This is a genomic window from Pseudomonas sp. KB_12 (assembly GCF_052114545.1).
GTDB lineage: Bacteria > Pseudomonadota > Gammaproteobacteria > Pseudomonadales > Pseudomonadaceae > Aquipseudomonas > Aquipseudomonas brassicacearum.
In genome coordinates, this window is the sequence record NZ_JBFREY010000020.1 from 54189 (window position 1) to 96526 (window position 42338).

Annotated in this window: 39 protein-coding genes and 1 pseudogene (1 of these 40 only partly in view); 27 read left to right on the top strand and 13 right to left on the bottom strand. The window is 61.8% G+C overall.

The features are described 5' to 3' along the window. The 11 genes from ribD to AB4Z20_RS17790 form a co-directional block, all read left to right on the top strand. Positions 1–1063: the 3' portion of a bifunctional diaminohydroxyphosphoribosylaminopyrimidine deaminase/5-amino-6-(5-phosphoribosylamino)uracil reductase RibD gene (ribD, locus tag AB4Z20_RS17740; RefSeq protein ID WP_253469801.1), read on the top strand. 71 nt of this gene lie to the left of the window's left edge; the window shows 1063 of its 1134 coding nt (coding positions 72–1134); its start codon lies off the left edge, out of view; its stop codon occupies positions 1061–1063. A gap of 46 nt (positions 1064–1109) precedes the next feature. After that, positions 1110–1784, top strand: coding sequence for a riboflavin synthase (locus tag AB4Z20_RS17745; protein ID WP_018600195.1), 675 nt, complete (start codon positions 1110–1112; stop codon positions 1782–1784). Between the two features lie 16 nt (positions 1785–1800). Next, entirely contained in the window at positions 1801–2892 is a 1092-nt protein-coding gene (gene ribBA / locus AB4Z20_RS17750) for a bifunctional 3,4-dihydroxy-2-butanone-4-phosphate synthase/GTP cyclohydrolase II (protein WP_003206026.1), read from the top strand. Positions 2893–3216: 324 nt separating this feature from the next. Then, positions 3217–3693: a 6,7-dimethyl-8-ribityllumazine synthase gene (gene ribH, locus AB4Z20_RS17755; protein WP_003206025.1), complete on the top strand. Its 477-nt coding sequence runs from the start codon at positions 3217–3219 to the stop codon at positions 3691–3693. Next, positions 3690–4190: a transcription antitermination factor NusB gene (nusB, locus tag AB4Z20_RS17760; RefSeq protein ID WP_003185935.1), complete on the top strand. Its 501-nt coding sequence runs from the start codon at positions 3690–3692 to the stop codon at positions 4188–4190. The genes ribH and nusB overlap by 4 nt, the downstream gene beginning before the upstream one ends. A 21-nt stretch (positions 4191–4211) precedes the next feature. Next, positions 4212–5177 carry a thiamine-phosphate kinase gene (thiL, locus tag AB4Z20_RS17765; protein ID WP_442090321.1) on the top strand — a complete coding sequence of 322 codons (966 nt, stop codon included), beginning with the start codon at positions 4212–4214 and terminating at the stop codon, positions 5175–5177. Next, positions 5174–5677: a phosphatidylglycerophosphatase A family protein gene (locus tag AB4Z20_RS17770; protein ID WP_003206020.1), complete on the top strand. Its 504-nt coding sequence runs from the start codon at positions 5174–5176 to the stop codon at positions 5675–5677. The genes thiL and AB4Z20_RS17770 overlap by 4 nt, the downstream gene beginning before the upstream one ends. Positions 5678–5688: 11 nt before the next feature. After that, complete coding sequence (locus tag AB4Z20_RS17775) at positions 5689–6447, top strand: substrate-binding periplasmic protein (protein ID WP_442090322.1); 759 nt, start codon at positions 5689–5691, stop codon at positions 6445–6447. Positions 6448–6556: 109 nt separating this feature from the next. After that, positions 6557–7174 (top strand): GTP cyclohydrolase II, encoded by a 618-nt coding sequence (gene ribA / locus AB4Z20_RS17780; RefSeq protein ID WP_030140454.1) that lies wholly within the window; start codon positions 6557–6559, stop codon positions 7172–7174. Continuing rightward, the gene (locus AB4Z20_RS17785; protein WP_214512541.1) at positions 7171–7590 is read left to right on the top strand and encodes an MFS transporter; all 420 of its coding nucleotides are present in this window, start codon (positions 7171–7173) and stop codon (positions 7588–7590) included. Before ribA ends, AB4Z20_RS17785 begins: the two co-directional genes overlap by 4 nt. Continuing rightward, on the top strand, positions 7590–8375 hold the full coding sequence (locus tag AB4Z20_RS17790) for a cobalamin-binding protein (protein WP_442090323.1): 786 nt from the start codon (positions 7590–7592) through the stop codon (positions 8373–8375). Before AB4Z20_RS17785 ends, AB4Z20_RS17790 begins: the two co-directional genes overlap by 1 nt. A gap of 137 nt (positions 8376–8512) precedes the next feature. Here the strand turns inward: AB4Z20_RS17790 and AB4Z20_RS17795 are convergent, their stop codons facing one another. From AB4Z20_RS17795 to AB4Z20_RS17810, 4 genes are all read right to left on the bottom strand, one after another. After that, positions 8513–10393, bottom strand: a complete 1881-nt coding sequence (locus tag AB4Z20_RS17795) for a TonB-dependent receptor domain-containing protein (RefSeq protein ID WP_442090324.1) — start codon at positions 10391–10393, stop codon at positions 8513–8515. Positions 10394–10542: 149 nt separating this feature from the next. Beyond that, positions 10543–12441 carry a 1-deoxy-D-xylulose-5-phosphate synthase gene (dxs, locus tag AB4Z20_RS17800; RefSeq protein WP_253469785.1) on the bottom strand — a complete coding sequence of 633 codons (1899 nt, stop codon included), beginning with the start codon at positions 12439–12441 and terminating at the stop codon, positions 10543–10545. A gap of 115 nt (positions 12442–12556) precedes the next feature. Next, on the bottom strand, positions 12557–13444 hold the full coding sequence (gene ispA / locus AB4Z20_RS17805) for a (2E,6E)-farnesyl diphosphate synthase (protein WP_214512537.1): 888 nt from the start codon (positions 13442–13444) through the stop codon (positions 12557–12559). Beyond that, positions 13441–13683, bottom strand: a complete 243-nt coding sequence (locus tag AB4Z20_RS17810; RefSeq protein ID WP_003185917.1) for an exodeoxyribonuclease VII small subunit — start codon at positions 13681–13683, stop codon at positions 13441–13443. Before AB4Z20_RS17810 ends, ispA begins: the two co-directional genes overlap by 4 nt. A 531-nt stretch (positions 13684–14214) precedes the next feature. Between AB4Z20_RS17810 and AB4Z20_RS17815 the strand changes: the two genes are divergently transcribed. The 13 genes from AB4Z20_RS17815 (at position 14215) to AB4Z20_RS17875 (ending at position 30308) form a co-directional block, all read left to right on the top strand. Further along, a complete protein-coding gene (locus AB4Z20_RS17815; RefSeq protein ID WP_214512535.1) occupies positions 14215–15003 on the top strand; it encodes a YfaP family protein in 789 nt (262 codons plus the stop codon). A gap of 35 nt (positions 15004–15038) precedes the next feature. Then, positions 15039–16748, top strand: a complete 1710-nt coding sequence (locus AB4Z20_RS17820; protein ID WP_442090325.1) for a DUF2138 domain-containing protein — start codon at positions 15039–15041, stop codon at positions 16746–16748. Then, positions 16733–17392, top strand: coding sequence for a DUF1175 domain-containing protein (locus AB4Z20_RS17825; RefSeq protein ID WP_214512533.1), 660 nt, complete (start codon positions 16733–16735; stop codon positions 17390–17392). The genes AB4Z20_RS17820 and AB4Z20_RS17825 overlap by 16 nt, the downstream gene beginning before the upstream one ends. Next, a complete protein-coding gene (locus AB4Z20_RS17830; protein ID WP_442090335.1) occupies positions 17389–21957 on the top strand; it encodes an alpha-2-macroglobulin family protein in 4569 nt (1522 codons plus the stop codon). Before AB4Z20_RS17825 ends, AB4Z20_RS17830 begins: the two co-directional genes overlap by 4 nt. A gap of 1 nt (position 21958) precedes the next feature. Then, on the top strand, positions 21959–23578 hold the full coding sequence (locus tag AB4Z20_RS17835; protein WP_442090326.1) for a DUF2300 domain-containing protein: 1620 nt from the start codon (positions 21959–21961) through the stop codon (positions 23576–23578). 3 nt (positions 23579–23581) lie between these two features. Then, entirely contained in the window at positions 23582–24415 is an 834-nt protein-coding gene (locus tag AB4Z20_RS17840; RefSeq protein ID WP_253469774.1) for a YfaP family protein, read from the top strand. A 362-nt stretch (positions 24416–24777) separates the two neighbouring features. After that, positions 24778–25359: a YjfI family protein gene (locus AB4Z20_RS17845; RefSeq protein ID WP_214512530.1), complete on the top strand. Its 582-nt coding sequence runs from the start codon at positions 24778–24780 to the stop codon at positions 25357–25359. Between the two features lie 22 nt (positions 25360–25381). Continuing rightward, positions 25382–26080: a PspA/IM30 family protein gene (locus AB4Z20_RS17850; RefSeq protein ID WP_003205987.1), complete on the top strand. Its 699-nt coding sequence runs from the start codon at positions 25382–25384 to the stop codon at positions 26078–26080. Positions 26081–26289: 209 nt separating this feature from the next. Beyond that, the gene (locus tag AB4Z20_RS17855) at positions 26290–27324 is read left to right on the top strand and encodes an ion channel (protein WP_253469771.1); all 1035 of its coding nucleotides are present in this window, start codon (positions 26290–26292) and stop codon (positions 27322–27324) included. Then, the gene (locus tag AB4Z20_RS17860) at positions 27311–27973 is read left to right on the top strand and encodes a DUF2491 family protein (protein WP_442090327.1); all 663 of its coding nucleotides are present in this window, start codon (positions 27311–27313) and stop codon (positions 27971–27973) included. Before AB4Z20_RS17855 ends, AB4Z20_RS17860 begins: the two co-directional genes overlap by 14 nt. A 15-nt stretch (positions 27974–27988) precedes the next feature. After that, positions 27989–28417, top strand: coding sequence for a DUF350 domain-containing protein (locus tag AB4Z20_RS17865; RefSeq protein ID WP_442090328.1), 429 nt, complete (start codon positions 27989–27991; stop codon positions 28415–28417). 19 nt (positions 28418–28436) lie between these two features. After that, complete coding sequence (locus AB4Z20_RS17870) at positions 28437–29138, top strand: DUF1190 domain-containing protein (protein WP_253469768.1); 702 nt, start codon at positions 28437–28439, stop codon at positions 29136–29138. Between the two features lie 12 nt (positions 29139–29150). Next, positions 29151–30308, top strand: coding sequence for a glutathionylspermidine synthase family protein (locus tag AB4Z20_RS17875; protein WP_442090329.1), 1158 nt, complete (start codon positions 29151–29153; stop codon positions 30306–30308). A gap of 581 nt (positions 30309–30889) precedes the next feature. On the opposite strand, the gene AB4Z20_RS17880 is transcribed toward AB4Z20_RS17875, so the two are convergent. The 6 genes from AB4Z20_RS17880 to AB4Z20_RS17905 all read right to left on the bottom strand — a co-directional run bounded on the left by AB4Z20_RS17880 (position 30890) and on the right by AB4Z20_RS17905 (position 36790). Beyond that, positions 30890–31822, bottom strand: coding sequence for a phosphatidate cytidylyltransferase (locus AB4Z20_RS17880; protein WP_442090330.1), 933 nt, complete (start codon positions 31820–31822; stop codon positions 30890–30892). 1 nt (position 31823) lies between these two features. Further along, positions 31824–32444: a lysophospholipid acyltransferase family protein gene (locus AB4Z20_RS17885; protein WP_214512525.1), complete on the bottom strand. Its 621-nt coding sequence runs from the start codon at positions 32442–32444 to the stop codon at positions 31824–31826. Positions 32445–32609: 165 nt separating this feature from the next. Further along, positions 32610–33065, bottom strand: a complete 456-nt coding sequence (locus tag AB4Z20_RS17890; protein ID WP_253469763.1) for a hypothetical protein — start codon at positions 33063–33065, stop codon at positions 32610–32612. Continuing rightward, positions 33055–34398, bottom strand: a complete 1344-nt coding sequence (locus tag AB4Z20_RS17895; protein WP_442090331.1) for a phosphatase PAP2/dual specificity phosphatase family protein — start codon at positions 34396–34398, stop codon at positions 33055–33057. The genes AB4Z20_RS17890 and AB4Z20_RS17895 overlap by 11 nt, the downstream gene beginning before the upstream one ends. Next, entirely contained in the window at positions 34398–36155 is a 1758-nt protein-coding gene (locus AB4Z20_RS17900) for a bifunctional alpha/beta hydrolase/class I SAM-dependent methyltransferase (protein ID WP_442090332.1), read from the bottom strand. The genes AB4Z20_RS17895 and AB4Z20_RS17900 overlap by 1 nt, the downstream gene beginning before the upstream one ends. Before the next feature lie 11 nt (positions 36156–36166). After that, positions 36167–36790 (bottom strand): CDP-alcohol phosphatidyltransferase family protein, encoded by a 624-nt coding sequence (locus AB4Z20_RS17905; protein ID WP_024619064.1) that lies wholly within the window; start codon positions 36788–36790, stop codon positions 36167–36169. Positions 36791–37201: 411 nt separating this feature from the next. On the opposite strand from AB4Z20_RS17905, the gene AB4Z20_RS17910 reads away from it, so the two are divergent. From AB4Z20_RS17910 to AB4Z20_RS17920, 3 genes and pseudogenes are all read left to right on the top strand, one after another. Then, a complete protein-coding gene (locus AB4Z20_RS17910; protein WP_003205962.1) occupies positions 37202–37609 on the top strand; it encodes a DUF6088 family protein in 408 nt (135 codons plus the stop codon). A 112-nt stretch (positions 37610–37721) separates the two neighbouring features. Further along, positions 37722–38552 (top strand): annotated as a pseudogene (locus AB4Z20_RS17915) (nucleotidyl transferase AbiEii/AbiGii toxin family protein). A gap of 102 nt (positions 38553–38654) precedes the next feature. Continuing rightward, positions 38655–39113, top strand: a complete 459-nt coding sequence (locus AB4Z20_RS17920; RefSeq protein WP_442090333.1) for a GNAT family N-acetyltransferase — start codon at positions 38655–38657, stop codon at positions 39111–39113. A 110-nt stretch (positions 39114–39223) separates the two neighbouring features. Here AB4Z20_RS17920 and AB4Z20_RS17925 read toward each other — a convergent pair whose 3' ends face one another. The 3 genes from AB4Z20_RS17925 to AB4Z20_RS17935 form a co-directional block, all read right to left on the bottom strand. Continuing rightward, the gene (locus AB4Z20_RS17925; protein WP_258689482.1) at positions 39224–39652 is read right to left on the bottom strand and encodes a hypothetical protein; all 429 of its coding nucleotides are present in this window, start codon (positions 39650–39652) and stop codon (positions 39224–39226) included. A 17-nt stretch (positions 39653–39669) separates the two neighbouring features. Beyond that, positions 39670–40086, bottom strand: a complete 417-nt coding sequence (locus tag AB4Z20_RS17930; protein ID WP_258689481.1) for a hypothetical protein — start codon at positions 40084–40086, stop codon at positions 39670–39672. Continuing rightward, positions 40083–42338: RHS repeat-associated core domain-containing protein (locus AB4Z20_RS17935; protein ID WP_442090334.1), on the bottom strand; the 2256-nt coding region annotated here is incomplete at its 5' end. The genes AB4Z20_RS17930 and AB4Z20_RS17935, both read right to left, overlap by 4 nt.

The following is a 42338-nucleotide window of genomic DNA, read 5'->3' on the forward strand; positions in this document are numbered from 1 at the left end:
CGGTCACTACACCACCCACCCCAATCCCCGGGTCGGTTGCGTGATCGTGCGTGACGGGCAGATTGTCGGCGAAGGTTGGCACATCCGCGCCGGTGAGCCCCATGCCGAAGTCCATGCCCTGCGCGCCGCTGGCGAACAGGCCCGCGGCGCCACGGCTTACGTGACCCTTGAGCCGTGCAGCCATCACGGGCGTACGCCGCCGTGTGCCGATGCGCTGGTCAACGCCGGCGTGGCGCGGGTGGTGGCGGCGATGCAGGACCCCAACCCGGAAGTCGCCGGGCGTGGCCTGCAACGGCTGGCCCAGGCCGGCATCGCCACCGAAAGCGGCGTGCTGGAGGGTGAAGCACGCAAGCTCAATGAAGGTTTCCTCAAGCGCATGGAGCAGGGGCTGCCGTTCGTGCGGGTCAAACTCGCCATGAGCCTCGATGGCCGCACCGCCATGGAAAGCGGCGAAAGCCAGTGGATCACTGGCGCCGCTGCACGCTCGGCGGTCCAACGCCTGCGCGCCCAGGCCAGCGTGGTGCTGACCGGCGCCGACACGGTGCTGGCGGACAACGCCCGGTTGACCGTGCGCGCCGATGAGTTGGGGCTCGATGCCGAGCAGACGGCGTTGGTCATGAGCCGTCCGCCGCTGCGGGTGTTGGTGGACGGGCGTCTGCGGGTGCCGCTGGACTCCGCGTTTTTCAAGGCTGGCCCGGCGCTGGTCGCTACCTGTATGGCGGTAGAAGAACAATACGCCAACGGCCCCGAATGCATGATCGTGGCAGGCGATGACGGCCAGGTCGATCTGCATCGCCTGCTGGTGGAGCTGGCGGGCCGTGGCGTCAACGAGGTGCTGGTGGAAGCCGGTCCGCGCCTGGCGGGGGCTTTTGCCCAGCAGGGGCTGGTCGACGAGTTCCAGATTTTCATCGCCGGCAAGTTCCTCGGTTCTTCGGCGCGGCCGCTGTTGGACTGGCCACTGGCGCAGATGAAAGATGCCCCGCAGCTGAAAATCACCGAAATCCGCGCCGTGGGCGATGACTGGCGAGTCATCGCCGTTCCCGTTGCGCAGGCGAGCGTATAATTCCCGGCTTTCGCGCAAGCGGCGGCCCGTTCTCGAGGAGGACTCCATGTTTACCGGCATCATCGAATCCATCGGCAGCATCCGTGCACTCACCCCCAAGGGCGGCGATGTGCGGGTCTACGTCGAAACCGGCAAGCTCGACCTGAGCGACGTCAAGTTGGGCGACAGCATTGCGGTCAACGGCGTGTGCCTGACGGCCGTCGAATTGCCGGGCAATGGTTTCCTGGCGGACGTCAGCCGCGAAACCCTCGACTGCACGGCCATGAACGACCTCAAGAGCGGCAGCCCGGTCAACCTGGAAAAAGCCCTGACCCCCACCACTCGCCTGGGCGGGCACCTGGTCAGCGGCCACGTGGACGGCGTTGGCGAAGTGGTCTCGCGCACGGATAACGCCCGGGCCGTGGAGTTTCGCATTCGCGCGCCGAAGGAACTGGCCAAGTACATTGCCCACAAAGGCTCGATCACCGTCGACGGCACCAGCCTGACGGTCAACGCGGTGGATGGCGCCGAATTCCTGCTGACAATCATTCCCCACACCCTGAGCGAAACCATCATGGCCTCGTACCGGCCAGGTCGCCGGGTGAACCTGGAAGTCGACTTGCTGGCCCGTTACCTGGAGCGCCTGTTGTTGGGCGACAAGGCCGCAGAGCCGGGCTCCCCACAAAAGCCGGGTAACATCACTGAAAGTTTTCTGGCCGCCAACGGCTACCTCAAATCCTGACCCAAGGGGGTGCCGCGTGGCGCTCAATAGCATCGAAGAACTGGTTGAAGACATCCGCCAAGGCAAGATGGTCATCCTCATGGATGACGAAGACCGCGAGAACGAAGGCGACCTGATCATGGCCGCCGAATGCTGCAAGGCCGAGCACATCAACTTCATGGCCAAGCACGCCCGTGGCCTGATCTGCATGCCGATGACCCGCGAGCGCTGCGAGCTGCTGAAGCTGCCGCTGATGGCGCCGCGCAACGGCTCGGGCTTCGGCACCAAGTTCACCGTGTCCATCGAGGCCGCCGAGGGCGTGACCACCGGTATTTCCGCTGCCGACCGCGCGCGCACCGTGCAGGCCGCTGCCGCCCGGGACGCCAAGGCCGAAGACATCGTCAGCCCCGGCCACATCTTCCCGCTGATGGCCCAAGCTGGTGGCACCCTGGCCCGCGCCGGCCACACCGAAGCGGCCTGCGACCTGGCGCGCATGGCGGGCTTTGAACCCAGCGGCGTGATCTGCGAAGTGATGAACGACGACGGCACCATGTCCCGTCGTGCGGAGCTGGAAACCTTCGCCGCCGAACACAACATCAAGATCGGCACCATCGCCGACCTGATCCACTACCGGATGATCCACGAACGTACCGTTCAGCGGATTGCCGAGCAGCCGCTGGACAGCGAACTGGGCCAGTTCAACCTGGTGACCTACCGCGACTCGGTGGAAGGCGACGTGCACATGGCGCTGACCCTGGGCACCGTGTGTGCCGAAGAGCCGACCCTGGTGCGGGTGCACAACATGGACCCGCTGCGTGACCTGTTGATGGTCAAGCAACCCGGCCGCTGGAGCTTGCGGGCCGCGATGGCTGCGGTGGCCGAGGCCGGCAGCGGCGTGGTGCTGCTGCTCGGTCACCCGCTCGATGGCGACGTGCTGCTGGCGCACATCCGCGAAACCGGCGACCAGGCGGCGGTGAAAAAACCGACCACCTACAGCATTGTCGGTGCCGGTTCGCAGATCCTTCGTGACCTGGGCGTGCGTAAAATGCGCCTGATGAGCGCACCGATGAAATTTAATGCGATATCCGGTTTCGATCTGGAAGTTGTAGAATACGTGCCCTCCGAATAATAGCCCGGAGATTTCGGCATTGTTGTTCACTTAAGGCTTGTTGGATTCATTGTGGCGAGGGAGCTTGCTCCTGGCGGGTGTAGGAGCTGCCGAAGGCTGCGATCTTTTGATTTTGATCTTTCGCTTGGGACTCAAGTGTCTGGGGAAAGATCGCAGCCTCGTTGCACTCGACAGCTCCTACGACGTGGTTCGGCGGGAGTTAGTGTCCTCGCCACAAAAGCTTGAAATGAACAGCATGACGGGATTTGCGGTGCAGTATTCGTGGCTAATATCACTGAGGAGCGCGTTATAGAACGCGCTCCGGCTCTTTAAGAGATCTGACGAATGACCCTGAAGACCATCGAAGGTACCTTCATCGCCCCCAAAGGCCGCTACGCTCTGGTAGTGGGCCGCTTCAACAGTTTCGTGGTCGAGAGCCTGGTTGGCGGTGCGGTTGATGCCCTGGTTCGCCATGGCGTGAGCGAAAGCGACATCACCATCATCCGTGCCCCTGGCGCCTTCGAAATTCCGCTGGTTGCGCAGAAAGTCGCTCAAAAGGGCGAATATGCGGCGATCATCGCCCTGGGCGCGGTCATTCGTGGCGGTACTCCGCACTTCGAATACGTGGCCGGCGAATGCACCAAGGGCCTGGCCCAAGTGTCCATGGAATTCGGCGTGCCAGTCGCTTTCGGCGTACTGACCGTTGACTCCATCGAGCAAGCCATCGAACGTTCCGGCACCAAGGCCGGTAACAAAGGTGCCGAAGCTGCCCTGTCCGCCCTGGAAATGGTCAGCCTGCTGGCGCAGTTGGAGGCCAAGTGATTAGCGACGAAAGCGATCGTTTCAACCCGCGCGATCCAAAGCCTGCGGATGCCGGCAAGCCATCGAAAAGCGTCAAGCGTCGCGAAGCCCGTCAGCTCGCGACCCAGGCACTGTACCAATGGCACATGGCCAAGCAATCGCTGAACGAGATCGAAGCGCAGTTTCGGGTCGACAACGATTTCAGTGATGTCGATGGCGCTTACTTCCGCGAGATCCTGCACGGGGTCCCGCAGTTCAAGACCGAAATCGACACCGCGCTCACGCCTTGCCTGGACCTGACCATCGAAGAGCTGGATCCGGTTGAGCTGGCCGTGCTGCGCCTGTCCACCTGGGAACTGCTCAAGCGCGTCGACGTACCGTACCGCGTGGTGATCAACGAAGGGATCGAGCTGGCGAAAGTCTTCGGATCCACCGATGGCCACAAATTCGTCAACGGTGTGCTCGACAAGCTCGCCCCACGTCTGCGTGAAGCTGAAGTGAAGGCGTTCAAGCGCTGATTGGCGTTTGAACGACACTTGATGGGTGAATTTGAGCTGATCCGTAACTACTTCGCCGCCGCGCCTTGCGCGCAGGGCGGCGAGGGCATTGCACTGGGGATCGGCGACGACTGCGCCCTGCTGGCCGTTCCTCCCGGGGAACAGCTGGCGGTGTCCACCGACACGCTCGTGGCCGGTGTGCATTTTCCAAACCCTTGCGAGCCGTTCCTGCTCGGTCAGCGCTCGCTGGCCGTGGCGGTCAGTGACCTGGCCGCCATGGGCGCCAAGCCTTTCGCCTTTACCCTTGCCCTGACCTTGCCGACGGTGACCGCCGATTGGCTGCAAGCCTATGCCCGCGGTTTGAACCAGATGGCCCAGGCCTGTGGCGTGGCGCTGGTGGGGGGGGACACCACACGGGGGCCCCTGAGCCTGACCATGACGGTGTTTGGCCACGTACCGTCCGGCCAGGCCCTGACCCGCAGCGGCGCGCGGCCCGGCGACCTGCTGTGTGTGGGCGGCGAATTGGGTAATGCCGCCGGCGCGTTGCCGCTGGTGCTCGGCCAGCGCAGCGCCGAACCTGCGATTGCCGAGCCGTTGCTGGCCCATTATTGGTCGCCACGTCCGCAGATCGACCTGGGCCTGGCGTTGCGGGGCAAGGCCAGCGCGGCGATGGATATTTCCGATGGCCTGCTGGCCGATTGCGGGCATATCGCCCTGGCGTCCGGGGTGGCCTTGCAGGTTGAACGGGACCGACTGCCGTTGTCCAATGCTCTGGTAGCGTTTCTTGGCCAGGCGGATGCCGAGCAGGTCGCCCTGAGCGGCGGTGACGATTACGTGCTGTTGTTCTCCGTGCCACCGAGCCGATTGTCGGCGTTGCAGGCCGCCGGCTGGCCGATCCACGTGATCGGCAGCGTACTGGCCGGGCAAGGCGTCACGCTGGTCGACAGCGTCGGGCACGACATCACCCCGCCAGTGCGGGGCTATCAACATTTTCGGGAGACACCGTGACAGATCATCCCAACCAGGTCCCGGCAGAGTTCGTTCCGCCTTCGGTCTGGCGCAATCCCTGGCATTTCCTGGCATTTGGCTTCGGTTCGGGTACGTTGCCCAAGGCCCCGGGTACCTGGGGCTCGCTGGTTGCGCTACCCTTCATACCGTTGTGGCAGATGTTGCCGGACTGGGGCTACTGGCTGATGCTGGGCATCACCATGCTGTTTGGCTTCTGGCTGTGTGGCAAAGTGGCGGACGACCTTCGGGTGCACGATCATGAAGGCATCGTCTGGGACGAAATGGTCGGCATGTGGATCACCTTGTGGCTGGTACCGGAAGGCTGGTATTGGTTGCTGGCGGGTTTCCTGGTGTTCCGTTTCTTCGATATCCTCAAGCCGTGGCCGATCCGCTGGATCGACCGGCACGTACACGGAGGTGTCGGTATCATGCTCGATGATGTGTTGGCCGGGGTTTTCGCCTGGTTGGCAATGCAAGGATTGGTGTGGTGTTTCACCTGAGGGAGTCAGGCATGGGCGTAAGCCGCGCACTACTGCTGTTGCTGTGTTTAGGAGCCTGTGTGGGTACAAGGGTGGCCGAGTCGACGCCGCTGCCTGACAAGATCCGTGCGGCCAGCGAAGAGTGGGCCGATTACACCCAGGCCGATGGCCGGGGCATGGGCTGGGACATCTTGCGCGCGGTCTTCGAGCCTGAAGGCGTCAAGCTGGAGATCCGCAGCGTGCCCTACACCCGCTCGATCGGGTTGGTGCAGCGTGGGGAGATGGATGCACAGGTCGGCGCTTATCGCGATGAAACCGAAGGGCTGCTTTACCCGCATTGGCACTACGACGTCGATCATATCTATGCCCTGGGGTTGGCCTCCAAGCCTTCACCGACGCTGGCGACGATTGGCAACTATCGACTGGTGTGGATGCGCGGGTACGAATACAACAACTACCTGCCCAACATCCGGCGTTTCAATGAGATTCACCGCGCCGTGGGTATCTTGCCGATGCTGGCCCATGATCGTGCCGATTTTTATATCGATGCGTTGATGGAAATCCAGGATGTGCTCGCCAAGGCCGACGATCCCAAGCAATTCAAGCTTTCGCCGCTGATCAATTTGCCGCTGTACCTGGGTTTCGCCAACAACGAAAACGGCCGTACGTTGCGGGCGCTGTTCGACCGACGCATGGAAGTGCTGGTGAAGAGCGGCGAGTTGAAACCGATTTTCGAACGCTGGAAGCAACCCTATCCTTTCGACGAGAATGGCAAACCACCGAAGCCATGATCAATCTTATCGATGATCATTAGCGATAATTCAGCCTAAGCGTCGGTCGGATCGTGCTGTTACAATGCCCGCCTCTGCGAATCTCCAGTACTAGATCAGGAGCACACCGGTGCCTGTCGTTTTTGTTGCCGCTTCCAAGCTGCCAACGCCCTTTGCGCAATTCACCATGCATGGTTTTCTCGATGAAGCCACCGGCCGCGAGCACGTCGTGCTGAGCCTGGGTGATTTCGCCGACGGTGCGCCGGTGCTGGGCCGCCTGCATTCCGAATGCCTGACCGGCGACGCCCTGTTCAGCCAGCGCTGCGATTGCGGTTCGCAACTCGAGGCCGCGCTGCAGGCCATTGCCCGTGAAGGCCGTGGTGTGTTGCTGTACCTGCGTCAGGAAGGGCGTGGTATTGGCCTGCTGAACAAGATCCGCGCCTATGAACTGCAAGATGGCGGCGCCGATACCGTGGAGGCCAACGAGCGCCTGGGCTTTGCCGCCGACCTGCGTGACTACAGCATTTGCTTGCCGATGCTCGAACACCTGGGTATCAAGTCCCTGCGGCTGATGACCAACAACCCACGCAAGGTCAAGGCCCTGACCGACATGGGCATCGTTGTGGCTGAGCGTGTGCCGCTGCACACCGGCCACAACCCCCACAACAAACTCTACCTGGCGACCAAGGCCAGCAAGCTCGACCACATGATGGGTAACGAGCACCAAGGCGAGGTTGACCGGGCGTGACGCGCGGTCAGGTCCGGCGGCGGCTGTCCGTCAGTTGGTGGAAATACCTGGCCCTGGCCTTGCTGCCACTGTTCGTGATCAATGCGGTGTTCGGCCAGGGCGAAGCGATTCTGCCGGTGCTGGCAATGCCGCTGTTCATTGCCGGCGTGGCGTCGATGTTTGTCAGCCTGCGATTCTTCGGACCTTATAAAAAAGCCTTGATCGCCACCCAGAAAGCCCTCGACACGCCCGAAGAACCTCAGGCCTGGATTGACCTGGCGGCCCGTCGTCGGGCTGCCTTCCTGGTGGCCGGGCTACCGGCCTGGGTCGGTGCCCTTGCGGTGTTCGTTGGCCTGGAAGCGGTGCCGTTGATGCTGCTGGCCTTGTCGACCGCCGTGTTGTTCTACCTGTACCGCATCCCGCGCCAACTCGGCTGATGAACCGCTGGCTGGCGGTCTTGCTGCTGGCCGTCAGCGCCTCGACGATGGCGGCTTCGCGGGTCGTCAGCCTCGCGCCGTCGTTGTCGGAAATCGTCGTTGAACTGGGCTCCGCCGACCTCTTGGTGGGCGTGCTGGATGGCGGCGATCGTCCGCCAATCCTTAAAGACCTGCCTTCCGTAGGGCGATACGGCCAACTGGACATGGAGCGCTTGCTCAGCCTCCAGCCCGACCTGCTCCTGCTCTGGCCCGGCAGTGTCGGCCCGGCCCAGCGCGAGCAGCTCAAGGGCTTGGGTATTCCCATTTATGTCGCCGAGCCCCGCAGCCTCGACCAACTCATCGCGCAAATTGAAGACATTGCCCTGCAGCTCGGCCGCCCGGAGCGGGGCGTGCACCGGGCGGCGCAGTTGCGTGTGCGTCTTGAGGCCTTACGCCAGCGCTATCGACGGGACCCGCCGTTGTCGGTGTTCTACCAGGTCTGGGACCGGCCGCTGTACACCGTCGGGGGCGGGCAGATCATCAGTGATGCGCTGGCGGTGTGCGGGGCCCGCAACGTCTTTGCCGACCTGAGCGTGCCAGCCCCGCAGGTGAGTGTGGAAGCGGTGCTGCAACGCAACCCTCAGGTCATCCTGGCCACGGGCCAGGCGCAGCTCGATGCCTGGAAAACCTGGCCGGTGGCGCAGGGGCGGTTGTTGCGGGTCAATGACAAAGGGCTGGAGCGGCCCAGTGGGCAGATGATCGAGGCGACGGCGCGGTTGTGTGAGTTGATTGCGCCAGACAGATAGACCGCGGTGCCTGCCATCGCGAGCAAGCTCGCTCCCACAGAAATTTGTGGCGCCGCTGATTTTGTATCCACATTGGATCAAATTGTGGGAGCGAGTCTGCTCGCGAAGAGGCCCGTCCGGGCGCTACAGATCCTGGATCAGAGTTCCGGGGTCCACGTCACCCCAAACAACCACACCCGACCTTCTTCCCGATACCCATACTGCTGACCCTCATGGCTATACAACGCCCGGCTGTAACTCTTGTCCAGCAGGTTATCCACCTTCATCTCCAGCTTGACCTCCCGGGTCAACGCCCAACTGCCGCGCAGCCCGAGCAAGGCATAGCCACCCAGGGCATTGCGGTTGTTTTCATCGTCGTAGCTGCCACTCACCGCTTGCCAGGTGGTGCCCAGGCCCAGGCGATCGAATTGGCGGTCCAGGTCCAGGCTCAAGGTCCGCCGGGCGCGGCGGGCCAGGGTGTGGCCGCTGTCGCGGTCGCGTGGGTCGATGATGGCCAGGCCCAGGTTGCCCTGCCAGCCGAACACATCCTGCAGGTAGGCCATCTCAAAACCGTTGATCCGCGCCGAGGCGACGTTCTGCGGGCGTGAGTTGCTGCCAAAGATGATCGCGTCTTCCAGGTCCGTTCGGTACAGCGAGGTCTCCAGGCGGGCGCTGTCGCTCAGCTGGCTGCGCCATTGCAGCTCGTAGCTCTTGGCCGTTTCGGGTTTCAGGTCGGGGTTGCTGAAGTCCGGGTAGTACAGGTCGTTGAAGGTCGGCGCGCGGAAGCTTTCGCTGTAGGTCAGCAATACGTCGTTGTCCGCATTGATCGGCAGGGTGAGCGTGCCGCTCCAGCTGTTCTGGCCACCGAATTGCTGGTTCTGGTCGCGACGCAGGCCCAGTTCGGTGGAGAAGGTTTCGGCCTGGAAGCGGTGCTGGATGAACGCGGCACGGTTCCAGCGGCTGTCTTCGTCGAACGGCGTGCTGCTGTTGACCCGGTCCTGATACCAGTCACCGCCGACGATCAGGCTGTTGCGCTCGTTCAGCGTCACGTCGTTCTGCCAGGTCACGGAATCGCGGTAGGTGTTGAACACTTCGCGGACGTCGCTGAGCTTGTCGAAGGTCTTTTCACGGTTTTCGCTGTGGCCCAGTTCCAGGCGTGACTTCCAGGTCTCGTTGATTCGCCCGTCCACATAGGTGCTGAAGCTGCTCACCGCAAACTCACTGGAGGGTTGCTGGGGCAGGGATTCGAAAGTGGTCGGGTCGAAGCGGCCGAACGGGTTGTCGTATTCGCTTTTGCCGCGATTATCCAGCACGTTCAGGCCGACTTCCAGGTCATCGCTGGCGGCATGGCTCAGGCTCAGGCTGAAAGACTGGTTGCGGTTGGCATCGTCGTCGCGGTCGCTGGCATAGGACTCGCGGGTCCGATTGCTTCCAGCGCTCTCGTCGAGGCTGGCGCCGAGGTTGAAGCGGGTCTGGTCGTCGCCGCCGGACAGGCCCAGGCTGCGTTCCCAGGTCTTATGGTTGCCGACCCCCACATGCAGGCGCGGTTGCAGGCCTTGCTCGTTGCCGCGGCGGGTGAAAATCTGAATCACCCCACCCACCGCATCGGCACCGTAGATCACCGAACGCGAACCGCGCAGCACTTCCACGCGCTCGATCTGGTTGATGTTCAGGCGTTGTAGGTTGCTGTCGCCGGAGGTGGCGTTGCCGATGCGCTGACCGTCCACCAGTACCAGGCTCTGGGCCGATTTGGTGCCGCGAATGTAAATCCCCGGCAGGCTGCCACGCCCACCCAGCGGTGCCACCTGCACGCCTGGCACACGGCTGAGCAAGTCGGTGACACTGGCCGGTTGCAAGCGCTCGATGTCGTCGCGGGTGAATACGGTATTGGCGGCACTGCTGTCGTTGCGGGCTTCGACCTGGCGGTTGGCGCTGATCACGATGTCGGGCAGCTTCAGGGCCTGGTCGCGCTCGAAGGTGTCGGCCAGCAGGTCGGGGGTGGGGAACAGGGAGAGGGTGAGGGCTAGGCGCAGTTTCATGGGTGTTCCGTGATGACTGGGTCCACACAAAAACCAATGTGGGAGCGAGCTTGCTCGCGATGGCGGCAGATCAGCCAATTGATTCATTGGCTGACACACCGCTATCGCGAGCAAGCTCGCTCCCACAGGGGAACTGTGTGGTCTGAAAATTACAGGCCCAGCAGTTGCAGCCGCTGGCGCACCGCCGCTTCGATCCCTGCCTCATCCAACCCACATTCGGCCAGCATCTGCGCCGGCTTGGCGTGTTCGACATAGAGGTCCGGCAAGCCCAGGTGCAGCACGGACTTGAGGATGTTCTCCCGCGCCAGGAATTCGCTGACCGCCGCGCCGGCGCCGCCCATGATGGCGTTTTCCTCGATCGTTACCAGCAGGTCATGGCTGCCGGCCATCTCGCGCACCAGGGCTTCGTCCAGGGGTTTGACGAAGCGCATGTCCACCACGGTGGCGTCCAGGGTCTCGGCGACTTTCAGGGCTTCGGCCAGTTGCACGCCGAACACCAGCAGGGCGGTTTGCTTGCCCTGGCGGCGGATCACACCCTTGCCGATCTCGATCGGCTCGAGGTCGGTCGAGATCGTCGCGTTCGGGCCGGTGCCACGTGGGTAGCGCACTGCCGCCGGGCCATTGAACAGGTGGCCGGTGGTGAGCATCTTGCGCAGCTCGTTTTCATCGCTCGGGGTCATCACCAGCATGCCGGGGATGCAGCGCAGGAACGACAGGTCGAAGCTGCCGGCGTGGGTCGGGCCGTCTTCGCCCACCAGGCCGGCGCGGTCGATGGCAAACAGCACGTCGAGGTTCTGTACGGCGACGTCATGAATCAGTTGGTCGTAGGCCCGTTGCAGGAACGTCGAATAGATCGCCACCACCGGCTTGGCGCCTTCACAGGCCATGCCGGCGGCGAGAGTCACGGCGTGCTGCTCGGCAATCGCCACGTCGAAATAGCGTTGCGGGTAGCGTTCGCTGAAGGCCACCAGGTCCGAGCCTTCCTTCATCGCCGGGGTGATGCCCACCAGGCGTGGGTCGGCGGCGGCCATGTCGCACAGCCATTGGCCGAAGACGCCGGAGTACTTCGGTCCGCCGGCCTTTTTCGGCGCGGCCGCCGGAGCGTCCAGGGGTTCGAGCTTGGTGATGGCGTGGTAGCCGATCGGGTCGACTTCCGCCGGGGCGAAGCCTTTGCCTTTCTTGGTGACCACGTGCAGGAACTGCGGGCCCTTGAGGTCGCGCATGTTGCGCAGGGTGGCGATCAGCGTGGGCAGGTCATGGCCGTCGATGGGGCCGATGTAGTTCCAGCCCAGTTCCTCGAACAGCGTGCCGGGGACCAGCATGCCCTTGGCGTATTCTTCGGTACGGCGGGCGATTTCCCAGGCGCCGGGCAGGCGCGACAGCACTTTCTTGCTGCCTTCGCGCATGCTGGCGTAGGTGCGGCTGGAGAGGATCTTCGCCAGGTAGTTGGACAAACCGCCAACGTTGCGCGAGATCGACATGTCGTTGTCGTTGAGGATCACCAGCATGTTGGCGTCGACTTCCGGCGCGTGATTCAGCGCCTCGAAGGCCATGCCCGCGGTCAGTGCGCCGTCGCCGATCACGGCAATGGCCTTGCGCTCGCTGTTTTGCAGGCGAGCGGCAATCGCCATGCCCAGGGCGGCGCTGATGGAGGTGCTGGAGTGACCGACGCCAAAGGTGTCGTATTCGCTCTCGGAGCGGCGCGGGAAGGCGGCGATACCGTCCTTCTGACGCAGCGTGCCCATGCGCTCGCGACGACCGGTGAGGATCTTGTGCGGGTAGGCCTGGTGCCCGACGTCCCACACCAGCCGGTCGTCCGGGGTGTCGAACACGTAATGCAACGCGATCGTCAGCTCGATGACGCCCAGGCCCGCGCCGAAGTGCCCACCGGTCTGGCCGACCGTGTAGAGCAGCTCCAGGCGCAACTCATCGGCCAGGGTTTCCAGCTCGGCTTCACCCAGGCGACGCAGGCCGTCCGGCGTGTTGGCGCGGTCCAGCAGGGGCGTGGTCGGGCGCTTGCGGGGAATCTCTTGAAACGTCGTGGGCATCAGGCGAATCGTTATAGGTATAGAAAGAGGCGGCAGTTTACCTTATGCATCGCAAGCTGCCCACGCGTTGGCCGGAACTTGGCCGATACGCACTTATGAATGGGTTGACCCTGTATCAGCTGCGTCGTTCGACGATATATCGCGCCAAGTCGCGCAACGGCTCGGCCGCCGCGTCAAAGGGTCGCAGCGCGGCCAGGGCCTGGTCGCGCAACTCCAGGGCGTAGGCTTTGGCGGCGTCGAGGCCGAGCAGGGCCGGGTAGGTCGGCTTGTCGCGCGCGATGTCGGCACCCTGGCGTTTGCCCAGGGTTTGGGTATCGCTTTCGACGTCGAGGATGTCGTCCTGCACCTGGAACGCCAGGCCGATGGCTCGGGCGTAGGTCTGCAAGGCTTGCAACTGGGCGGGCGTGGCCCGGCCGCTGGCCAGGGCGCCGAGCCGGACGCTGGCCTCGATCAAGGCGCCGGTCTTGTGCCGGTGCATGTATTCCAGGGCACTCTGGTCCAGCTTCAGGCCCACTGAGCCCAAATCGATGGCCTGGCCGCCGACCATCCCCGCAGGGCCTGCCGCCAGCGCCAGGGCGCTGACCATGTCCAGGCGAACCTGTGCCGGGCAATCGCTCAGGGCCGGATCCAGCAGGGCGGTGAAGGCCAGGCTCTGCAAACCGTCGCCGGCCAGGATCGCGCAGGCTTCGTCGAATTGCTTGTGAGTAGTGGGCTGGCCGCGACGCAGGTCGTCGTCGTCCATGGCCGGCAAATCGTCGTGCACCAGCGAATACGCGTGGATCAACTCCACCGCACAGGCAGCGCCGTTGGCCTGCTCGGCCTGGCCGCCCAAGGCTTCGCACGCGGCGTAGGCCAATAGCGGCCGAACACGCTTGCCGCCGTTCATCACGCTATAGCGCATCGCTTCGTACAGCCGTGCCAGTTCCGGGCTCGGGGCGCTGAACAAGCTATCCAATGCAGCATTGACCCGGGCCTGGCTGCTGGCCTGATAGGCGCCGATCATTCAGGCTGTTCCGCGTCGAAAGGTTCTTCGGTCAGCTCACCGTCACGCTCGAGCAGCAATTGCACCTTCTGCTCGGCCTGGGCCAGCGCCGCCTGGCAGTCGCGAGTCAAGCCGATACCCTGCTCGAAGGCGGTCAGCGAGTCTTCCAGCGACAATTCGCCGTTCTCCAGCCGTTCGACCAGCGTTTGCAGGTCGGCCAGAGATTGTTCGAAATCCAGTGCAGCTTTTTTGCGGGCCATGGCGGCTATTCCGGTTGACTGTTAAACCGGCGCGACACTAGCAGACATGGGGTATTGGGGCAAATCAGGACGGGGTAAACGCCTGCCATGATCCATTGCTTTTGTGGCGAGGGAGCTTGCTCCCGCTGGGCTGTGCAGGAGCTGTGTAGGAGCTGTCGAGTGCAACGAGGCTGCGATCTTTCCCCAGACACTTGAATCTCAAGCGAAAGATCAAAAGATCGCAGGCTTCGCCAGCTCCTACAGGGCGTAGTCGAACGGGAGCAAGCACGGTATTGCGTCAGAAGTGACGTCAGTTTCCGTATTCGGCTCATCTGGTGAGCCGAATAAACCCTCTATTCGGCTCACGCCCCCCTCAGTACGTGATTTCCCACACAGAATCGCGCGTTCCCCGATTGTGAAAAAACCGTCAAATCGATACTCTTCGCGCCATCTACGGCCCCCTTGCGACGGGGCCTTCAGACGAAGCCCGAATAATGACAAGCAGCGCTGAGGATTGGCGCCGGGTTGCGTCGTGCATGGCAGGAGGCATACGTGCGTTTTCTTTCTTTATTGATCGTGTTGCTCGGCGCGCCGTTGGCGTGGGCGCAGCCTTCTGCCGAGATGTCGGAGCCGGTGGGCGGCTGGCGCTACAGCGGCTTGCTCGATCGCACCGAAAACCCGCAGGTCGCCTATCCCACCCCGCCCATCGACCGGGGCGTGCAGCGCAACCGCACGATGATCGAGGGCCGGATCAAGGACATGGGCACGGCTCGCCAGCCCCATAGCCTGGCGGTCAACGGCAATCCACTGAACCTCTATACCGACGACGAGGGGCGTTTCGCCCGGCCGTATGCGTTCGGCGCCGGTTCCAACAGCGTCGAGGTGCGCAGCTCCGAAGGCCAGTCCCTCAAGCGCGTGCAATTCTATGAAGCCAACAATCTGCGCACCCCGGCGCAGATCCGCGTGGTGCTGGGCTGGGACGACCCCAATGCCGAACTCGATCTGCATATCGTCACACCCGACGGCCAACATGCGTTCTTCGGCCAGCCGGCGCTGAGCAACGGTGGCGGTCTCGACCCGGATGGCGTCGATGGCCCCGGCCCTGAAATGTTCACCATGACTGCGCCGATGCACGGCACCTACCTGGTCTATGTGAACTACTGGGGCAACTACGGCGACGGCGGCTACAACTTCGACGAATCCAGCAACCAGAACGAGGTGATCACCTCGCAGATCAACCTGGTGCTCAACGAAAACACCGTCAATGAAAAACGCGAGACCTTTGTCGTGCCCCTGCGCGCCATTGGCGATCTGTTGCTGGTCAAGACTTTCAATTACTAAGTATCCGCTCCTCGGATGAACAGGCCCTTGTGAATATGAGCGACAACACTGCTTCCCCGACCACGCCGACACCTGTCGCCAAACCTGTGCGCCGCTGGCCGGCGATACTGATCGGGCTGTGCCTGGTAACCGGTGTGGCCGCCGGGCTGGGCTGGTTCATGAACAAGCCCAAGGCGCCACCCATGGAGTTGGCGCTGGAGAAACTCGGCTTGGGCCGTCCCGACGGCTTGCTCGAGGCCCATTCCCTGAGCCAGTTGCCCAAGGACCTGTTGGCGGTACCGTTCCTCAAGGCCACGCTCACCGAGGACTTCGTCTTCTATTATGAGGCTCATGCCGACCGTCTCGGGCTGATCGGCAGCCTGCGCCGGATTATCTACGAGCACGACCTCAAGCTGCAGGACAGCCTGATCGAAGAACTTTTCGACCAGCCGGCCGATGTCGCGCTGTGGCGCGGTGCGGACGGTCGCCTCAAGGACTTCCTGTTGGTGATGGACCGCGGTGGCCTGGCCAAGGTCCTGGAGCCGTTGGCGAAAGTCGCCCTGGACGATACTCAGTTGAGCAAGCTCAGCGACCTGAAGGTGGGCGGTGACGACGTCGCGCTCTACCAGCTCAGCTACAACGCCAGCAAATCCCTGGTCTTCGCCTCCCATGGCGACAAGCTGGTGGTGCTGTCCAACCCGACCAAGCTGTATGACCCGGCCAGCGGCTCCGCGGTTGAGCCGGGCAGCGTTTCGACGACCGCCCTGGCCGCCTTGCTCAACGGCGACAAACTGTTCCCCGAAGCCTTCGGCCTGCCGCCCAAGGCGCCGGAGGTCAAGCAACGCATCTCGGTCAACGCCAGTGTGCTCGCCATGGGCTACCAGCGTTTCATCCCGAACTTCGCCGGCTTGCGTTTCGACATGGACGACAAGGGCTGGCACAGCTTCCTGGCGATGGACGAGCTGGAAAACCAGCCGGACTTCGACTTCAAGCCAATCTGGCAAGCCATGCCCATGGGCGCCAGTGCCTGCGTGGCCTTGCCCCTGGCCGCCGAGCAGCAGAAACCGTTGCTGGTAAAACTCGGCGCCGACGAAAAAGCCGCCCAGGCCATGGTTGACCATGTGGCCGGCGCAGCAGGCCTGTGCTGGTACGCCGATTCGCGGCTGTACACGCCGCTGTTGGTGGCGAGCCTGAATGAAGACGACGGCAAGCTCGACGCCGACCTGGGCAACCTGTTCGGTTCGATGGTCGGCTCCTATGAAAACAACGTCGCCGAACATGCATTCCCGGTGGTCGAGAAGCAGCAAGGCCCGACGCACCAGTGGCTGCGTCAGGTCAGCTCCAATTTCGGTCCCTACCTGGCCAAGGAAGCGGAACAGCCTGACGCGATTACCGGCAAGGCCTTCCTGCGGGTCAGCCTGGCGCGCCACGGTTCGACCTTGCTGTTCTCCCTCGATGACAAACTCGTGGACAAGGCCCTCGGCACCCTCGACAAACGCTTCCCGCCCATGGCCGACGTGGTGCCCAAGGACCTGCTGATGCCGGTCTACTTCGGCCCGGACTCCATGGCGCAACTGATGCAGCGCGAAACCCTCGACAGCCTGCCCCAGGACATGGAACCGGTGTTCTACAACGCCGCGCAAACCTACCTGATCCCGAAACTGCGCACCCTCGGCGGCTACGGCAAATACGCCCTGACGTTGCCTGAAGGCAGCGAGCCGGATGGCCACTGGCAATGGCTGCCGCTGGAATGGAAAGCGCTGTGACAGCACTGATCCGCAACCCCGCGTTGACGCTGCTGCTGGCGTTGCTGCTCGGCGGGCCTGCGCTTGCCGTCGAGGCGCCGGCGTTGGACGTGCAGCAATCCCAGGTCTTTCGCGCCTGGTTCGTGCGCATCGCCCAGGAACAGCTGACCAAAGGCCCGAGCCCGCGCTGGTATCAGCAGGACTGCGCCGGGCTGGTGCGCTTTGCCGCCAATGAAGCGCTGAAGGTCCACGATGAAAAATGGCTGCGCAGCAATGGCCTGTCCAATCGCTACCTGCCGCCGGAACTGCCACTGAGCGATGCGCAACGGCGCCTCGCCCAGCAATGGCAGCAGGGCGGCGGCAAGCTCGGGCCCTACGTCAACGCCATCAAGCTGATCCAGTTCAACAGTCACCTGGTGGGCCGCGATGTGGCCCAGGCCCGTCCCGGCGACCTGATGTTCTTCGATCAGGGCGACGACCAGCACCTGATGATCTGGATGGGCCGCTACATCGCCTATCACACCGGCACCACAACCCCTACCGACAACGGCATGCGCTCCGCAAGCCTGCAACAACTCATGAACTGGAAGGACACCCGATGGATACCCGACGCAGCCAACCCCAACTTCATCGGCGTCTATCGACTCAACTTTCTCTCCCAATGACCGGTGCCCGCATGCTGCGCTTGTGTTCAAAATTGCCCCTGCTGTTTGCCTTGTTACTGGCACCTGTCGTGAACGCCGAAGACACGGTGGAGCCCAGCGGCTACACGCCGGTGTCCGGTGAAAGTTTCTTCCTGCTGGCCGACAGCAGCTTTGCCAGCGACGAGCAGGCCATGGTTCGCCTCGAAGCGCCGGGCCGCGACTACCGCCGGTTCCGCATGGAGCCCTACGGCGGCGCCGATATCCGCGTCTATCGCATCGACAAGCCGCTGGAATTCCTCAAGCGCCAGAAGAACCTGCACCGCGTGGTCAGCGACGGCCAGTTCAAGGGCGAAGGCCTGTCGAACACCCTCGCGTACCTGTGGGACAACTGGTACCGCAAGTCTCGTCGAGTGATGCAACGGGCGTTTTCCTACGAATCGCGCCAACAAGTTACCGAAGAAGTGCCGGAGCTGAAGATCGGTGACGCCCTGGTCGCGCCGACCCCGTACGACGCACCGCCACAGTTCGCCTTGATCCCGGGCTTGCCGGTGGTCAGCCAGTTCCGTTATCCGCTCTGGGAAGCCAAGCCGATCCAGCCGCCTGCGGGCGTCAACCTGGCCGGCTCGTCGAGCGAGTTCGTCAACGTCGCGCCGGGCAACGTCTACGTGCCGCTGGGCCAGTTGAAGCCAGGCCTGTACCTGGTGGAAGCGCTGATCGGCAAATACCGCGCAACCACCATGGTCTTCGTCTCCAACACCGTGGCAGTGAGCAAGATTGCCGGTGATGAGTTGCTGGTCTGGGCCGCACGCAAGCATGAAGGGCGTTCGGTGCCCAAGGTCAACGTACTGTGGACCGACGGCCTGGGCGTGATGAGCAGCGGTGCCACCGATGAAGATGGTTTGCTGCGCCTCAAGCACGTCAGCCCGGAGCGTTCGTTCGTCATTGGTGAAGACGAGGAGGGCGGGGTATTCGTCTCGGAAAACTTCTACTACGACAGCGAAATCTACGACACCAAGCTCTATGCCTTCACCGACCGGCCGCTGTACCGGCCAGGGGATTGGGTATCGCTGAAAATCGTTGGTCGTGAGTTCAAGAACGCCCGTGATTCGGTGCAACCGAGCGCCGCCGACGTCAATGTCAGCGTGCTGGACGCCACCGGCACCGAGCTGCAAACCCTGGCCCTGAAACTCGATTCCAAGGCCGGCACCCAAGGCCGCTTCCAACTGCCGGAAAACGCCGTGGCCGGCGGCTATGAACTGCGCTTCAGCTATAAGGACCAGCTCTACAGCAGCGCCTTTCGTGTAGCCGAATACATCAAACCGCACTTCGAGATCGCCCTGAACCTGGCCAAGCAGGACTACCGCACCGGCGAGCCGGTCAAGGGCAACCTCGTGCTGCTGTACCCGGACGGCAAACCTGTGGTGAATGCCACGGTGAGCCTGAGTCTGCGCGCCCAGCAACTGTCGATGGTCGATAACGAGCTGCAATACCTGGGGCAATTCCCGGTCGAGCTGACCAGCAGCGAAGTGACCACCGATGCCAAGGGCAACGCGACCCTCGACCTGCCGGCCGCCGACAAACCGAGCCGCTACACGCTCACCGTGTTCGCCAGCGATGGCGCGGCGTATCGGGTCAAGACCACCAAGGAAATCCTCATCGACCGTGGCGCGGCGAATTTCCGCCTGAGCGCTCCCCAGCGGTTCAGCGCCGCCGGCCAGAAGGTGTCGTTCAGCTACGCCAACGAAGGCGGCAACGAACAAGCCAAAGCCGTGACGCCAGGCAGCTATGCCTGGGTGCGCCTGGAAGACCAGAGCACCGGCGAAGGCAAGCTTGCGGCCAAGGACAAGGGCTTCAGCCTGACCTTCGACCGCCCTGGCACCTACAACCTGACGCTCAAGGACGACCACGGCCGGGTCATTGGCGCCGCCGCCCATGCGGTGACCGGTGAAGGCATCAAGGCCGTGCCGGGCACGGTCGAGATCGTCTTCGACAAGCCTGAATACAAGACCGGTGACGAAGCGCTGGCGCTGATCACCTTCCCGGAGCCGGTCAGCGATGCGCTGCTGTCGCTTGAGCGGGACAAAGTCGAGGCCACGGCGCTGCTGTCCAAGGGCGGCGACTGGCTGAAGATGGAAAAACTCAGCGACACCCAATACCGCGCGCGCATTGCCGTGAAGGATAACTTCGCGCCCAACCTGACCTTCTCGGTGCTGTACACCAAGGGCGGCCAGTACAGCTTCCAGAACGCCGGCATCAAGGTGGTCACGCCGCAGATCGACGTTGCCGTCGTCACCGACAAAGCCACCTACCGCCCGGGCGACACGGTGACCGTGGACCTGAGCACCCAGTTCGCCGGCAAGGCGATCCCGGCGCACCTGACGGTCAGCGTGGTGGACGAAATGGTCTACGCCCTGCAACCGGAAGTGGCGCCGACCATCGATCAGTTCTTCTATCACCCGCGTCGCAACAACGTGCGCACCAGTGCCAGCCTGTCGTTCATCAGCTACGACGTGGCGCTGCCAGGCAGCCCTGGCGCGCCGGGCAAGGCCAACCGCAGCGAACGCGGGGTCAAAGTGCTTGAGCGGCCACGTCGTGAAGACGTCGACACCGCTGCATGGCAACCGGAGCTGGTCACCGACGCCAACGGCAAGGCCCGGTTCACCTTCAAGATGCCGGACTCCCTGACTCGCTGGCGCATCACGGCCAAGGCCATTGCCGACGACGGCCAAGTGGGCCAGAAAAAGCAGTTCATCGCCTCGGAAAAACCGCTGTACCTGAAATGGAGCGGCCCGACCCGTTTCCGCACGGGCGACAAGCCGCAACTGGGCCTGTTCGCGTTCAGCCAGTCTGAAAAACCACTGAAGGCCGAACTGCTGATCCGCTACGCCGGCGCTGAACAGCGCATGGCGGTGGACCTGAAAAACGGCATCAACTACGTGGCGCTGCCGGCCCTGGAGCTGAGCAGTGGCGACTTGAACGTGCAGTTGCAATTGAACGGCGAAACCCAGGACGCCCTGGCCATGCGCTTGAACGCCAGCGGCAATGGCTGGCAAGTCACCCAGAGCCAGCGCCTCGATGTGGCAAGCGGCGACACCCCGCTGACCCTGCCGGCCGACGCCAGCGATATTCGCCTGCACCTGGACGACAGCCCGCAAGCGTTGTTCCGTTCGGCCCTGGATGACCTGCTGAGCTATCCATACGGTGGCGTCGAGCAGACCGCCAGCCGTTTGTTGCCGTTGAGCATTGCCTATCCGACCCTGGCGTCGAACCCGCAGATCCGTGACCGCTTGCGGTTGATCATGCAAAACAGTCGCTTGCGCCTGGTGCAGATGGCCGGCCCCTCGGCGAGCTTTACCTGGTGGGGCCAGGACGGTGAACCGGATGCATTCCTCACCGCCTATGCCTATTACGCCGACTGGCACGCCAGCAAGGCCCTGGACCTGAGCCTGCCGCCGGAACACTGGCAACGGGTGCTGGAGGTCTACGCCAAGCAGGCCGGCGATACGCCGCTGCTGCAGCGTGCGCTGATCCTGTCGTTCGCCAAGCAGATGCAATTGCCGGTGAACACCTTGCTCAGCGGTCTGATGGATGACCTGGCCAAGGCCAGTGAAGACAGTACCGAGAGTGTGCTGGACAGTGGCGAAGACAGCCTGGTCATGAACGCCCCGGACTCGGCCCTTGGCTTGGCCAGTGCCCGTGTCCTGACCGCGTCCCTGGCAAAACAGGCCAAGGTACCGTTGCCGGCGGCCTTCAGCCGTCAAGCCGATGCGGCGCAACAGCAACTGGAGCTCAGCTCGCAGCCGTTCGTCGAAGCCCTGGTGTTGTCGTTGCGGAGCTTCGATCAGGCCCGCGCCACTGCATTGCTGGAGCGCGTGTTGCCGCAGCAGTCCACCTTGGAACGGGCCCTGGCCCTGACCTGGTTGCAGCGCAGCATTGAACAGGCGGCACCGGCCGTGGCCCTGGCACCGGGCGAAGGCTGGGTAGCCAAGCAGGGCGCGACCGGTGAAACCTACTGGCAGTGGCAGGGCGCTCAGCTTCCAACGATGCTGACCCTGACCGGCGCCCAGGAGCGTCCGTTGCAAGCGGCACTGAGCTTTCAGAGCCAGCAACCGCCGGTAGCTCCGATGGCCGTGTCCATCACCCGGCGCTTGTCGCGTCTGGTGCCGGGCGACGAGGCCTTCACCTTCAAGCTCGAAGCTGTGGGCAACAAACCGTTGTCCAGCGACAGCCTCTACCTGGATGAAGTGATCATCAACAGCAAGGCGCCGACGCCACTGCGCTACGGCATGCTCGAAGTGCCGCTGCCGCCGGGTGCCGATGTGGAGCGCACCACCTGGGGTATCCAGTTGATGGGCAAGGCCGACAGCGAACCGACGTCCCTGGAAAAAGCCCGCTTCGAGCCCGGCCAGATGGCGTATGCGGTGCCGGTGGATGCCCTCAGTGGCGAGCTGCGCCTGCGGCACTTGGTGCGTTTCTCCCAGAAAGGTCAGTTCAGCTTGCCACCGGTGCGCTTCACCCAGGTCTACGCGCCGCAACATCAGGCGCGGGAACAGAAACCGGCGCTCGGTCAGATCACGGTCAACTGACATGCGCAGGCTGTGGGTTGGGTGGTTGTTGTGCTTGATCCCTGCGCTGGCAACAGCGCAGGACGAGCCGTTGCGCCTGGCCTTCGACGGTCAATTGCTGCGGGTGAATCAAACCCAGGTGCTGGATCGCCAACCATTGCCCGACACTTTGCAGGCGCCACTGGGCAGTCTGTGGAAGTTGTTTGTCTACGCCTGGCTGGTGGATACCGACGCTCGCGAACCGGTCTATGAGTGCCGCGGCGAGTCGAAGGAAGAAGTCTATTGCTGCAACGCCGGGCAGAGCATCGGTCGCGACCAGGCACTGGTGAAATCCTGCGGCTTGTATTTCGAGCCGCAGCGGCTCGGGTTGTCGGCTTCGAACTGGCGTGATTACTGGCAGGCCCGTCAGGCGCCGGCATGGTTGTTGGATCTGCCTACCTTGCAACCCCAGACGCAAGTGCCCGTCGCGCAGTTGCTCAAGGCCCTGGCCACGCTACCGGCCCAGGAGCAGGCCCGCCGGGTGCTGCTGGATGTGGCACTTAGCGCGGCCGACGGGCGGCTGGTCGGCGAATTGGGCAGTCGCCTGCGGGTCAAGACCTGGAGCTGGCTGGGTGACCAGGGGCCTTCATCGCGACAGGGCGGTTTCGCCGGTTGGCTGGCCGATGGCACCCCGGTGTGGGCCGGTGGCCGCGGCACCAGCCAGCAGGTCCTGAAGGTCTACGGCGAAGGGTTGGCGGCGGCATTGCCAGTGCGCTGGCCGACGGAAACCGGGCGTTGCGTGGAAGTCGGCCTGTTTGCCCGCTATCCGTTGCAACGGGTGATGTCCGGTGACCGTCCGGCCTCGCCGGGTCAACTGCGCGGCGATTACCGCGTCGAATTCAGCAACGGCAATCAATTGGACATCCACAGCGATGGCGAGCTGTTCCTGATGCCCGGCAAGCTGGTGGCGCGTCTGGACCGGGAGGAATACGTCGCCCGGGTCTTGCAGCGCGAAGCCAAGGCCGAGCCTGCCGAAGCCGCCAAGGCCCTGGCCGTGGCGATCCGCACCTATTTGCTGCAGAACGCCCAGCGTAACGGCGATTGCCTGAGCATCGACGACAGTAGCCATCGCCAGCGTGTCGCGCCACGCCCGGCGGCGCCCGAAACCCGCGCCATTGCCGCCTGGACCAGCGACCTGGTCCTGGCCGGCACCGATGTCACCTACCACTCCGACCAGCCTGGCCCGGACAAACTGTCCTGGGCACAAGCGGTGGAGCAAGCCAGCGCCGGCCAACGCTACGACGCCATTCTGCTGCACGCCTACCCACGTGCCAGCCTCAGCCGCTGGGACAACCCGGTGGCATCCTGCGAAGCGCTGCCTGCCGCCCAGGACTGGCTGCTGAAGCAGCGCCGGGGCTGGCGTGAGCGGTTGGAAAGTGAAGTGGGCTACAACGAAATCAGCGCTTTCGCCGTCTGCCGCGTCGCCTTCGGCCGGCCTTATGTCGACCGCGAGCGCCAGCGCATCTACGTGCGCGGCGTGCTGTCGCTGCAGGATCGTCTCGACCTGACACATGAATATCTGCACCTGGCCTTCGAAGCTCATCCCAACGGCCAGGACGAAACCTATATCGAAGGGCTTGCCCGTCACCTCTTGCTGGAATAGACCATGACACTCCGTTATCCACAGGTCTTGCTGTTGCTCTGCGCCCTGACCGCGTTGCCCTCGGCCATGGCCGCCGACACTGTCAAGCTTGACACTCCGATCGGCGGCTGGCGCAGCGGTGCGCCGGGCGGTGAAGGCGAAAGTTTCAGCCAGACCGTCAACTACCCGGCTTCGTCGGTCAACACGCCCCCAGGCCAGGCCAACACCGCGCGCATTACTGGGCAGATCAAAAGCGCACCCAAGGACAGCAACGCGCCGGGCCAACTCATCGTCAACGGCGTCAGCCTGCCGCTGAAGCTGGATGAGGAAGGTCGCTTCGACCGGCCGTTCTCGTTCCCCAACGGCAGCAACAGCGTTGAAGTGCGCAGCGCCGATGGCCAGCAGCGCCACCGTACGCAATTTCTCAATACCAGCGGCGGCGCCACACCGGCCAAACTGCGGGTCCTGTTGACCTGGGACAGCGACGGCACCGACCTGGACCTGCACCTGGTCACCCCGGACGGCGCCCACATCTGGTACGGCGACCGCACCGCTGCCAACGGCGCCGCCCTCGACGTCGACGTCACCACCGGCTACGGCCCGGAAATCTTCGCCATGCCCGCGCCGATCAAAGGCCAGTACCTGGTGTATGTGAACTACTACGGCGGCGGTTATCGCAGTGAGGAGGGCGACGAAGAGGGCGAGGGCGGTGGAGAACAAGCGCAACAAGCCCTGACCACCGCACAAGTCACCGTGATCACCGAAGAAGGCACGCCGAACGAGAAGATGGAAACCTTCGTGGTGCCGATGCGGGCGGTGGGCGAGCTGACGTTGGTTAAAAGCTTTAGCTATCCGTAAGCAACCCTTGTGGAGAGGGAGCTTGCTCCCGCTGGGCTTGTGTAGGAGCTGCCGCAGGCTGCGATCTTTTGATCTTTCGCTTGAGACTCAAGTGTCTGGAGAAAGATCGCAGCCTCGTTGCACTCGACAGCTCCTACGGCGTGTTTTCTGTGGGAGCATTTGTGACAAAAAATCTCACGCGTGAGCTATTGTGAGGTTTGGAAAGTACCTGTAGTGTTTCTCACGCGTGAGTTTTTCACAGTGGGGTCAGTACCATGTCAACCAGCTCTCCATCAGATCCGCCAGACGGGTCTGTAACCGATTCAGCGAGCCGCACGGGAGAGCGCGCCAAACCCTCCGCGAAAAAACCGTCGAGCTTCTACATGAAGCAGATGCGCGCGGGCCTGAGTGCCGCCGGGTATGTGAAACACGAGACTTGGGTGCTTCCCGAAAACCGAAGCCTGCTCAAGCAAATGGAGAAACAGCTACGCCAACCGATTCTGGCTGGCTCATTCATGTCGGAGGATTACATGAGCGCAGGTAATAACTGGAACATCGATCGCCTCTACAGCGCCCTTCAGGCCCTGGACGACGTGGTCGCGAACGACATCACTCTTTCTCTCGTCCAAGGTTCCGAGTCCAGCATCAAGCTGGAAATGAATGATTTTGGTGGCCTGCCGATCTACATCGCAGTGGTGGGCGACCAGATCATCGTCGATACCGTTCTGGTGGACGTCGAGTCGATCAACGATGTCGCGGCATTCAATGACGCCGTGCTGCGCAGCCGGGAAATGTTCCCGCTGTCGTCCATCGGCATCGAGACCATGCCCAACGGACAGGTCGTCTACAACATGTTCGGTGCGTTGAGCTCCGACTCCAGCCTGACCAACGTCGTGACCGAGGTCAAAACCCTCGTCGACAACGTCCAGCGCGCCAGCGAAGCCTTCGAACGCTTCTTCAATTAATTCACCGAACAGGAACTATCCAATGACTCAGTCCATCTGGAGCAAATTGTTCACCGCACTGCGTGGCGGTGCCAGCGAAGTCGGTGAATCGATCGTCGACCAACAGGCCCTGCGCATCCTCGACCAGGAAATCCGTGATGCCGACAGCGCGCTGGCCAACGCCAAGCGTGAGCTGGTCACCATCATGGCCAAACACAAGCTGGCGACTGATCGCGTCGGCGAATACAACGCCAAGATCAAGGACCTGGAAGCCAAGGCCCTGGCCGCGATCCAGGCCAACCGCGAAGACCTGGCGCTGGAAGTGGCCGAAGCCATTTCGACCCTGACCAACGAACTGGACGCCGAGCAGAAGCACGCGACCGAATTCGGCGGTTACGCGGACAACATGCGCAAGGACATCACCAAGGCCGAAAGCCGGATCAAGAGCCTGCGTCAGCAAGTGGACATGGCCAAGGCCCGCGAAAGCGTGCAGAAGGCCCAGGTCAGTGCTTCGATCGCCAGCGGCGGCGCCAATGGCAAGCTGGAAACCGCCGTCGGTACGCTCAACCGCCTGCAAGCCAAGCAACAGCAACGTGCCGCTGAGCTGCAAGCCCAGGACGAACTGGCCGAGGCTTCGACCGGCTCCGACCTGGAGCGCAAGCTGCGCGACGCCGGCATCACGCCGAACGAAGGCAGCGCCAATGCGATCCTGGAACGCCTGAAGAAAAAATCGGCTGAGTGATCGGTACACGTTGTCCTGAGTGAACCCGTGGCGAGGGAGCTTGCTCCCTCGCCACAATAGTCTCCGGCACGCCATGGATTTAATTGTGGTGCGGGTACTTTTATCCACGCCGCGCAACAGGTTTAATGCTGTCCGGCCACTACGCTCGAGCCCTCAGACGCCAGAGTGATGATCCCGCCAGGAACGAAGCCCCACGGAGTCAGGGACGAATGTCGATTTTCCTTTTGTTGCGCACGTACGCGTCGTCCTTCTTCCATCGGTTCGGCTGGGCGGGCCTGGCCATTGCGTTGGGCGTGCACCTGGCCACGGCCTGGATCGGCCTGGTGCTGCTGGGCGAGCAACACCTCATCGCCGCCGCCACGTTTATCTACTTCTATCTCACCACCACGCTCACCGTCGGCTATGGCGATCTGTTGCCACAGACATCCGCCGGGCGAATTTTCGTGGCGACCTGGATCATGCTCGGGGGCATTGCCCTGTTGACGACGGTCATCGGCAAAACCACCAGCAGCGTCATCGATGTATGGAGAAAAGGCATGAAGGGCAAAGGCGATTTCACCGGCAAGGTCGGCCATACGGTGCTCATCGGTTGGGAGGGCGCCTCCAGCGAGCGGGTCATCGAACTGCTGCTGCAGGACGAAACCTCCAATGACAACCTGATCGTCATCTGCGATTGCGATCTCGAAGAAAACCCCATGCCCGGCAAGACAGTGTTCATCAAGGGCGACAGCCTGTCCTCCGTCGCGCTGTTGCAGCGTGCCGGCGTGCCGGGTGCCGAACGCGTGCTGGTGCGCACCCATTCCGACGACCTGACCCTGGCCACCGTGCTGGCGGTCAATCAATTGGGCCCTGCAGGACATGTGGTCGCGCATTTCAATGACAGCGAAATCGCCGCCCTCGCCAGCGCCTATGCGCCGAGCCTGGAATGCACCTCCAGCATGGCCATCGAAATGCTGGTGCGTGCCTCCCAGGACCCGGGCTCGTCGGTGGTCATCAATGAATTGCTCTGTGTCGGCCAAGGCGCCACCCAGTACCTGATGAAACTGCCCGAGGCGTTTGAAGCGACGTTCGGCGACCTTTATGCCCGGATGAAAGAACAGCACAACGCTACGCTGATTGGTTACCGCGCCAAGGGCGCCCGACACCCGTCGATCAACCCGCCCGGCGCCACCCGCGTCGTGGGCGGAGAACTCTTCTACATCGCCTCCACGCGTCTCAAGGAAATTTCCCATGGGGTGGTTTAAACAGTTGATGGGGCTTGAGGCCCCGAACGCGAACACGACAGCCAGCAATAACTCGCCTGTCACCGGGCCGCTGGGCCTGGCCTCCGGCAAGCAAGTCATGTTCGACTCCACGCTCAAGTTGCTGCTCGACGGCAACAGCACCGTGGTCATTCCCGGCTCCCAACAGATCTGGAGCCTGGGCATCGTCGACCTCGGGCAGTCGAACTGGCTGTCTCGCTGCTACATGAACGACGAAGACTACTGGCTGCAAGTGCACACCAGCGGCGACATCGCCGGGCAGGTCGAGTCGGTGATCCTGTTCAACTACCTCAGCTACGTCACGATCAACAGTGAAGCGGAATTGCGGCGCCTGGCCGGTCCTGAAAGCCTGATCGGCCTGCCGACCTACACCCACGACGGCGTCGAGTACACCCGCGAATGGGGCACCGAGGCTGGCCAGACAGAACTGGTGACGTTGAGCGAGCGCGTGAGCAATCCGGATGAGTCCTACAGCGTCGAGCACCGTTCGATGCTGTACGCCCGCGACACTGGCCTGACGGATCGCCGGGAGTTCTTGCTGTTCTCCGTCGAAGAGGACGCCGAAGGCACCGTCAGCCTGAGCACTTCGCTGGGTATTTCGCTGTACACCACTGACCTGAACACTCTTTGAATAAGGAAGAAGTCCATGCTTGAAGCGCTCTCCATTTCCCTGAACAAAGCCGCCGTGCTTGGCTTTGTCATGTACATCCTCGGCGCCGCCGTGCTGTTCGCGCTGTTCCAGTTCATCTACACCCGCGTCACGCCGCACAAAGAGTTCGAGCTGATCCGTTCGGGCAACGTGGCGGCGGCCATCGCCCTGGGCGGCGCCGTCATCGGTTTCGCGATTCCGGCCAGCAACGTGATTGCCTATTCGATCAGCATGCTGGATTTCGTTGTCTGGGCGGTGATCGCCGCTGTCGTTCAATTGCTGGCGTTCCTGGTGACCAGCCTGGTGCTCAAGGGCGCTTCCGCGCGGATCAAGAGCGGTGAAATCGCCGCGGGTATCTACATCGCCGCCGTGGCCATCAGCGTCGGCATGTTGAACGCCGCGTGCATGACGCCTTCCACGAACTGATTGCGCCACGGAGAACCCGATGAAACGAAGCAAGTACGTCCAGCTTTCGCTGGCCGCGTCGGTCGCCCTGGCGATATCCGGCTGCGGGCCAACGGAAAAAACCTACAAGTTGCAGAAGAAGTACAACTTCCAGTCGGTCCAGCAATGTGTCGATGAAAAGCTGCCGGTGGATATTTGCTCCACCGCCTACATGACCGCCATGGGTGAGCATCGTCGCATCGCGCCGGTGTACGACAGCCAGGCTGATTGCGATGCCGACTTCGTGCCCGATTGGTGCCAGCAGGACTCGGCCGGCAAGTTCCTTCCCAAGCTGGGTGGTTTCGAGCTGAACGCCGATGGCGAAGTCACGCAGTCCGAGGTCGATGCCGCCCGGGCCAAGTTGCCGGCTTCGGAAGCGAACGTCGGTGGTTCAGGCTTCGGCAATCTGCTGACCGGCATGCTGATCGGCAATATGTTGAGCGGCAACCGCAGCAGTTATTACTCCGAGCCGGTCTACCGCTACCGCGATGATCGCGGCGACTACGGGTCCTCGACCCTCAGCCAGCGTGTGTCCAGTGGCTCGACCTTTACCAAGTCCAACCAGGCGCGGTACGGCAGCTACACCGATTCCATCAAGAGCAGCAAGGCGATGGCCGTCGCGTCCTCCACGTCTCGTGGCGGTTTCGGCAGCAAGTCCAGTGCCCGCAGCGGTTGGGGCGGTTCGAGCAGCTCCGGCGGTTGAGGAACCAGCGCCATGAAGAAGATCCATTGCGCAGAACGTCATGACTGGAAACAGACCGCCGAGCAGCTCGGCTTTCTGTTCCACACCATCGACGACGAACCCTATTGGGACGAAAGCGCGTACTACCAGTTCACCCTCAAGCAGATCGAGGACGACCTGGAAGACCCGACCACCGAGATCCATGACATGTGCATGGACCTCGTGGCCCGCGTGGTCCAGAGCGAAGAATTGCTGGAGCGCCTGAGCATTCCCGCGCCGTTCTTCGACCTGGTGCGCACTTCATGGCTCGAAGGCCACCCGCATTTGTATGGGCGTATGGACTTCTCCTACAACGGCACGGGCCCCGCCAAGCTGTTGGAACTCAACTACGACACGCCGACCAGCCTCTATGAGGCGGCGGCGTTTCAGTGGGGCTGGCTGGAGCAATGCATCGAGCGCGGTTTGCTGCCCAAGCATGCCGACCAGTTCAACAGCATCGACACCAAGCTGCACCAGGCCTTTGCCCAGTTGCAGCTCAAAGAGCCGTTTTATTTCGCCTCGATGAAAGGCTCGGTGGAAGACAAGGGCACCACGGACTACTTGCGCCTGATCGCGGAAAAAGTCGGCATTGAATCGCGGCACATCGATATCGAAGACATCGGCCTCAACAGTGACGGGCGTTTTGTCGACCTGGAAGAGCGCTGGATTCCGCACCTGTTCAAGCTGCACGCCTGGGAGTTCATCTTCCACGAGCCGTTTGGTGAAGCGATTGCCCAGTGCGATACGCAGTTTTTCGAGCCGGCCTGGAAGTCGATCATCTCCAACAAAGGCATCCTGCCGCTGCTGTGGGAATTCAACAAAGGCCACCCGAACCTGCTCGCGGCCCACCTGGATACCGACACCAGCAAAGCGGTGCCCAAGGGCTGGGTGCGCAAGCCGTTCTTTTCCCGGGAAGGCGCCAACATCGAGCTGCAAACCGCTGATGGCCTGATCGTAAAAGAAGACGGCCCCTACACCGACGCGCCGTTCATCCTCCAGGAATTCGCGCCACTGCCACGCTTTGACGACAGCTACACCCTGATCGGCTCTTGGGTCATCGGCGACCAGGCCGCCGGCATCGGCGTGCGGGAAGACAACAGCCTGATCACCAAGGATTCAAGCCGGTTTCTGCCGCATCTGATCCTCGACTGATTACCCCCTCCACACCCAACCCCCTGTGGGAGCGAGCTTGCTCGCGATGGCGGTGGATCAGCCGATTCGATGTCGGCTGACCTGGCCCTATCGCGAGCAAGCTCGCTCCCACAGGGTTATGTGTTCAGTCAAACGGCCAATTCAATCAGCCTGACACTCCGCGGTGCTTGGTTCTGGGGCTGCTTCGCAGCCCAGCGGGAGCAAGCTCTCTCGCCACAAGAGCTGTGTGCCAGTGGGTCAAACACCGACCCCCCTGTGGGAGCGAGCTTGCTCGCGWTGGCGGTGGATCAGCCGATTCGATGTTGGCTGACCTGGCCCTATCGCGAGCAAGCTCGCTCCCACAGAGTTATGTGTTCAGTCAAACGGCCAATTCAATCAGCCTGACACTCCGCGGTGCTTGGTTCTGGGGTTGCTTCGCAGCCCAGCGGGAGCAAGAACTGTGTGCCAGTGGGTCAAACACCGACCCCCCTGTGGGAGCGAGCTTGCTCGCGATGGCGGTGGATCAGCCGATTCGATGTTGACTGACCTGGCCCTATCGCGAGCAAGCTCGCTCCCACAGGGTCAGGCAGCCCGCTGTTTTCTCAGGTCCACCAGTACCGAACCAGGTGGAAGAAGATCGGCGCCGCGAAGCACACCGAGTCCAACCGGTCGAGCATGCCGCCGTGGCCTTCGATCATGTGGCCCCAGTCCTTGACGCCGCGGTCGCGTTTGATCGCTGACATGACGATGCCGCCAGCAAACCCCAGCAAGTTGATCAGCAAGGCGATGAGGAACGACTGCCAAGGATTGAACGGCGTGATCCACCACAACGCGCCACCGATCAGCGAGGCCAGGAAAATGCCGCCGACAAACCCTTCCACGGTTTTCGAGGGCGACAGGTTCGGCGCGATCTTGTTTTTGCCGAACAGCTTGCCGCAGACGTACTGCAACACATCCGAGAGCTGCACCACGATCACCAGGTACGCGATCAGCAACAGGTTGCGCCCTTCGAAACCGGCGATGTCCAGCGTCAGCAAGGCGGGCACGAAGGAGATGCAGAACACCGCTATCATCAAGCCCCACTGAACCTTGGAAGCGCGCTCCAGGAAGTGTGTGCTGTCGCCGCCCAGGGACGCCAGGATCGGCAGCAGCAGGAACACATACACCGGAATGAAGATCGAAAACAGCCCGTACCAGTCGTAGTAGATCAACAGGTATTGCAGCGGCAGCGCCAGGTAGAACGCGGCCACCAGGGCTGGATAATCGCTGCGTCGGGTGGGTGTGAGGGTCAGGAATTCCCGCAGGGCGTAGAACGACACCGCGTAGAACAACAGGATCACCGCGGCATTGCCGAGCCAGAACGCGATGCCGATCACCAGCACCATGATCCACCAGGCATTGATCCGGGCGTTGAGGTTATCGATAACCGAGTTCGGCGCGCCTTTGGTCCGCAGCCTGAGAATGAAACCGATCAACGAAGCCAGCACCAGAATGGCGCCGATCCCGCCAAACAACATCAGGGTATATCGATCCATGTCAGACGTGCTCCGGGGCCAGTGCCAGCAGCGCGGCGCGGCTGCGTTCAAGAAATTGCTCTTTGCTTTCACCTTCCTCGATGCACAGCGGCGCACCGAAACTGGTGGTGCACAACAGCGGCAGAGGCAGGACGCGGCCTTTGGGCATGACGCGGTTGAGGTTGGCGATCCACACCGGGATCACCTCGACCTCGGGGTGTTTTTTCATCAAGTGATAAATTCCGCTCTTGAAGGGCAACAGGCCTTCCTCCGGATTGCGTGTGCCTTCCGGGAAGATGATCAGCGAGTCGCCGTTTTCCAGCGCATCGAGCATCGGCTGCAATGGGCTGTAGGAAGGATCCTTGCGCTCACGGTCCACCAGCACGCCGTTGAACACCCGGTTGATGATGTAGCGACGCATCGGGCTGGTTTGCCAGTAATCGGCCCCCGCTACCGGGCGGGTGAGCTTGCGCAGCGCCGGCGGCAGCGAGGCCCAGAGCAACACGAAGTCACCGTGGCTGCTGTGGTTGGCGAAGTAGATCCGTTGCACCGGCGTCGGCGCGCAGCCGAGCCACAGGCTGCGAGCGCCCGTGACCATGCGGGCGGCGGAGGTGATGAGGTTAGCGACCACGGGTTCGAACATGAGGATTCCTTGTCCTGAGAAACATAAGCATAACTGTGGCGAGGGAGCTTGCTCCCGCTGGGCTCTTGTAGGAGCTGTCGAGCGAAGCGAGGCTGCGATCTTTCCACAGCCCATTGAGTCGAGAGCAGAAGATCAAGATCAAAAGATCGCAGGCTTCGCCAGCTCCTACATACCTGAAGCTAACCAGGGACTGGCCAGGATGAAGCCCAGCACCAAGACAACTTGTATGGCCAGCAACCGCGATTGCCGACGCAGCAGCAACAACGCGCCGTGCCGGCGTTCGGTCCAGAGACGGCCGGCACGTGCGGCCGGTTGCAGGCCCAGCGAGGTGAGGGCCTGGTCCAAGGTATAGGTGCGTTCGGCCAGGGATTGGGTGCTGTCAGCCATGCGCTGGAACAGATCGGCATCGAATGCCACGCGCAGCGCCCAGTATTTCTCCAGCACGCCGAGGACGATCAGTGTGGCACTCAACAGCAGCAACCACGGATCGATAACGCCCACCAGCCACTGCCCCAACCCCAGCAGCGCCCCAAGCAGCGTCAGCCCGGTGGACAGCTGGTCCAGCGAATGCCCCCGGCGCAACAGGCTCGCCACGGTGTGGAGCTCCATATCAGTGATCATGGACATTCCCCTGTGCTGTGGATAACTGCTCCAGCGCGCGACGGTGTGCCGCGTGCAAGACGATACGCGGCCGAGCGCGCTGGATTTGCACGATTGCCGCGTCAACGTTCGCTGCCCGCCCACTGTGCAACAACCAGGCAACCACCGCCGTGGCGCTGCGCGAATAACCCAGGGCGCAGCAGACCAGCACCGGACCGTGCTGGCGCAGGCTTTCGATGGCCTCTGCCGCTTTCAGGCATTGCTCGGCGGTCGGTGCGGTCAGGTCGAGCACCGGCAATGAGCGATAGGCAACGCCCGTGCTGTCCATGGACAGTTCCGCGCAGAGGTCGAGCACGCCGGTAAACGCGCTGTCCTTCAACTCCATCGGCGTGGGGATTCGCCCCAGCCAGACGTTATCCGCCACTTGGTCCGGCTGCGGATGCTTGCGCGTCCAGCTGCGCGAATTGATCCACGCCGCCGCCAGGTAGGGCGCCAGCAACCAGCGCGCCGCCGGACTCAAGCGGCCGTCGGCACGCTTCTGGAAACCGTCGGCACCGAACAGCAGGTAATTCAGCGCCACCACGAGCACCGCGACCGCCGGCCAGATCAGCCAGAGCCACGCGCCGCCGAAGGCAAACGCCGGGATGAACAGCGCCGCCGCGCCCACGCCATAACGCAGGGCCAAGCGTCGGCGGGCAGGATCCGTCGCCAGCCGCGCACTCAGCAGCGGACTCGGACGGTCCAGCGGCCACAACCAGACACACAGCCAACCGGCCAACGCGCCCGTGGGCAGGTCAATGAAGTGATGTTGATAAGTGGTCAGCACCGACACGCCGATCAACGCGAACCAACCGTGCATCACCCAGCGCCAGAAGCCCTGCAGATGCCGCTGATAGCAGACCCACAGCACCACCAGCAACGCGATGTGCAGCGACGGCGCCTGGTTGAACGGCTTGTCGAACCCCGCCAGCACTTCGAACAACCAACCAAACACCCCGTCCATTTCCGGGCGGGGGAAGGTGAAGCGCAACGGCCAGAGCAAAAAGCAACTGACCGCAATCACCTGCGCCGTAAGCAGGCGCAAGGCGTGGCGCTTGAGTTCTTCGCGGCTGGTGGGCAGCAGCAAGGACAGGCCGTACAACACATCGATCGACCAGTACGGCACGATGGTCCAGGCCATGAACGGCATGTGGCTTTCCCAGGCGAACACCAGCGTGCCGACGTCGTCACGCTGGGACGTGACCCAGGTGGCGAAGCCATAGGTGGTGAAGAACAGCGGCGCCAGCAACAGCAGCCACAGCACCGCCGGTTTCAGCAGTGCGGGCTCGCGGGCCGGGGCGATGACGGCGCTCATTACTGCACTCGCTGGGCCAGCGAAACGCTGAAAATGCCCCATTCATCGACCCGCAGGGTGATCTTGCGGAAGCCCGCCGCCTCAACCAATTGATCCATTTCCGCCTGGGTGCGTCGACGCATCACCCAGGCCTGACCTGCGCGGTGGCTGGTGAGGGCGCGGGCGATCAGTTCCAGTTGCGGGTGCCACGGCTGGCCGGTGTAGACCAGGAAACCGCCAGGCTCCACAGCTTCGGCCAGGCCGGCGAGGGAACCACCGACCAGTTGGTTGTCGGCAAACAGCTCGTACAGGCCCGATACCACGGCGAGGGTGGGTTTCGGCTCCAGCGCCGCCAGATCCTGGCGGTCGAAGGCATCGCCTTTGACGAATCGGGCGATATCGCCCAAGCCTTTTTCCGCGATCAGCGCACTGCCGTCGCGCACGTTGATGTCGCTGTAGTCGCGCAGCAGGATCGACTCGGGCAACGGGCTGACGCCTTGCAGTGCTTCGAGAATGTAGCGGCCATGGCCGGCGGCGATGTCGACGATGCGCACCTCGCGGTCTTGGGCACGCAACTCGGCCATCGCCAGGCGCAGCAGCTCCTCGACGTTCAGCTTGCGCTGGCGAATGCCGCGCCAGCCGATGGAGTTCAGGTAGTTCTGGTCAATCATCCTGCCCAGCGCCGACGTGCCGGTGGGGCGGTTGCGGTAGACGTAATCCAGGGTACTGCCGGAGTCGAACCCGGTGTCGAAGCCCAGCTTCACCCCAGCCGACAATTTGCTGCCAAAGCGCATGCTGGCGCGGGTCATGCGCCAGTAGAGGTCGCGCAGCGAGTTGTGCGGCAGCGGCGTGGCCAGGGTTTCGGCTTCGGCGCAGGTCGCGCCCAGGCGATCGGCGTCCAGCAGGGAAGGGCGGTCCAGCGGTCGGGCAAAGTTCTGCAGGATGAAGCGGCGGGCACTGGCAACGGCCGGCGCGCGGTTCTTCTCACCGAGGGTGTCGTGGAAGAAGCCCGGCAGGATGTGTTTCTCTTTGTGCAGGCTGCCCAGGCGCTCGAAGAACTGCTCCTGGGGTTTGCGGTGCACGACAAAGTCCGATCCGGAGATCAACAGTTGCGTCGGCACCTGGATCGCCTGGGCATCGGCCACCACGCGGTCGGCGGCTTCGTACAGGCCCAGCAGCACGTTCACCGAAATGGCCTTGGTGATCAACGGATCGCTGTCGTAGGACGCCACGCGCTCCGGGTCATGGCTGAGGAATTTCGCCTTGACGTAGCTGTTGACGAAGAAATTGCCACGGAACTTGCGCATCAGCGCCAGGCCCGAACGGGCGAACGGCACGTAGAGCTTGACCTTGAACGCCGGCGACGCCAGCACCAGCGAGCGAATGCGCGGCGCGTAGTCGTGGACCCAGGTGGACGCGATCACCGCGCCGACGCTTTGTGCGACCACGGCGATGTTCGCTTCGTCGATCTGATGCGCCGCGCCGATGTGATCGCAGAAAGTCTGCACATCCCGGGCACTGGTGGCAAAACTCGGGCTGTCGCCCCGTTCGCCAGGCGACTGGCCATGGCCGCGTGAGTCCCAGGCAAAGAAGTCGAACCCGGGCAGGTCCAGTTCATCCACCAGGTGCGCAATGCGCCCGGAGTGTTCATGACCACGATGAAACAACAACACAGCCTGGCGGGGCTCACCCGCGGCCGCGTCGACAGCCGGCCAGTGCCGGTAGAACAACTCCACGCCATCGTGGGTGGTGAACGTCAGTTCCTGGGCTTCGCGCATTGCAAGTTCCTTTATGCTGAGGGAGCGTTTTCCTTCACTTGGCCCAGGCCATGACGGACCCGATTGACCAAGGTATAAACCAGCAGGGCGGCAACTACCGCCATCACACCATCGACCCAGAGCGCCCCGAGCCAACCCAGGGCAATGCCGGTCGCCAACACGCCCAACACAAAGGCGCGATCACTCTTGCCCATCGGCCCGTCATAGCGCCGCGAAGCCCCCACCATTGCCCCGAGCACGCCGGCGTATTCGCTGAACAACGCCAACAGCGTGACCAACAACACGAGCAATAGACTGGAATCGGCAAACAGGGCAAAAGGCAGGATCAGGGCAGCGTCGGCGATGATATCGCATAGCTCATTGAGGTAGGCGCCCAGATGCGATTGCTGGCCAAACTCCCGCGCCAACATGCCGTCCACGGCATTCAACGCCATGCGCAGGAACATCCAGATTGGTACCAGGACGAAGATCCACGGATGGTTGGCAAACCAGGCGATGACCGCGCCGACCAATACCGAAACGATGCCGGCGAGCACCGTGACCTGGTTGGCGGTGACACCGTTGTTGTAGAGGCGTTGGACCATGGGGCGCAGCAGGTTTTGAAAGGCGGGCTTGAGTTGGTAGATGGAGGGCATCGGGGTGAGATCTCGGCCGGTTGCGGGGCTGGGCTTATACAGGTGCGAGATTACGATAGGTTGAGGGCTTGCAGGCGGGTATTTCTCGAGAATGAGCGCGGATAGGCATCTAAAACCAGTGATCTGTGCAAGAAATAACCAATGTGGGAGCGAGCTTGCTCGCGAATGCGGTGTTTCAGTCAACCTCAATGGCGGCTGACCCACCGCATTCGCGAGCAAGCTCGCTCCCACAGGTTTTGTGCCTGAAATGAATTGTGCGCTGTGCATGCGATCCTGTTTCAAGGCTGCATTGGCCGATGTTTTGACTCTGATTTATACTGAGCGAGCTATGAGCACTATTTGTATTTAAATCTCCTTATAAAACAATCTGTTGAGAGTTAATTTTTGTTAGGTGCTGCCGGGAGGTAAGCCATGGTTATCGAAGAGCGGCTTAAAAGATCAATCGCCTTGCGAAAGGACGATGTGTTTCTACGCTCCGAGTTTTCCGACTTCGGCAGCCCCGCGCAGGTATCCCGAGCGCTGCGTCATCTGGTGGCCAACGGTGTATTGGTCAAGCTCGGCGTGGGTGTCTTCGCAAAGGCCAAGGCCAGTGTGCTTACGGGCAAGCCGATACCGGTTCGCCCCCTTGAAGTCTTGGCACCTTTGGTTCTGCAAAAGCTTGGCGTGAAGATCACGGCGGGACGCGCAGTGCGTGAATACAACGCCAGCGATAGCTTGCAGCTACCCGCCGGCATCGTTTTTGACACAGGTTCACGGCGTATTAATCGCAAGCTCGGCTTCGGTGGTCGGTACGTCGTTTATGAAAATCATCACGCCTGAACAGGTCGAGTTAATCGATGCGGTGTTGGCTGAGGTCGATGTCGGGCTGCTTACGGCTAGCATCCTGGAAAAAGACGTCCACGTGACGGATGCTTTGCAAGCTCTGATGGGGATGCGGTTTCCAGGTGTTCGCCTGGTGTTTTGCGGCGGCACAAGCCTGTCGAAGGCTTACCAACTGATCGAGCGTATGTCGGAGGACGTCGACTTAAAGATCGTTTTGGACGAGCCTGATGCGTTAAGTGCCTCGGCTCAGAAGCGGCATCTCAGCACCCTGAAGACTCAGGTTTGTCATGTCCTCGCCGAACTCGGTTTCGAGGAAATAGTGGAAGCGTGTGTTGCCCGGAATGAAAACCGATACTTCGCCAGTCGTTGGCAATATGCTCCGCAATACCCTCACGACACCAGTTTGCGCCCTTATCTAAGCCTTGAGCTGACTGCGCGAATCCCATAGTTTGAAGTGACTCAGCAGCCGCTGGAGTACCTGGTCAATCGACTCGCCGCCAGGTCTGGGCGATTGGGTGATATTGCCTGCGTAGCGGTTGAGGAAACGCTTGCGGAGAAAGTCATTTCGTTTCTTCGCCGCTACGCCCAACACCAAGCCGGAGCCATGCTCCAGCCGTGGGACGATACGTTGGTGCGGCATATCTATGATGTTTACTGCATAAGCCGTGGCGATCTGGCTGTCGGCGAACGAGCCGCTCTCGGTTTCAAACGTCTGGTGGAGTTTGATGCGCTCGAATTTGGTCGGCAGTTTCCTCCATTTGCTGACGATCCGGGAAATGTCATGCAGTGCGCTCTCCATCAGGCGAGTTCGGATGCGCAGATTCGTAGCCAGTATGACGCGAAGCTCATGCCGCTGATTTTTGGCAATGTCCGCCCGAGCTTTGATGAAGCTTATGTTGTGTTTCGTCTGCACGCCGAAGCGTTGATTCGGACGCTGTAACACTCTCGGATCATAAACGGGTTAACGGACCCTGCTCGCGGGTGTCTTCTTTCGAGCAAAGCGGGTCAGCAGCCGGCTGACTAAATACAAGGAGTGTTTCAAATGCTGCAGATGGATTGGCTTACTAACCATATGGATAAAAGCGACCAGATGGCCGAGTGGCTCCATCGGGAATTCAGTTATGAGTTCGCCCAGCAATCCCTCGCCAGTTGGCAGCAGGAATTCACTGCGGGGCAGCACGATGGCCGCTGGAAGTGCCTGATCGCCATGGAACACGACCAGTTGCTCGGCGGCGCTTCACTGGCCAGCCACGACCTGCCTGACCAGCCTGAGCTGGGCCCGTGGCTGGCGTGTGTATTCATCACCCCAGAGGCTCGACGCAGAGGGCTTGCGGCGCAGTTGATCGAAGGCATCTGCAGTCATGCGCGAGAGGCTGGAATCATCACCTTGTTCCTGCACACCCACAGCCAACGTGATTATTACGCCAAGCTGGGTTGGGACGTGCTGGAGCGTTTTGAGGCTTGGGGGGAAGAGCAGTGGCTTATGGCGCGGTGTTTGTGATTGCGGTATGTGTGCTCCCCCCGGCATGCAATGGCATAATTTTTTACGCGGTTAGAGTCCTACACTTGAGAATTCACGTGCATAATGAACCATCAATATCATTGCAGGTGTCACGAGTCTTCGTGTAGAGATAGCAGCCATCGCTTGTGATAATCTAGCTGAATGTTAATGTCGGTGACTAAATTTTTGTCCTCGTAATCAAAGATTTGGACTATGTTCTCCCTGCCTGCGGCTTTGCCCCAAGAGACTTCGTAAGCTACTAGTCCGCTAGCCATTTGCGAGCACATACGCGAAGGGTAGACGTTGATTTTCGAACCCTTGCACAGAAATTTAATGTTGGGGAAATCTTGTCGTACCTTGCCGAGGCATGTGTAGTAATCAAGGCCTGTGTATGTTTTCTCTGATTTTCCAGGAATTTTTACTGTCAGAGCTATATCTCCTCTGTCGTATTCAAGAGTTGCGTGATTGATTTTTCCGTGAAGCTCAATAGTTATTTTTTTGGCGATCATTTTATGGGATTGCCTGCCGGAAGTGCGCATCAGTAAACTGTCCCTAGCTACTCTGCGTCCATAATTTTTCTATACTTGTCGAAAATGACCTCAGCGTGATCGTCGCCCGAGATAAGGTTTTCATAAAATAAGTTATCAGTAGCCCATTCAAAAAAAACTAACTGGGTTTTGTTTCTTCCGGTATTGGTCACTTTAAAGTTGAGCTGCCAGTGGGATGAAAGGCGTCCGTCAGTGATTTTGAAGAAGTCTGCTGCAAGCGGTATTGGGTACTCATCGTACTCATCAATGCAGATGTATAACCAAGGGCAGTTGTCTCGAAACTCCACCCCATAAACAATATATTCTTTGCCGATCACGAGATTCAACTCACCATCGGGGAAGGATATATATCGCTTCAGACGGGCAGCTGTTTCTGGCGTCAGAGCGCTACTACTTAGATTGTTCAATATGCATGTGGCTTTCATTTCTCAAAAATCCCAGGTGGTACCGAGGGGTCATTGCCCCATGGCTTTATGTCGTCGGTACTGTGCTTTTTAAATTTAAAGTCCATCAGTTTGCCTGTGCTCGGGTCACGAACATAATGCACTACGGAGTCATTCCTGTTTTTTGATTTTACTTTTAGTTCCATTTTCTCCATTTTGTAGTAATTTGGATCGTCTAGTTCTTCAATAATTACAAGGCCTTTGTCCGCTTTCGCAGACTCTAGGGCCATCTGGTCTTGGATACTTTTAGGGTGCCGACTCCATTTGTCTGGTTTTGGTGGTGCCGGAGGTGGTGGAGATCCCTCATCCACCCCGACTTTAGCCGCCGGATCTTGCTCCCCAACCGCCGGCTTTTTACACCCATCATTCCCCGGACAATCCACCAACCCCAACGGATCCACCCACCCCGTCGGGTTCAGGGTGTAGCGATAGGCGTTAAGCCCTCCCTTGAGCTTGCTCGGATCCGCCGTCAGATACCGCCCTGTCTCCGGATTGTAGTACCGGTGCCGGTTGTAATGCAGGCCGCTTTCCCGGTCGTGGTACTGCCCTTGGAAGCGCAGCGGTTGCTCCAGTCGCTTGCCGTCGCCGTGCAGCAGTCCGGTGAGTTTGCCGTAGCCGTTATAGCGCGCCGCCCAAACCACTTCACCTTGGTGGCTGGTCAGTTCCTGCGGTGTGCCGAGGTGGTCGAGGTGGTAGTAGAACGGCGTGGCTTTTTCCGGACCTTCGCCTTCGAGCAGTGCGAGGGGGCGGAAGGTGCCGGGCTCGTAGACGTAGCTTTGGTAGTGGCTGTTGCTGCTTTCGGCGATGACTTGGTCGCCTTGCCAGATGAATTCGGTGGTCTGGCTGTCCACGGTCTTGCTGATGCGTCGGCCGAAGGCGTCGTAGCGGTAGGACGTTTCGTTGCCGTCCGGGGTGGTGACGCCGATCAGGCGGTGCTGGCTGTCGTAGCGGTACTCGGTAATTAGGCACTGGGCTTTGCCGCGGCGTTCGCGAGCTAGGTTGCCGTAGGCGTCGTAGTCGTAGTGGCGGTCGCCCTCCATCAGCAGGCGGTTGCCCTTGAGGGTGGTCGGGCCGGGGCGGTCCATCATCAGCAGATTGCCCGCTGGGTCGTGGGCGAAATGTTCCGGGGCTTGGCTGTGGGTGTAGTCGATGCGCAGCAGGTGATCTTGCGCGTCGTACTGGTAGCTGCGTCGGTTTCGTGTGTCGGACAGCGCGGCGAGGTTGCCATTGGCGCTGTAGGAATAGTCGCGCCAGAAAAGTTGTTGCTGCTGGGTTTGCCACACGGTCTGGGCTTTGAGGCGACCCTGTTCGTCGTAGGTGTAATCGCTGAGCAGCAGGCCTTGCTGGCGTTGCCGTTCGCGCCCGCCTTTGTAACGGTGTTCGGTCAGGCACGTGCCGTTGAGGTCGATGGCAAACAGCGCGCCGCCCGGTGCGTGGCGGTAGTCGAGGGTGCTGTGGTCGGGCAGGCGGCAATGGATCAAGCGGCCAACGCTGTCATATCGATAGCGCAGGGTGGCCCAGCCCTGGTGTTCGACGACGAGCCGGTCTTGCGCGTCGTATTCGTAGGCCAGCGGCCAGTGGCCGTCGTCGACGCTGACCAAGCGTCCGAGAGCGTCGTAGCGGTAATCGATCGTCGCGCCGTCCGGCAAGGTTTTGCGCAGCAGGCGGCCGGCGGTGTCGCGTTGGTACGCGGTGATTCGTTGATTGCCATCGGCGCCAAACTCGGTTTTTTTCAGCAGGTGGCCGTTGAGGTCGTAGGCATAACCGGTGCGCTGGCCGTCGAAGCCGGTTTCCTGTCGGATCAGTCCGCCGGGCGTGTAGTCCAGCTGATATTTTTCGCCGGATTCGTTTTCGATTTCGGTCAGCAACAGCCGCGCCGAGTCGTAGCGGTATTTCAGCTCGCTGCCGTCGGGGTTGAGGCGGCGGCTGATCAGGTGCAGGTCGTCGGCGTATTCGTAGCGGGTCAGACGCCCTTGTTCATCGCACTCGGCGGTGACCTTGCCGTAGGCGTTGTAGCGCCAGGTCCGGGTGGCACCGTTGGGCAAGGTCACCTGCAGCAGGCGGCCGACGGCGTCCCATTGGTAGTGCGTGAGCGCGCCGTGTTCGTCCTGGCGGCTGAGTAAACGCCCCAGGGCGTCGTAGGAAAAACACCGGCGACTGCCGTCGGGCAGGATCTCTTCGGTCAGTTGGCCCAGGCGACTCCAGGTGAAGCGATGTTCGCCGCCGTCCGGGTC

Excerpts from the sequence above, each read along its gene's own strand:
- AB4Z20_RS17745 (WP_018600195.1), top strand. The coding sequence starts at position 1,110 with ATGTTTACCGGCATCATCGAATCCATCGGCAGCATCCGTGCACTCACC.
- ribH (WP_003206025.1), top strand. The coding sequence starts at position 3,217 with ATGACCCTGAAGACCATCGAAGGTACCTTCATCGCCCCCAAAGGCCGC.
- thiL (WP_442090321.1), top strand. The coding sequence starts at position 4,212 with ATGGGTGAATTTGAGCTGATCCGTAACTACTTCGCCGCCGCGCCTTGC.
- AB4Z20_RS17775 (WP_442090322.1), top strand. The coding sequence starts at position 5,689 with ATGGGCGTAAGCCGCGCACTACTGCTGTTGCTGTGTTTAGGAGCCTGT.
- AB4Z20_RS17790 (WP_442090323.1), top strand. The coding sequence starts at position 7,590 with ATGAACCGCTGGCTGGCGGTCTTGCTGCTGGCCGTCAGCGCCTCGACG.
- AB4Z20_RS17795 (WP_442090324.1), bottom strand. The coding sequence starts at position 10,393 with ATGAAACTGCGCCTAGCCCTCACCCTCTCCCTGTTCCCCACCCCCGAC.
- dxs (WP_253469785.1), bottom strand. The coding sequence starts at position 12,441 with ATGCCCACGACGTTTCAAGAGATTCCCCGCAAGCGCCCGACCACGCCC.
- ispA (WP_214512537.1), bottom strand. The coding sequence starts at position 13,444 with ATGATCGGCGCCTATCAGGCCAGCAGCCAGGCCCGGGTCAATGCTGCA.
- AB4Z20_RS17810 (WP_003185917.1), bottom strand. The coding sequence starts at position 13,683 with ATGGCCCGCAAAAAAGCTGCACTGGATTTCGAACAATCTCTGGCCGAC.
- AB4Z20_RS17820 (WP_442090325.1), top strand. The coding sequence starts at position 15,039 with ATGAGCGACAACACTGCTTCCCCGACCACGCCGACACCTGTCGCCAAA.
- AB4Z20_RS17825 (WP_214512533.1), top strand. The coding sequence starts at position 16,733 with ATGGAAAGCGCTGTGACAGCACTGATCCGCAACCCCGCGTTGACGCTG.
- AB4Z20_RS17830 (WP_442090335.1), top strand. The coding sequence starts at position 17,389 with ATGACCGGTGCCCGCATGCTGCGCTTGTGTTCAAAATTGCCCCTGCTG.
- AB4Z20_RS17835 (WP_442090326.1), top strand. The coding sequence starts at position 21,959 with ATGCGCAGGCTGTGGGTTGGGTGGTTGTTGTGCTTGATCCCTGCGCTG.
- AB4Z20_RS17840 (WP_253469774.1), top strand. The coding sequence starts at position 23,582 with ATGACACTCCGTTATCCACAGGTCTTGCTGTTGCTCTGCGCCCTGACC.
- AB4Z20_RS17845 (WP_214512530.1), top strand. The coding sequence starts at position 24,778 with ATGAAGCAGATGCGCGCGGGCCTGAGTGCCGCCGGGTATGTGAAACAC.
- AB4Z20_RS17850 (WP_003205987.1), top strand. The coding sequence starts at position 25,382 with ATGACTCAGTCCATCTGGAGCAAATTGTTCACCGCACTGCGTGGCGGT.
- AB4Z20_RS17855 (WP_253469771.1), top strand. The coding sequence starts at position 26,290 with ATGTCGATTTTCCTTTTGTTGCGCACGTACGCGTCGTCCTTCTTCCAT.
- AB4Z20_RS17860 (WP_442090327.1), top strand. The coding sequence starts at position 27,311 with ATGGGGTGGTTTAAACAGTTGATGGGGCTTGAGGCCCCGAACGCGAAC.
- AB4Z20_RS17865 (WP_442090328.1), top strand. The coding sequence starts at position 27,989 with ATGCTTGAAGCGCTCTCCATTTCCCTGAACAAAGCCGCCGTGCTTGGC.
- AB4Z20_RS17870 (WP_253469768.1), top strand. The coding sequence starts at position 28,437 with ATGAAACGAAGCAAGTACGTCCAGCTTTCGCTGGCCGCGTCGGTCGCC.
- AB4Z20_RS17875 (WP_442090329.1), top strand. The coding sequence starts at position 29,151 with ATGAAGAAGATCCATTGCGCAGAACGTCATGACTGGAAACAGACCGCC.
- AB4Z20_RS17880 (WP_442090330.1), bottom strand. The coding sequence starts at position 31,822 with ATGGATCGATATACCCTGATGTTGTTTGGCGGGATCGGCGCCATTCTG.
- AB4Z20_RS17885 (WP_214512525.1), bottom strand. The coding sequence starts at position 32,444 with ATGTTCGAACCCGTGGTCGCTAACCTCATCACCTCCGCCGCCCGCATG.
- AB4Z20_RS17890 (WP_253469763.1), bottom strand. The coding sequence starts at position 33,065 with ATGATCACTGATATGGAGCTCCACACCGTGGCGAGCCTGTTGCGCCGG.
- AB4Z20_RS17895 (WP_442090331.1), bottom strand. The coding sequence starts at position 34,398 with ATGAGCGCCGTCATCGCCCCGGCCCGCGAGCCCGCACTGCTGAAACCG.
- AB4Z20_RS17900 (WP_442090332.1), bottom strand. The coding sequence starts at position 36,155 with ATGCGCGAAGCCCAGGAACTGACGTTCACCACCCACGATGGCGTGGAG.
- AB4Z20_RS17905 (WP_024619064.1), bottom strand. The coding sequence starts at position 36,790 with ATGCCCTCCATCTACCAACTCAAGCCCGCCTTTCAAAACCTGCTGCGC.
- AB4Z20_RS17910 (WP_003205962.1), top strand. The coding sequence starts at position 37,202 with ATGGTTATCGAAGAGCGGCTTAAAAGATCAATCGCCTTGCGAAAGGAC.
- AB4Z20_RS17920 (WP_442090333.1), top strand. The coding sequence starts at position 38,655 with ATGCTGCAGATGGATTGGCTTACTAACCATATGGATAAAAGCGACCAG.
- AB4Z20_RS17925 (WP_258689482.1), bottom strand. The coding sequence starts at position 39,652 with ATGCGCACTTCCGGCAGGCAATCCCATAAAATGATCGCCAAAAAAATA.
- AB4Z20_RS17930 (WP_258689481.1), bottom strand. The coding sequence starts at position 40,086 with ATGAAAGCCACATGCATATTGAACAATCTAAGTAGTAGCGCTCTGACG.